Source organism: Aeromonas sp. S16(2024) (genome assembly GCF_041403065.1).
Taxonomy (GTDB): Bacteria; Pseudomonadota; Gammaproteobacteria; order Enterobacterales; family Aeromonadaceae; genus Aeromonas.
Window position 1 is genome coordinate 1 of the sequence record NZ_JBGLQX010000020.1, and the last position, 56973, is coordinate 56973.

Below are 56973 nucleotides of genomic sequence, written 5' to 3' on the forward strand. Positions count from 1 at the left end.
ATTGCTTGATTCAAATTGTTAAAGAGCGTCACGCTTATCGCGTTGAGGAGGCGCATCTTACGCTCCTCACTTCGAAAGTCAAGCGGTTGTTTTCGCTTTTCTTTCGGCGCCGGCTTCGCAAGGAAGCTGGCTCATCAGTCCGGCGTGTTCCGCCGTGCTGGTAGGGGCGCATTATAGGGAGCCGCGCCGGGATGACAAGGGCTTTTTCACCTTCACCGCTCGTTCGCTCAGTTCTGCAGCAAGACGTTCCTTTTTTGCCCACCAACCCACCCAAATCGGCATTCCCTGGATTTAAATTGAACATTTGAAAAGCCACTTTATAATTGGCTTTTCAAATGTTCAATTAAGGTCGCTGTCATGCACCAGATCCTCGATAGCCACAAGGAAGAGCAGATAATCCCTCTGTTCCGCTTGGGGTTTCGCCCCTTCTTTCTACTCGGATCCCTGTTTTCCTGCCTGGCCATGCTGGGTTGGCTGGGGCAACTTAATAACTGGTTCGCCCTGCCCGGTATTGGCAATCCCATCTGGTGGCACGCTCATGAGATGTTGTTCGGCTTTGGCGCCGCCATAGTTGCGGGGTTTCTGCTGACTGCCGTCCAGAACTGGACGGCTCATCCCGGCGTTCGCAGTTGGCCATTGGCGCTGATCGTGGGAATGTGGGTGCTGCCAAGATGCCTGCTCCCCTGGTTTGGAGAAGACAATCTCATTCTGATGGCACTGGATCTGGCCTGGTTACCCCTCTGTGCCTGGTTCCTCGCCAAGCCCGTCATCATGACGCGCCAATGGCGCAACCTCTTCTTTGTCCCCCTGCTCCTTATATTGACTCTGCTCAATGTCGCCAGCTGGTTATGGCGAGATGACTGGAGCACAGTGGAACATCTGCTCATCACGACGGTATTGCTGTTCACCACCCTGATCGCCGTGATGGGCGGACGCGTCATTCCCTTCTTTACCGCCAGAGGCACGGGTCAGGAGAAGGCGCCGCCCAGCCCTTGGCTGGAGCGCGGGGCCTTGGCCTCTCTCTGGTTGCTCCTGCTGCTCTGGCTGCTGCCTGGCTCATGGATCAACTCTCTATATATGGCGCCTCTATATATAGTGGCGGCCGGCTTGCACCTGGGCAGGCAACTGCGCTGGCGACCCGGCACCACCCTGGCACAGCCCCTGCTATGGTCGCTGCACCTGGCTTACCTGTTTATTCCCCTTGGCCTGCTCGCCCTTGCGGCTCAGGCTGCGGGACTGCCTCTCAGCTTGTCCCTCGCCAGTCACCTGCTCAGTGCGGGCTGCATGGGGACCATGATCCTCGGGATGATTGCCAGGGTGTCTCTCGGTCACAGCGGCAGGGCTCTGCACGTCGGGCGCAGGATCACCCTGGCATTCGCGCTGGTGATCTTCTCTGCCTTCGTGCGAGTCCTGCTTCCTCTGTATTGGCCTACCTTGACGCTGACGGGATGGAACCTGAGCGGCTGGAGCTGGATAGCGGCCTATGGCCTGTTTGTCTGGGTTTACACCCCCATCCTGGCCCGCCCCAGAGCGGACGGTCGTCCGGGTTAACTACCAGGGGCGAGTGGCGGGATAATGGATCAGATTGTGGAAAACGGCCGGGGCTATTCCCAGATTGCGGTAACCATGGGGACGATCGGCGGCGAAGCGAACGGCTTCCCCCTGATCCAGTGAACGCCACTGCCCATCGACCAGCACCTCCATCACACCACTGATGACGATGACATGTTCGGTCACCCCGGGCTCATGGGGTTCGGATTCCCGCTGATAGCCGGGTAGCAGGGTCAACTCGAACAGCTCGAAACCGAACCGGCCTTCATAGGGAAACAGGGGCGCCACCTGCATGCCTTCGCCCGCCGGTTGCTGGCGAATGTCATCGGCGATGCGATAGAGCGTCTCCCCCGTCACTGCCGGGGTCGGCTCGATAAAGCTGGAGAAGGAGACCCGAAATCCGGTGGCGATCTTCCACAGGGTCGCCACCGTCGGGCTGGATTCCCCCCTCTCTATCTGCCCCAGCATGGCCTTGCTCACCCCGGTCTCGCGAGCAGCCACATCCAGACTCCACCCCAGTTCGGCACGCAGCCCTTTCAATCGCTGAGCCAGGTGCCGATTCATCTCCTGCATACGCCCTCTCCCGAATACCGCATCTTCACCTTGTGCGCTATAGCGCACACCGCTATAGTCAAAACCACATTGTACGTAATAACGCACAAGCTATCAGCATACACAAGGATGTCGCTATGCCCTTTGCTCTCCCTCACCTGGTCGCAGGCCTTATCGCCGTCCTGGTTGGCTATACCAGTTCGGTCGTACTGATCATTCAGGCGGCTACCGCAGCCGGCGCCGATGCAGCCCAGGTATCTTCCTGGCTATGGACACTGGGTATCGGCATGGGCGTGAGCTGCATCGGCCTCTCCCTCTATTACCGCATCCCCGTGCTGACCGCCTGGTCAACGCCGGGGGCCGCCCTGCTCATCACCAGCCTGGGCAATTTCAGCCTGGCGGAGGCCATAGGCGCCTTCATCATCTCCTCCTTGCTGATCACCCTGTGCGGCATCAGCGGCTGGTTCGACAGGCTGATGCGCCACATTCCGGCTCCGCTGGCCGCCGCCATGCTGGCCGGGGTGTTGCTCAGATTCGGGCTGGACCTGTTCAAGGTGGCCCCCCAGGATCCCCTGCTGCTTGGCGCCTTGCTGCTGGCTTTCCTGCTCGGCCGCCACCTCTGGCCCCGCTATACCATGGTGCTGGTCCTGGCCACCGGCATGCTGCTCTGCGCCCTGAGGGGCGAGTTGCAGCTGACTGAAGTCCACTGGCAGCTCTCCAGCCCGGTGTGGATCTCGCCAACCTTTTCCATCAACGCCATGCTGGGGATAGCGCTGCCGCTGTTCCTCGTCACCATGACGTCGCAAAACATGCCGGGCATCGCGATCCTCCGTGCCCATGGTTATCAACCGGCCACCTCCTCCCTGATCGGCTGGACCGGCCTGACCGGTCTGCTGCTGGCCCCGTTCGGTGGTTACGCCTTCAACCTGGCCGCCATCACGGCCGCCATCTGCATGGGCAAGGAGGTGGATCCCGATGCCGCTCGCCGCTGGCCCGCCGCCCTGTGGGCGGGTTGCTTCTACCTGCTGACCGGTTGCTTCGGGGCGACTGTGGTCGCCTTGTTCAGCGCCTTCCCCACCGCCCTGGTGACCTGCGTGGCCGGGCTGGCACTGCTCGGCACCATAGGCAGCAGCCTGCACGGGGCGCTGCAGCAGGATGAAGAGCGGGAAGCCGCGCTGCTGACCTTCATCATCACGGCCTCGGGGATCAGCCTGCTCGGTGTCGGGTCCGCCTGCTGGGGATTGCTGGTCGGCGTGGCGCTGCATCAAGTCAACCGACTCCGCGCCTGACCTGACCATCTGGGGAGACCCCAGTGAGACACAGCACATAATTCGGCAAGGATGGTTCACAGGCGAACCCCATTCCCGTCTAGTGAGGAGGAGGCGCAGATTCTTCCCGATACGCGCCTCTGTCAGACTCAATACTGGAGAAGAAGAATGAGGAATCAGGCTGTCATTTTATTGCTGACCCTGCTGGGCACCACCAGTGCCCATGCCGCCGACACGGACAGGGAGCTGGCACGCCAGCTCGCACTGCAGCAGAAGAATCTGCTGCCCCTGCTCGCCAATCAGGAGTACCAGAGTCCGCTGCCCAACCTGCTGCAAAAGGCGAGCCCCAGGCTGAAGCGCCAAGCCACAGATGCCAACCAAGCCGCCATCGACCGACAAGGGCTGGAGGGGGAAGTCAAACAGCTGATGCAGTTGCGACTGGCCAACCCCGAGCAGGCCAGTGCGCTCAAGCAGGGAACGGAGCCGCTGATTGCCTACGTGCCGAGCGGCGATGAGAAGAGCTGGAGCGCCATCGAAGCGTTCGATGGCGCCGGCAATCCGGTCTACCTCGATGTGAACCAGCCACCGGCGCGACCCGTGCTGGTAGTGGAGGCAGACCCCATCAAGGCCAAGAATGCCGGTCTGAAGGTGATGCGCAATGCGCTGGCTGCCGCCGACATCCAGGTGGCACCCCGTGCCGCCAGCAACACAGCCCCCCTCAAGACCAGCATCCTCAAGAAGATCAGGCTCAGCGATGATCAGGAGCCCTGGCTGCTCGGCGCCGCCGAGGTCTACGCCGTCGTGGCCGGGGTCAATCCGAGCCGGGACGAACCCGTGGTGGACATAGTCGACATGCCCTACCTCGATTATGACAACACCGACTACACCCCGAACCAGATCCTGGTGTACTGGGATCGCTATCGCTGGGGCGCGGTAGACCTCGTCATGATGGAGCAGGATGACAACGTCAACTACAAGGAGCTGAGCGCCCTGCTGATCGAGGCGCTCAAGCTGGGCTTCACCGCTGGCGGCGTGCCGGAAGCCCTCCCCTTCCTCGATCTCGGCGGCCGCATCGTCAAGGCGCTGCCCGACTCCTGGATGACCAACAACGACGACTACCTGGACACCTTCTACACCCTGGAGCAGGACCAGAGCTACCACCAGTATCCCGGTGCCGCCGGCAATGCGGTCATCACGCTGGAGCCCAAGGAGATCCAGCCGACCAGACCCTGATCATCACCCACGGCAAAAAGCCAATGAGGCAACTCATTGGCTTTTCTCGTTTCTGGCGGATGGGGATCAGGCCTGGCCTTTCGGCCTGACTCCCAGGGTATGGCAGATGGCGTAGGTCAGCTCGGAGCGGTTCAGGGTGTAGAAGTGGAAATCCTTCACCCCTTCCTGGCTCAGCACCCGCACCTGGTCGATGGCAATGCTGGCCCCCACCATGTTGCGGGTCATCTGATCGTTATCCAGCCCTTCGAATCGCTGGTGCATCCAGCGCGGGATCTTCACGTTGGTAAAGCCGGCAAACTTGTTGAGGGTCTGGAAATTGGAGACCGGCAGTATCCCCGGCACTATCTCGGCATCGATGCCGATGGCGGCGCAGCGATCGCGGAAGCGCAGGTAGGTCTCCACGTCGAAGAAGAACTGGGTAATGGCGCGGTTGGCACCGGCATCTATCTTGCGCTTGAGGTTGAGCAGATCGGACTGCGCGCTCCTGGCTTCGGGGTGGCCTTCCGGATAGGCGGCGACCGAGATGTCGAAGTCGGCCTCGGACTTGAGCAGGGCGACCAGATCGGTGGCATACATGTCCGGCTTGTCGAGTCCGGGAGGCAGGTCACCGCGCAGTGCCACTATGTGGCGAATGCCGCTGTTCCAGTAGTCACGGGCAATGGTTCTCAGCTCGTCGCGGCTGGCATCGATACAGGTCAGGTGCGGTGCGGCGATAAGACCGGTGCGCTCCTTGATGTCCTTTATTACCTTGTGGGTGCGATCCCGGGTGCCCGAGTTGGCGCCATAGGTCACGGAGACAAACTTGGGTTCCAGCACCTGCAGTCGTTCGATGGATTGCCAGAGGGTGTTCTCCATCCCTTCGCTGTTGGGTGGAAAAAACTCGAAGCTGACCGAAATGTTGTTACCCAAGTCAGCCAGACTCTGGTTGAGTGCCTCGACCTGACGCGCGCTGTGAAATCCCATCTGCTCTCTCCCTGTCCTACAACCGATTCCTGTACGTCAAAACGGATGTTTGGACGTCTAAACGTCTTTCTATCTTTATGAGAAAACGGATCAAAGTCAACACCGATTTGCCCGCGAGGGCGGGATAAACGATTTTTTTTATTTTGCAATTCGACCCAAGTAACGACGGGCCCCATCCCAAAATGGCCTCAGGCACGCTATGATGCGGGCGGATCGTCCTGGACGTTCTGAATCTGCGTGTGATTGTTTGGCCGGGTTTCCCGGCCTTTTTTTAACTTCTCTTCCTCCCTGCCGATAATCAATTCAAGCATTTGCAGGAGCCTTGTCATGGAAGATCACCCCGGTTTTGCCACCGATTTGCTGTTCGATCGCTATCAGGGCGAGGTGACGGACCATGAGGGGTTCTGGGCCGTGCGCACTCCGACCGCCCCGGATTACTACTTCGGCAACTATCTGCTGCTCCCCACGCCCCCCAGCGACCGCGACAAGGGTTGGCTCGAAGCCAGTTTCGACAAGCTGATCGGCCAGGATCCCAAGATCCGCCATCGCACCTTCCAGTGGCCGCTGGCCGAGGGACAGAACAGCCGGGTCGCCGGCTTCGTGGCGGCGGGATACCAGTACATGGAGTGCGTGGTGCTGGCGCTGGAGGCGGCCGACTGCAAGGCCCCGAGCGACCAGGATCTCGCCCCTGCCCGCCCCTTCACCCCCGCCGACTGGGATGACTGGCTGACCCTGGAGCTCGATGACAGGGACTCGGGTCATGAGCAGGAGAGCTACCTCGCCTACCTTCAGTCACGGCGCGACCTCTATCAGGCCATGATCGCCGATGGCCTGGGACAGTGGTGGGGGATCTGGCATCAGGATCGCCTGGTCGCCAGTTGCGGCCTCTTCTTCACCGGCGCCATGGGGCGCTTTCAGCTGGTGCGCACCCATCAGGATTGGCGCAACCGGGGCCTCTGCCGTCAGTTGCTGAGCCAGGTCGCCCGCCAGGGGTTCGAGCGGGCCAGGCAGCTCATCATAGTGGCGGACGAGCACTACCACGCCCAGCGGGTCTACCGCGCCCTGGGCTTCGTCCCGGTGGCGCGCATCGGCAGCCTGTGCCGCTGGGCTCACCAGCCGTAGGTGTCTGACACAGTAGGCGTCTGGCGCAAATAAAAACGGGAGGCTGATGCCTCCCGTTTTTTCATGGTGCCACCCTTCAGGGCTGCGGCGCGTCCAGCTCGCTGGCCAGCGCCTGCTCGACGTCGGTCGCGGCCGCCGCCGAGGGGGCAACTGCCGCGGGCGCGGGGGACGGGTTCAGCTCGGTCGAGATGGCCGCGGATGGCGCAGCGACGGCAGCCTCAACCGTGGCGGGAGCGGCAGAGACAGCGGCGGGAGCCACGCATTGGCAGTCCGGGGTCTTGGTCTGCTGACCCTGATGAGGGGCATACCAGCCCTTCAATCCCTGCTCCAGCCGATCGGCGGCGGCTTGCGGCGCCATGGTGCCGAGCAACACCCCCTGGCTCACCTCGGCCAGCTCATCCCCCAGCTTGGGGGTACCGCGAGAGAGGATCTGGGTGGCGACCCGGATGGTGGAGTCACACTGGTCCCGCCACTCCATCATCTCTTTGGCCGCCGGGTTGGTGGCCTCGAAGAAGTGGTTGGAGAGGGAGAAGAACCCCGGCAGCGAGTTGGTATAGAGCTCGGCAAACTGGGAGGTGGTCAGCCACTGCAGGAAGGTCATGGCGGCCTCCTTGTTCTTGCTGGCCGGGTTCATCCCCATACCGATGTCGGTGTGATCGGTGAAAAAGCAACCGTCACCCTGTTTTGCTACGGGCGGGCGCATGACACCGAAGTCCACCTTGCCGGTGAAGGGGGCTATCTCCCAGGAGCCGGCCGCATAGAAGGCAGCCTTGCCGGAGGTGAACAGCTCGTTGGTAGTGGCGTAGTCACGACCCTCTCCCCCCTCGCCGAGATAGGCGCGCCAGCGGGCCAGCTCCTCGAACACCTTGGCGTACTGCGGATTGTCGAGCCGCTCCTGACCCGCGATCAGCGCCAGCCGGCCATCCTCCCCCTTCCAGTAGTTGGGGCCTATGTTCTGGAAGCCCAGCTCGGAGGCGACCCAGCTCTCGGAGCCGCTCATGGCCAGCGGCACATAGCGGCCATCCGCCTTCACCTTGTCGAGCACGGCGAAGAACTGGTCCCGGGTCTGCGGCACCGTCAGCCCCAGCTCGCTGAAGATCTGCTTGTTGTAGAAGAAGCCGTGAATGACGGAGGCCATGGGCACGCAGAAGGTCTGGGCGCCGCTATCGGTCTGCCAGGGGGACTGGGCGAAGCTCGGGAAGTTCTCCATCCCGGCCATCTCGCTCAGCTCCGCCAGATGGCCTGCCTTGAACAGGGCCAGGGAGTCGTCGAACGGACGGCAGGTGATGAGATCCCCGGCCTTGCCCGCTTTCAGGCTGGCCCAGAGGGTCGGCATGTATTCGACGTTCTGCACCCCGTTGAAGCTCACCTGGATGCCCGGGTGAGCGGCCTCGAAGGCGGGAATGATCTTCTCCTCCCACAAGGCCTTGTCATCTATCCGCCAGCTTTCGATCACCAGCTCGCTGGCCATCAGCTGGCCACACAACAGGAGACTCAGGGCCCCGATCCACTTGTTAGCCATAAGTCCTCCTACACCTTGAAATGAGCGATCAATTGCTGCTGCTTGGCGACCAGTTCCGCCAGCACTTCACTGCTGCCTGCCGATTCACGGGCCTCCCGTTCGGTCTCGTAGGCCACGTCCGCAATGCCGGCGATATGACGGGCCACCCCCTGACTGACCGAGATCTGCTCCTGGGCCGCATGGGCGACCTGATCCGCCATCGACTTGATGGCGCTCATCCGCTCGGCGATGGATTGCAGCGCCTCGTCCATGGCCCGGGTCTGCGACACGCACCCCTGGGTCTGCTCCTGGCTGCGTCCCATCACCTCCATCACCTGCTTGCTGGAGCTCTGCAGGTTCTCGATCATGGCCTGGATCTCCTCGGTCGAGGTCTGGGTCCGGTTCGCCAGTGCCCTCACCTCGTCCGCCACCACGGCAAAGCCGCGACCGGCATCACCGGCCCGTGCCGCCTCGATGGCCGCATTCAGTGCCAGCAGGTTGGTCTGCTCGGCAATGCTGCGGATCACATCCAGAATGCTGCCGATGTTATTGCTAAATTCACCCAGCTTGTGGGTGATGCCGACCGCCTCCTCCATGGCGCCTGCCAGCTGTTCGGTGATCTGGCGCGTGGTCGCCACCTGCTTGCGACCGGCGCGAGCCTCCTCGTCGGCCAGATCCACCTCGCGCTTGGTACCGTCGGTAGAGCGGGCCACCTCGGTGGCGCTCACTTCCAGCTCGGTGATGGCGGCGGCGACCTGGTCGGTCTGGCTCTTCTGATCCTGCACCCTGGACATGGCGCGCTCGCTGGTCTCGGCGGCGCGGCTCGCCTCCTCCACCAGATGGCGGGAACCGGCGTTGATCTGGGAGAGCAGCTCCCCCGTCTTGTCCGCCAGGGTGTTGATGGAGCGGGTCAGGCTGCCGAATTCACAACTGCTCTGGTAGTCGATGCGCCGGGTCATGTCCCCGGTGGCCATGCGATCCAGCGCCCGATCGATCAGCTGCAACGGGCGCTGTATGCTGCGCGCCGTGGTGTAACCGATGATGAGCGCGGCGGCGGCGGAGATGGCGGAGACGATCAGGATCCAGAGGCTGGCACTGCTGACGGCGTCATCGGCCCCGATCCGGCTCTGGCTGGCGATGCTGCCCGCCGACTTGCCCATCTCGTCCAGCAGCGCCAGGCTGTTGACCAGGCTGGTATCGAGCTGTTGATTCAAGGTTTGCAGCGAGGCAGCAAGCTGCTGGGCATTACGCATGGTGGCCAGCAGCCCCTGCGGGCCGAGCGCCAGCTCCTGCATCCTGTCCAGATTGACGACGAAGCGCTGCCTCACATCATCGGGCACCAGCACCCGCTCGAGCCGCTTGCGCGCCATCTCGATATCCTTGGCGAGCACCTTCTCCAGTTCGTTGAGATCTGTCTTGGCGTCGGCCCGACGGATGTTCTTCAGATCCCGGGCGATGCCGGAGGTGATGAGTTCGGCCTTGTTGCGCATGGAGCGCTTGCTGGCGGTCTGCTGCAACAGCAGATCGGCGGCCCACTGATAGGTGTCTTCCAGCCGGATAAAGGCCAGCTCCAGCTCATGACGCCGATCGAGGGCGGCTATCCACTGGCCATGCTGGCTCAGCACCTGATCCGCCAGAGCGTAGAACTCCCGGGTGGCCCCATCTACCTGACGAAAGCGCTCGCCCGCCTCGGCCACGTCGTTGAAGCGGGCCATCTCCTGACTCTGGGCCAGGAAGCGCGCCTGCTGCGCCTTGAACTGGCTGGCCAGCTGCGGCAACTGGGTCGCATCTTCACTGGTCCTGTAGGTCAACACCCAGCGGTTGCCGTCCTGCAAGGCGCCCTTGAGCCCGGCGACGGCGATCACCAAGGGAGTGGCACGATCCGATACCTGGGAGAGCCCCTCATTGATTCCCCGGATCTTCAGAATACTGATGAAGCCCAGCAGAACCAGCAGCAGCAACATCAGCACAAATCCGGCGATGATCCGCTGCACGATAGATAAACCCATGGAGACATCCTCACTCGTTGGGAAATAAAGGGGTGAACGCAGAGGCTATCGGCAAGTTGAGGCAATGGAAGAGCAATAAGTGATGCCATGGGGGGCCGGATCACAGTTATTGTCCCGAGCCGGACAGAAAAGGGCCCGAACAGAGCCGGGCCAAAGAGACATGCTTGGTTGTCATGGCCTTGTGGCGGCCAACCTTGTCATCAGAAGCGGTAGCCGACGCCGAACATGAAGGCAACCGGATCGATGGAGGTATTGATGGTGCCCACCGCGGTGTGCACGTCGGTGTCGATGTCGATGAGCCAGGCGGAGGCGTTGACGAACCAGCGGTCGTTGATCGCCATGTCCAGGCCCACCTGACCCGCCAGCCCCCAGGAGGAGTCAACGCTCACATCCGTGCCTGCCAGGGCACCACGGCCCTCTTCATCGAAGAAGGTGGTGTAGTTGATGCCAGCGCCGACATAGGGACGCACCTTGCTGTTGGCATCCCCGAAGTAGTACTGCGCCATCAGGGTCGGCGGCAGGTGCTTGACCTTTGCCACCTCTGCCCCACCCAGTTTAACGGAGTGAGAGAAAGGCGTTGCGGCCAGCAGCTCGACGCCCCAGTTGTCCGTCAGCATGTAGGAGAGGGTCAGCCCCAGCTGCATGTTGCTGTCTATATCCAGCACGTCGTCACTGCTGGTCTGGGGAGAGACGAAGGCCAGGCCGCCACGCACCAGGATGTCACCGGCCTGGTGGGCCATGGCGGCGGGGGAAGCAAAAGCGGCTGCGATCAGGAGAGGAAGCACTTTTTTCATCACATAATTCCTTTTTGTTTTCTTTCTATGTTGTAAGCCCGAAAACTATAAAAGGATGTGAATGGACGGTTATTGATTTAGCTCAATAGTTATCAAGAAATAGATGGATGTACACAGCAGCTTCAGACAGCCAAAAACCTGACAAATAACACCATAAAACCATTTAAATACAGTAAGTTGAAATATAAATATGCAATGACGCCCCATTTAAAATAGCAAATAAATACACCTTAAGGGTGCCCATATTCCCGTTTCACTGTTGTTTAATGATGCCGGCCAGCGTATTTTATTAAAGCAATGTAGCCATGCTGTAATTTAATCTTTATGAAACCACAAACACGCAAAGACAAAATCATCGGCATCCTGGCAGCCATCTGGGGCATAGGCTCCTTCCTGTTTATCCTGCTCGGTTTTCTGTTCGCCCTCGCCTTCCTGATGCTGGCCCACTGACCCCCGGCATCACGGCTCACACCCTGGGTGCGGGGTTACCCTGCCCGCTTCAATACCGCATTCAATCATGCTCCGGGCTCAGATCCTGCGCCCGCCGCCGAGGCGAAGCCCGGGATCTCTCCATCCCCCCGGCGATCGCCCACAAAAAAGGGGCCTTGGCCCCTTGTCTGTCTGATGTGCCCCTACTTGTTCAGCAAGGGGGCCAGGAAGCGCGCCGTGTGCGACTCCTTGCAACGGCTCATCTCTTCCGGCGTGCCGGTCACCAGGATACGGCCGCCACCGGCGCCCCCTTCCGGCCCCAGATCGACGATCCAGTCGGCGGTCTTGATGACGTCCAGGTTGTGCTCGATGATGACTATGGTGTTGCCTCTATCCCGCAGCTGGTGCAGCACCTTGAGCAGCTGCTGGATATCGTGGAAGTGCAACCCCGTGGTCGGCTCGTCCAGGATGTAGAGGGTCTGGCCGGTGTCCCGCTTGGAGAGCTCCCGCGCCAGCTTGACCCGCTGCGCCTCGCCCCCCGACAGGGTGGTGGCGGACTGACCGAGGCGGATGTAGGAGAGGCCCACGTCCATCAGGGTCTGCAGCTTGCGCGCCACCGCAGGGACGGGGTCGAAGAATTCGCGGGCATCTTCCACCGTCATCTCCAGGATCTCGTGGATGTTCTTGCCCTTGTACTTCACCTCCAGGGTCTCGCGGTTGTAGCGCTTGCCCTTGCAGACATCGCACGGCACGTAGACGTCCGGCAGGAAGTGCATCTCCACCTTGATGACCCCATCCCCCTGGCACGCCTCGCAGCGCCCCCCCTTGACGTTGAAGGAGAAGCGGCCCGGCTGGTAGCCACGGGAGCGCGCCTCCTGGGTGCCGGAAAGCAGCTCTCGGATCGGGGTGAACAGGCCGGTATAGGTGGCCGGGTTGGAGCGCGGGGTCCGGCCGATGGGGCTCTGGTCGATGTCCACCACCTTGTCCAGATGCTCCAGCCCTTCCACCTCGCGATAGGGGGCCGGGGTGGACTCGGTCGCCTTGTTCAGCTCCCGGTGGGCGATGCGGAACAGGGTGTCGTTGATCAGGGTCGACTTGCCTGAGCCGGAGACGCCGGTGACGCAGGTCATCACCCCGATGGGCAAATCCAGGTTGACGTTGCGCAGGTTGTTGCCGCTCGCCCCCTTGAGTTTCAACCACTTGCCGGTGAGCGGCGTGCGTTCATCAGGAATGGCGATCTGCTTGCGGCCGGAGAGGTAGTCACCGGTGAGCGATTCGGGATTGGCGATAATCTCTTCCGGTGTCCCTTGGGCGACTATGGCCCCGCCATGCACGCCGGCCCCCGGGCCTATGTCGAGCACATGGTCGGCGAGGCGGATGGCGTCCTCGTCGTGCTCCACCACGATCACCGTGTTGCCGAGATCGCGCAGATGGGTGAGGGTCTTGAGCAGCCGCTCGTTGTCCCGCTGGTGCAGGCCGATGGAGGGCTCATCCAGCACATACATGACCCCCACCAGACCGGCGCCAATCTGGCTCGCCAGCCGGATCCGCTGCGCCTCCCCGCCGGACAGCGTCTCGGCGCTGCGGGACAGGCTCAGATAGTTGAGGCCCACGTTCACCAGGAAGCCGAGCCGCTCGACTATCTCTTTGAGGATCTTCTCGGCGATCTGGGCGCGCTGGCCGGTGAGGTTCAGCCCCTCGAAGAAGGCCAGCGCATCACCGATGGATTGCTCGGCGATGGCAGGCAGGTTGCGGTTGTCGACGAAGACGTGGCGCGCCTCTTCCCGCAGCCGGCTGCCACCGCAGCTGGTGCAGGACTTGTTGGCGATGTACTTGGAGAGCTCTTCCCGCACCGAGTTGGACTCGGTTTCCCGGTAGCGCCGCTCCATGTTGTGCAGTATCCCCTCGAACGGGTGCTTGCGCACCACAACGTCGCCGCGATCATTCATGTAGCGGAACTCGATCTCGGTGCGACCGGAGCCGCGCAGTATCACCTCCTGGGTCTTGGCCGGCAGATCTTCCCAGGGCGCTTCCAGATCGAACTTGTAGTGCTCGGAGAGGGATTTGAGCATCTGGAAGTAATAGAAGCTGCGCTTGTCCCAACCCCGGATGGCGCCACCGGCCAGGCTCTGGCTCGGATCGTGGATCAGCTTGGCGGGATCGAAGTACTGCTGCACCCCCAGACCGTCGCAGGTGGGGCAGGCACCGGCCGGGTTGTTGAAGGAGAAGATACGCGGCTCCAGCTCCGACATTGAGTAGCCGCACTCCGGGCAGGCGAAGTTGGCGGAGAAGATCAGGGGAGCAACGCCCTCCTCCCCGTCCATGGGAGCCACCAGGACTATGCCGCCGGAGAGGGTCAGTGCCGTCTCGAAGGATTCGGCGAGGCGCAGTGCCAGGTCATCGCGCACCTTGAAGCGGTCCACCACCACTTCGATGGTGTGCTTCTTGTGCAGCTCCAGCGAGGGAGGATCGGAGAGATCGCACACCTCCCCATCGATGCGGGCGCGGATATAGCCCTGGGCCGCCAGGTTCTCCAGCAGCTTGCTGTGCTCCCCCTTGCGATTGCGCACCACGGGCGCCAACAGCATCAGCTTGGTGCCTTCGGGCTGGGCCAGCACCTGATCCACCATCTGGCTGATGGTCTGGGCGGCGAGCGGGATGGCGTGGGTCGGGCAGCGGGGTTCACCGACCCGGGCAAACAGCAGGCGCAGGTAGTCGTAAATTTCGGTGATGGTGCCGACGGTCGAGCGCGGGTTATGGGAGGTGGACTTCTGCTCGATGGAGATAGCAGGCGACAGCCCCTCGATATGGTCCACGTCCGGCTTCTCCATCAGGGAGAGGAACTGGCGGGCATAGGCGGAGAGAGACTCCACGTAACGGCGCTGGCCTTCGGCATAGAGGGTATCGAACGCCAGGGAGGATTTGCCGGAACCTGACAGGCCGGTGACCACGATCAGCTTGTCACGGGGCAGAGTCAGGTTGATGTTTTTGAGGTTGTGGGTGCGGGCACCCCGGATCACGATTTTTTCCATCTTGTTGCGCGCTCGATACGGGAACCAGAGCGGGCCAGTATGGCATAGAGACTACTGGATGAATAGACAGGCTTTTATCATCCCATCCCGGCTCTCAGAGATACTCCTTGGCCCAGCTCACCGCCTGCAGGCGGTTCTTGACATTCAACTTCTTGAACACGTTATAGAGGTGGGACTTGATGGTGTGTTCGCTCACGAACAGGCTGTCGGCGATCTCGGTATTGGAGGCCCCCGTCATCAGGTGGCGGACAATCTCATGTTCACGGGCCGTCAGCAACGTCTGGTTGCGCAGGGGCTGGCCGCTCCCCTTGCGGTAGTAATCCACCAGATCGCACAGCAGATGGCGCGGGATCCAGTACTCTCCCTGCAGCACCTTGCGGATGCCGATCACCAGCCTGTCCAGGTTGTCCTGGCGGAAGAAGAGCCCGCTGGTGTGGGGCCACATCAGCAGCAACTCTTTATCCGTGCTGGTCGGGGCGTTGAGCAGCACGGCACTGGCCTCGCCGAAGCGGCTGCAGATGGCCTTGCTCCAATCCGCCTGCTGAGCCGACTTCAGATAGTCCAGATCGATCAGCAGCAGCGTCTGGACAGAGGTCTCGGCGGGTTCGGGCAGGGCCTCTATCTCCCCCACCAGCAAGATGGACAAGCCAAGCTGTTCGCTGAGGTGACGCTGGAAACTGCTGGCTTGTGCATTATTTTCGGTGATCAGCACTAGGGGGTATTCGGGCGTCATCAAGAGAACTTCCTTGCACATTCGAGTCGGGGCTTTTCGGCAAGGAAGAGTACCAATCCCCCTCCTGGCTGCAGCATTAAAAAAGTATTAGACGCCGCTGTGATTCCTTTGAAGCTCAGCAATTTTTCAACCAATACAAATGACTAGCACACCCCCCCCATTTGGGGGGTTAAGTAGTGCCGACCAGCACCATAGCAGGCCTTGGCCGTCGATGCAGCACTCGGCTCCGTCGTCCCCTTGCTGGTGGGGCCATACCTCGAGTAAGTTACTCGGGAGCCAGCGGCGGGGTTTGGTGCTCGCCGGGACAGGAAGGTGTGCGCTCATCTCCGCCAACTGGTATTATTGCGGGCAAACGCTGCGGCGGATGGCCGATAAACGCGTCGGTTGAATCTGGCACAGCCGTGACATGCGTGAAGATGAGGTCCATCAGTGGCGCACATCTCATTGCAAACAAACGACATATTGAATGGGACCAGGCATTTGGCCTGGCCGGTATACATAAGGGTGGAAGAGAGATTATGGCCAGTCGAGGCATCAACAAAGTCATTCTGATCGGTAACCTGGGGCAAGACCCGGAAGTGCGCTACATGCCGAGCGGCGGTGCCGTGACTAACATCACCCTGGCCACCTCCGACACCTGGCGCGACAAGCAGACCGGTGAGCAGAAAGAACGTACCGAGTGGCACCGTGTGGTCTTCATGGGCAAGCTGGCCGAAGTGGCGGGCGAGTACCTGAAGAAGGGCTCCCAGGTCTATGTCGAAGGCAAGCTGCAGACCCGCAAGTGGCAGGATCAGAGTGGCCAGGAGCGTTACACCACAGAGGTGCTGGTCGACAGCTTCACCGGCGTGATGCAGATGCTGGGTGGCCGTCCGCAAGGCGGCGCCGGCCAGGGCATGGGCGGTCAACAGTCCCAGGGCAACTGGGGCCAGCCGCAACAGGCAGCGCCACAACAAGCGATGCAGCGCCCGGCCGCAGCCCCGCAGCAGAATATGCAGCCACAGGGTGGTTACGGTCGTCCTGCCCAGCAGCCACAGTCTGCACCGCCGGTCTACAACGAGCCGCCGATGGATTTCGACGACGATATCCCGTTCTGATCGACGCCCAGGCCCTGATGACTCAGGGCCTTTTTGTCTGTTTCTGACGCATTCATCCCCTCCCTCATCATGTTGTTGCGACGATCCGCACCTTACCCTCTCCCTGACTTGCGGCTATTCTCGGGACGAGTCACTTCCCCGAGAACCTGCATGAATCACCTTGGTCGCCTGCTGTGCCTCATCTTGCCGGTGTTTGCCGCCCCCCTGATCGCCGAGCCGCTGCGAGTGGGAGTGAGCTTCGCCATTCCTCCCTACGTGATCGCTCACGAGGATCGCGGCATCGAGCTCGATCTCATGCGCGAGGCGTTCGCCGGCAGCGGTCATGAGCCCGAGTTCATCTATCTGCCTTTGGAGCGGACCTTCCGCATGCTGGAGGAAGGCAAGCTGGATGCCATCATCAACATCAAACCCGGCATGTTGAGCCGCACCCACCTCTCCCAGGCGGTGATCACCTTTTACAACCGGGTCTTTACCCTCGACAAGACGGCGTTTAACACCGTGGGGGATCTGAAGACACTGCGAGTCAGCGCCTTCCAGCGGGCCAGGCAGATCCTGGGAAAGGAGTTCGCCGATTTGGTCGATCAGAACCCTGACTATGAGGAGGTGGCGAGGCAGGAGGGTCAGGTGCAGAAGTTGTTGCTGGGGCGCATGGATGCCGTGATCCTGGAGCAGAGGGTATTTTACTACTACATGACGCAACTGCTCGGGCAAGCAGAGGGCAGCGCGCGCTATCCCTACGAGCGGGTCAGACAGCATGATATCTTCCCCCCCACCCGGTACCACTTTGCCTTTCGCCAGGCGGCGCAGCAGCAGTGGTTCGATCGCCAGTTGAGCAAGATGAAGGAAGATGGTCGCTATGAGCGGATCTTTGTCGCCTATGGCACGACTTCATCCGACAGAAACATAAAAGCCAGCCCATGACGGACTGGCTTGATACTGGCTCCAGAGGAACAACAGTGTAGTGGAGCGTTACTTCATCGCGCCGCCATTTTTCAGATCAGCTTTCTGACGTTTGGCCTCGCGCTTCTCTTTCAGTGACATCTGCGGTTTTTTCTTGGCATCTTTGCCGTGATGCTGTTCTTTGTTGCTCATCATCAGACTCCAAAAATGTTACCAGGACAGTTGGAATCAAGATTCCAGCATGCCATCCGAATCATAGATCACAGTACGCTAACAGTGACGATCGTGGATCGCACTGGCACCAGCATACCCCCAGCCTCCACCGGGATCCAGCCTCGCCGGACAACGGCACCACACAGGGTACGGACCTCGTCATCCAAGTCCCGACAACCTGGGACAAACCGCCACAACCGGCTCGTATCTGGGCAAAAACCGGCAGGAAAACGCACTCAACTTGCCCTTTTGAGGCCAAGAGGACGATTACATAAGAGTCGGCCTCCGGAGTGTGTTAGGGTGAACCATCACCTGCCGCAGGAGTGCGCCATGAAAAAGCTGGAAATGAAAGATCTTACCGAGGCCGAAAAAGCCGAGATCACCCTGTTGTTGCAGAAGGCCCAGGCCCATGCCGATCACACCCTGACCAATGGGGAACGTAACAAGATCCGTGAAGAAGGGCGCCTGAAAATCGCCGAGGATCGCGCCCAGGCAGCCAAGGCGGCATCCGCGCTGGCACGGGAGAAGGCCAAGGAGCGGGCCAAGAATCAGGTGCTGCCCGAAACCTTCAACTGGGCAGACTCCGTCAGCAACAAGTACCGCAGCAAGCGATAATTTCCGTCTCTCATGTCCGGATACCTGTGCTGCCATCCGGACATGAGCCTGCATACTTCCCTTTTCCATACCGGAAATTGATAGATAACCTTCTGGTATAAAACGATTTTATCAAGATAAAACCCTAACACCTCCTCGTCGGGCCGGAATTAATACCAAGATAAAGATTGCCATGACGGAGTGAGCGTGTTCTAATCGATTTCGATGGTTCGGTAGTTCAGACCTGATTATGTTAGGCAGTCATTTTAAAGCAGTGATTTGTGCATAGAGTTGTCCCAGATGATTCTCGCCAAATAATTCTCCTTCTTTAGTGCTCCCCATACGTATTGCTGACGAAAAATCATGGATTGCTACACAAGTAGCGTTTCAACATCACTATTCAAGGAAATTATTATGTCTAACAAAATGACTGGTACCGTAAAATTCTTCAACGCTGAGAAAGGTTTTGGCTTCATCTCCCCGGCTGACGGTGGCAAAGACGTGTTCGTACACTTCTCCGCTATCCAGTCCACCAGCTTCAAAACCCTGGACGAAGGTCAGCGCGTTGAGTTCACCATCGAGCAAGGCCAGAAAGGCCCGGCTGCTGCCAACGTAGTTGGTCTGTAATTCAAGCCAGGAAGCCTTTTCGTCAATCGGAAAGTCCTTCTGCAAGAATTGAAAAAACCCGCCTAGGCGGGTTTTTTGTTATCTGGATTCCCGTCATTACCTCTCTCCCCCGCCAGAACTGCCCCTTCCCTCGAATAAAACACAAATGATAACCAATATCAATTGCATTTGATTCTTATTTGCCTAGAATGCCTGTCGACAAATGTCATCCATTTGAGGCTCAGCTCCGCCGTCCCAGTGCGACACCAAGATCCCGGGACTCAGTGGCGGGTTGAGAAACTTTCCTTCCCAGGAGTTCAGGTTTTCATGACTAGCATCCCCATTACCCCTCTCGCCACCCTGATCGTCGCCGCACTGGCCAGCCAGGCCCACGCCAGCCAGAACGAAGTCATGGTGATCACCGCCTCGGGTTTCCAGCAGAAGATCGAAGACTCTGCCGCCTCCATCTCGGTCGTGACCCGGGAACAGCTGGAGAAGCGCGCCTACCGTGACGTGACCGACGCCCTGAAAGACGTACCCGGGGTGGTGATCACCGGGGGCGGCAGCAGCAGCGACATCAGCATCCGCGGCATGGGAGCCAAGTACACGCTGATGCTGGTGGACGGCAAGCGGGTCGACAGCCGTGGCACCCGCCCCAACAGCGACGGCCCCGGCATAGAGCAGGGCTGGTTGCCGCCGCTGCAAGCCATAGAGCGGATCGAGGTGGTGCGTGGCCCCATGTCCTCCCGCTATGGCTCGGATGCCATGGGGGGCGTCATCAACGTCATCACCCGCAAGAGCACCAGCATGACGGCATGGCAGGGGTCGGTGCATGCCGACAGCACCTTCCAGGAGAACAAGGCCTCCGGTGATCTCTTCCAGACCGATGCCTACACCGCCGGCGCCCTGGTGGACGGGCTGCTTGGGATGCGCCTGAACGGCCAGCTCTCCTATCGCGGCGAGGATCAGTTCGAGAATGGCTTCGCCGAGCAGGAGATGCGCAGCGGCACCGCAGTGTTCAGCCTGACCCCGGACGAACACAACAGCTTCGACGTCGAAGTGAGCCGCGGCCTGCAAGACAGGGATCGCACGCCGGGTGAGTCCATTTCAGCCAAGGCCAAACCGAACCTGAGCACCTACGAGCGCACCAACTACGCCATCACCCATGACGGCCGCTACGACTTCGGCTCCTCCACCAGCTATCTGCAACGGGAAGAGAGCACCAATCCGGGTCGGCAGATGAAGATGATCAACACCATAGCCGACACCCATACCCAGATCATCCTGGGGGATCACTACCTCAGCGTCGGCGGCCAATACCGCTACGAGGATCTGCAGGATCAGGGCAACCAGCTGAATGTGGCCCATCGCACCGACCAGCTGACCCGCTGGAGCTGGGCCCTGTTCGTCGAGGACGAGTGGGCCCTGACCGACAGCTTCGCCCTCACAGGCGGCGTGCGCATGGACAGGGATCAGAACTACGGCAGCCACTGGAGTCCGCGTCTCTACGGGGTCTGGCACCCCGCCGAATTCTGGACCCTGAAGGGCGGCGTCTCCACCGGCTACCGCTCCCCCGATCTGCGCATGTCTGCGGCCAACTGGGGTCAGGCCACCGGCGGCGGCACCCAGGATGGCATGTTGGTCGGCAGTCCGGCCCTTCAGCCGGAGAAGAGCGTCAGCGAGGAAATAGCCCTGTTGTGGGATGGCCAACAGGGGCTCAACGCCGGGCTGACTCTGTTCAATACCGACTTCAAGGACAAGATTGCCGAGACCCGTCGCTGCACCAGCAAGCAGGATCCCGCCTGCACCCTGAACGGTCACACCTATGACTTCATCAGCGATCGCATCAACGTCGACGAGGCCAACATGCGCGGGGTGGAGGGCACGGCCAACTGGGCCATCAACCCCCAGTGGTCCCTGGCCTCCAGCTACACCTTCACCCAGTCCGAGCAGAAGAGCGGCCCCATGGCGGGCCTGGCACTGAACCAGATGCCGCGCCACATGTTCAACACCACGGTCGACTGGCAGACCAGCGAGGCGGTCGGCCTCTGGTCTCGGGTCAACTTCCGCAGCAAGACCTCGGACTACCTGAGCCGGGTCAAGATGGCCGAGGGCACCCCCTCCTACACCTTCTTCGACACCGGCCTGGTCTACAAGGCCAATCAGGCGCTGAGCGTCACCGCCGGCATCTACAACCTGCTGGACAAGAAGGTAGACTACGCCAGCTACGGCACCGTGCTGGATGGACGCCGCTACAACCTGGGGCTGACCTACCAGTTCTGATCCTCTCGGGTGCGAGAAACGCAAAAGGCCCGCCGAGTGCGGGCCTTTTCATGGGCGACGGGAGGGGAACTATCAGCGCGGCAGGCTGATCCTGGCCTCCAGGCCGCCCTCGGCACGGTTGTGCAGGGTCAGCTCGCCGCCGTGCTGATGCACCAGGGTGCGGGCGATGGCGAGCCCCAGCCCCACACTGCCCGACTCTGTGTTGCGGGCCTCGTCGAGGCGCACGAAGGGCTTGAACACCTCCTCCAGCTGGCCCGGGGCTATGCCGGGCCCCCGATCGCAGACCAGGATCAGCAGCTCGGATTCGGTTCGCTCCAGGGACACCTCGGCCCCGCCCGCGTACTTGATGGCGTTGCCGATGAGGTTTTGCAGCACCCGGCGCAGGGTATTGGCACGGCAGGCGTAGACCTGCTTGCCCTCGGCCAGGCAGATGACGGGCTGGCCGGTATCCGCATAGTCATCGCACAGGCTCTCCAGCAGGCTGACCAGATCCAGCTCCCGGGTCGCCTCCTGCTGCCCCTCTTCCCGGGCGAAGCTCAGGGTCGCCGCCAGCATCTGCTCCATCTGTTGCAGGGTCTGCTGGAATCGCTCCTTGTCCTCGCCGTCTGCCAGAAATTCGCTGCGCAGCCGCAGGCTGGTGATGGGGGTGCGCAGGTCATGGGAGATGGCGGCCAGCATCCGGGTCCTGTCCTGCACGAAGCGATCGAGCCGGGTGTGCATGCGGTTGAAGGCCTGGATGGACTCGCGGATCTCGGTGGGCCCCTCCTCGCGCAGGGGCTCTATGTCCTCCCCGCGCCCCAGCCTGTCGGCGTTGGCGGCCAGCTGCTTGAGGGGCAGGGTCGCCCGGCGGAACAACCAGATCATCAGGCCTATCACCAGGCTCGCCACCAGCAGCAGGTTGAGGGTGGTCTGCCAGGACCAGCTTACCGCCTCCTTGTCCACCAGGGAGCTGAACTGCAGCCAGCCCCCGTTGGGCAGCTGGATGGAGCCATAGAGCCGCATGTCCTGGGGTGGCGGCATGCCGTTGCGATCCTTCATCATGCGGTTGTGGTGCTGCCAGGCCCGGCTGCGCTGTATGTCCTGCTTCAGCTCGGCGCTGATCTCCACCGACAGGGACGACGGATACCCGAGCTTGGCCCGCACCAGCTTCTCGAAGCGGGGGCTGCGGTTGTCCGGTTGCAGCGGCTCGTCGGCGAGGCGCAGCAGCAGGGTCTCGCTGCGGCTCGCCTTGAGGATCTCGTGATAGAGGGAGGGGGGGGAGAGGGAGAGCAGCCGCACCACAGAGATGATCCGCTGCATGGCGTTGCGGCTGTTGACGTAGCCGAGCGCCTCCTCCCGATCCGAGCGGTAGATCTGAATGCTGAGCAGCTGGATCAGCACCAGTCCCGCCAGGGCCACCAGCACTATCTGGCCGGTCAGCCCCTTGGGCAGCAGCCTGGCGAAGAAGCCCTTGATCATGCCGGTCTCACTCCTGGGTCACGTCGGCGGCGAACAGATAACCGCCGCCCCAGATGGTCTTGATGAGCTCGGGATTCTTGGGATCCCGCTCCAGCTTGCGCCGCAGCCGGCTCACCAGGGTATCTATGGCGCGATCGAAGGCGACCGCCTCCCTGCCACGGGCCAGATCCAGCAGCTGATCCCGGCTCAGCACCCGCTGGGGCCGCTCCAGAAACACCTTGAGCAGATCGAATTCGGCGGTGGAGAGGCTCATCCCCACCCCCTCCTCGTCCACCAGCTCGCGGCGATTGATGTCGAGCAACCAGCGATCGAAGCGCAGATCCCGGGTCAGGGCCTCGGGGACGGGCTGGCTCTCCGCCTGGGTGCGGCGCATCACCGCCTTGATGCGGGCCAGCAGCTCCCGCGGGTTGAACGGCTTGGCGAGGTAGTCGTCCGCCCCCATCTCCAGGCCTATGATGCGGTCCGTCTCCTCCCCCATGGCGGTGAGCATGATGATGGGCAGGCGGGACTTCACCCTGAGCTCGCGACACAGAGTCAGGCCATCTTCCCCCGGCATCATCAGATCCAGCACCAGCAGATCGAACTCCCGCTCGTCCAGCAGCCGCTTCATCTCCTTGCCATCCCGGGCACAGCTGACACGCATGCCGTGTTGTTCCAGAAAGCGCTTGAGCAGATCGCGGATCTCGCTGTGATCGTCGACCACCAGAATATGAGGGCTGCCTTGGTTCATCATCATCTCTCCGTTATCGAGCTGGGGCGATTATACGAGAATCAATCGGGCGGGTTGTGTCAAAGTGTGCCAGAGCGCCAAGATGCCACACTCTGCTACAAAATAGGCTTCAACTGGCAAAATTCAGACACTTCCACGGTGTTTACTGGATACCAAGGCGAAACAGCCTCTACCCGTATTCATCCGACAGGAGTTACCCATGAAAAAGCTGACCAAGACCCTGCTGACCGCCACCCTGATCCTCGGCCTGCCGCTGGGCGCCTATGCCGCCAGCGAGGCCGTCTCCACCGCCCAGCCGACCCAGGCCACGGCGGCCGGTTGCCCCATGGACGGTTCCGGCATGATGGGCGGCAAGCACCACGGCGGTCGCCACGACAAGATGGCCCGCATGAAGAACATGACCCCGGAACAGATCCAGGCTCACCTGCAACAGCGCTACGACAAGATTGAAGATCCGGCCAAGAAGGCCGAGTTCGTTAAAAACCTCGGCCTGCGTGCCGATGGCATGATCAAGCACGCAGAGGTGATGAAGCAGTTCGCAGAAGCGAACCAGTAAGTCGAGGTCATGAAGCAGTTCGCAGAAGCGAACCAGTAAATCGAAGCAAACCAGCAAGCAAGAAAACGACAGGGTGGCCATGGCCACCCTGTTTTTTTCGTGTCCGCTCAACTGTCCTGTCCTGCGACTGACGCCGCCAGGGCGCCACTTTTCTGCCTCCCTGCACCGGGATATGTGAGCGATAACAAACGTTTCATGTTCGAAATAGCTAATAATGACGGCTCAAACAACAGGATCGGGCAAGGCCCCGGCCACAGTGGACAGGAGTCGTTATGGGGTGGAGTCTGGGCACAATCAAGGGACGATATACAGCGGTCTTCGTGGGATTCATGGCGCTGGTGTGCGCCCTGACGGTGATCGGCATCCAGATCTGGATCAAGCCGGCGCTGCAGAAGGCCGGTGAACAGAATGTGGCGCTGCGGGTCAGCGAGATAGCCACCGACATCCGCGACCAGCTCAACGGGGTGCAGAGCCAGTCCCGCAGCATCACCCAGCTAGTAGCCCAGCTGCCGAGCGAGCAGATAGACGCCTTGCTGCCCGCCCTCATCGATCAATATGGCAACGCCATGGTCTTCGGCGGCGGCATCTGGCCCCTGCCGGAGAAACGGGAGGCGGGCCGCGCCAAGTTCAGCACCTTCTATCACAGGGACGCGGCCAACGCCCTCATCCCCAACACCTACTGGAACTCGGCCGAGGCGCCGAACTACTTCGAGCAACCCTGGCACAAGGCGGGACAGCAGGCCCCTCGCGGCATGTGCGTCTGGGCGGCGGCCTACAAGGACGGTGCCAGCCAGCAGCCGAGAACCAACTGCGCCATGGGGATCTACAAGGACGGGGCCCTCTACGGGGTATCGACCATAGATGTGACCCTGGGTTTCTTCAACGATCTGGTGGCCAGGAAGGAGCAGGAGATCGGCGGCCAGGTGATGATCGTCGAGGCTGACGGCAAGATCCTGAGCAAGAACGCCCGCCTCGGCGGCGATGTGGTGCTCGGCAACCTCTCCGCCCACGCCGACTACCCCTTCGCCGGAGCCATCGCCGGCCTGCTCGGCCAAGACGCGAGCAAGGGCTTGCTGCGCGCCAGCTTCCAGGATCAGGGGGAGGAGCAGACCCTGCTGATGGAGGCCATCGACGGCACTCCCTGGCTGCTCGCCACCGCCCTGCCGACCCGCATCCTGACCCAGGACAGCCGGGACGTGCTCGCCACTTTGGCCAGCATACAGTTGCCCCTGGTGGGGCTGCTGTTCGTGCTCATGGTGCTGGCCATCAGCCAGCTCGGCAGCCGGCTGCAGACCCTCAAGCTCAACATCGACGCCCTCAGCGCTGGCGATGCGGATCTGACGGCCCGCATCCAGGTGAAGGGCCATGACGAGCTGGACAGCATAGCCCTGTCGGTGAACCGCTTCATCGCCTACCTGCAGCAGATGATGGTGCAGGTGACAGACGCCACCGACCTCATCACCCGGGAGCTGGCACAGCTCGATCAGCAGACCGGTCAGGCCCGACGGATCCTGGGGGAACACGCCAGCGAGACGGATCAGGTGGTCACCGCCCTCACCGAGCTCAGCTCCACCGCCGACAGCGTGGCCCAGCACGCCAGCGACTCGGCGAGCTTCACCGAGGCCGCCAATGGCCAGGCCGCCAACTCGCGCAAGGTGGTGGGATCGGCCTCCGCCAGCGTGGTGGCCCTGATCGACGAGGTGGATCTCGCCGCTGCCAAGGTGCTGGAGATGCAGGAGGATGCCAAGCAGATCGGCAGCGTGCTCGGGGTGATAGGCGGCATCGCCGCCCAGACCAACCTGCTGGCGCTCAACGCCGCCATCGAGGCGGCCCGGGCCGGGGAGCAGGGACGCGGCTTCGCCGTGGTGGCCGACGAGGTGCGCGCCCTGGCGGCCCGCACCCAGAACAGCACAGCCGAGGTGGGCAGCATGCTGTCGCGCCTCACCCAGGGGGTGGCCGAGGCCGTGGTCGCCATGGAGCAGACCAAGCGCAGCTGCCAGGCCGCAGCCGACACCACGGGTCAGGTCACCGGCGGGCTCGACAGCATGGCCGACTCCGTGGTGCAGATCCACGATCTCAGCAGCCAGATCGCCACCGCCGCCGAGGAGCAGAGCCGGGTGACCGAGGAGATCAACCGCAACATGGTGAGCATTCGCGACATGTTGAACCTGCTGGTGCAAAACGGCAGCCAGACCGAGCAGAGCGCAGCGTCACTGCTTGGATCCAATCGCCAGTTGCTGGCCCTGGTGCGCCGCTTCAAGGTGTGATGACGAACGCCAGCCAGCAAAAAGGGGCCGAGGGCCCCTTCTTTCATGCACGTCGTTCAGACTCAGGCCTTGGCTTTGTCGGCCAGGTTCAGGGTCTTGACGGTCTCGCCTTCGAACTTGATCACCACGTTCTTCTGGGCCACTTCGGAATCCTTCAGCAGGGACTTGGTGGTCTCGGCCAGCAGCGGAGAGGCCTTGTTCAGGGCGCTCAGATCATAGGTCCACACTTCCAGACCGGCATCGGTCTTGGTGCTGGCCGGGGCGCCCAGCTTGTCCTTGATGGCCTGCTTGTTGGAGCCGCCTTCCTTGATATCCAGGGCCTTCTTGATCGCTTCGTTGGAGGCGGTGTCCATGGCGGTACCGGCCATCTCTTTGGCGGTGCTGGTGACGCTGCTGGTCACGGAATCGGTCAGGGAGTCCATCAGGCCGGCGTGGGCAACCAGAGGCAGGGCGGTCAGGGCAATCAGGAGGCACTTTTTCATTAAGATAGATCTCACAGGAATGAAAGAGCGCGCATCAAACCAGTGAGCTCGATTGGAGTCAAGATGATCCCAAGGTCAAGCCGCATTCGGGGGGGACGCAGGACGATACCCTGGACAGGGCGACCGGGGACGGATAGCGGCTCCCCCTAGCCAGAGAGCTGATCCTTGCCCGCCAGCTTGGCCCGATAGAGCGCCCTGTCCACCCTCGCCATCAAGTGGTTCAGCGGCTCATCCGGCATGGACTCCACCAGACCGAAACTCAGGGTGATGGGCTCCACCCCCTTGACCCTGGCATGGCCCAGTCGCTGTCGCAGCTTTTCGGCGACCACCTGGGCCTCCGCCAGACGGGTGTTGGGCAGCACCAGCATGAACTCGTCGCCCCCCCAGCGGGCCAGCAGATCGATCTCGCGGATGGCGTCGCGCGTCAGGCGCACTATGTCGATCAGAGTCTGATCCCCCACCCCGTGGCCGTGGCGATCGTTGATCTGCTTGAAGTCGTCCACATCCATGGCGATCACGGCGAAGGGCTCCTTGAAGCGCCGGGCGCGCTCATACTCCAGCCTGACGGCCTGCTCCAGCCGATAGCGGCTGGCGGCCCCGGTCAGGGAGTCCGTCTCCGCCAGGCGGCGGTTCTCCTCCACCTGATGTTGCAGCGCCAGGTTGAGCCGCTCCAGCTCGGCGGTGCGCTCCGCCACCTGCTGCTCCAGGGAGCGATTTTGCAGCTCCAGCCGGGCGTAGAGCTCCCGCTGGGCATGAATGTTACGGTGCGCCCCTATCATCCTGGCCACGGACCCGTCGGGGTTGCGCGCTATGATGCGGCCACAATCCTCTATCCAGATGAAGTCGCCGTTGCGGCAGCGACAGCGGTACTCGGCCCTGTAGTCTGGAGCCTGCCCGCTCAGATAGGCATCGAAGCGGGACATCACCCGCGGCAGATCGTCCGGGTGGATGATGTTCTCCCAGGTGAACACTGTGTTGTCGAGGGTGTGCGGCTGATAGCCCAGCATCTGGTACCAACCCGGATTGCGATAGACGAAGCCGGTGTTGGCATTCCAGTCCCAGATCCCGTCGCTGATGACCTCCAGAATGCCGTGTACGGCCGCTTCATTGAGATCCGAGATCCTGATAGTGTCATTGTCCTGCAGCATGGAAACCATCCTTGTTCTGCGACCCCGCGCCACTGCGGGTGACTCGAGTCCGACTGTTGAACATCATTGAAAAATGCGGCCGCCTGCCGGGCCACCCGACGACGACTGCCTGCCTGCAACCCCTGTCATGACAAGGTTATCGGCCGCCTCAGGCTCTCCTGAATAACAGTAGCAGCAGAGCCTCCCGCCAGTTTTGAGCGCCGTCACGCCATTCCCACTTTGTTGGTTCGCCAGATTGCACCAGCGCGGTGCACACCTTTGGCGCAGCCCTGCCCAAATTGGGCGCCTCTCGTCCACCCATCGGGAGGTGATGAAATAAATCATTGAATAAATAGGGAAAAATTGTTGGCGCAATATTTGCCTTTGTCTTGGTGAACCACCAAGGATTGGGGACATTGCATGAAATTAATCACTGCCATCATCAAGCCATTCAAGCTCGATGACGTTCGCGAAGCCATGGCCACCCTCGGCGTCGAGGGGCTGACCGTCTCTGAGGTCAAGGGGTTTGGTCGCCAGAAGGGGCACACCGAGCTCTATCGGGGCGCCGAATACCAGGTGGATTTCCTGCCCAAGGTGAAGCTGGAGATCGCCACCCTGGCCGACAACGTCGAGCAGATCATCGATGCCATCAGCAAGGCCGCCCACACCGGCAAGATAGGTGACGGCAAGATCTTCGTCTACGACCTGCAGGCAGCCGTGCGGATCCGCACCGGCGAGACCGACGCAGACGCCCTTTGATACAACTGGAACCGAGGAATACGACATGGAAGAGTTGATCACATCCGTTAGCGAGCTGCGCTATGCACTCGACACCTTCTACCTGCTGATCTCCGGCGTGCTGGTCATGTGGATGGCCGCCGGGTTCGCCATGCTGGAGGCGGGCCTGGTCCGCGCCAAGAACACCACAGAGATCCTGACCAAGAACATCCTGCTCTATGCCATCGCCTGCGTCATGTACCTGCTGGTTGGCTACAACATCATGTACGTGGACAACGGTGCCGGCGGCTGGCTGCCGAGCTTTGGCAGCCTGATGGGCAGCCAGGCCGAGGATGCGGGCCACTCCCTGCACGCCGACTTCTTCTTCCAGGTGGTGTTCGTGGCGACTGCCACCTCCATCATCTCGGGCGCAGTGGCCGAGCGGATGAAGCTCTGGTCCTTCCTGCTGTTCTGCGTGGTGATGACCGGCTTCATCTACCCCGTTGAAGGCTACTGGAGCTGGGGCGGCGGCTTCCTCAAAGAGGCGGGCTTCTCCGACTTCGCAGGCTCAGGCATAGTCCACATGGCGGGCGCCGCCGCGGCCCTGGCTGCCGTGCTGCTGCTCGGCCCCCGTCGCGGCAAATATGGCAAGCAAGGGGAGATCTACCCCATCCCCGGCTCCAACCTGCCGCTCGCGACCCTGGGCACCCTGATCCTCTGGATGGGCTGGTTCGGCTTCAACGGCGGCTCCCAGCTGGCGCTCTCCAGCGCCGCTGACGCCACCGCCATCGGCACCGTCTTCGTCAACACCAACGCCGCCGCGGCCGCCGGTGTGGTCGGCGCCCTGCTGGTCAGCAAGCTCACCTGGGGCAAGGCGGATCTCACCATGATCCTCAACGGCGCCCTCGGCGGCCTGGTGGCCATCACCGCCGACCCGGCCTCCCCCAGCCCGCTGTTCGCCAGCCTGATCGGCGTCCTGGCCGGTGCCCTGGTGGTCTACGCCATCGTCGCCTTCGATCGCCTGAAGATCGACGATCCGGTCGGCGCCATCTCGGTACACGGGGTGTGCGGCCTGTTCGGCCTGATGGTGGTGCCCTTCTCCAACGCGAGCGCCACCTTCGGTGCCCAGTTGCTGGGTGCCGCCACCATCTTCGGCTGGGTCTTTGCCGTCTCTCTGGTCGTCTGGAGCCTGCTCAAGGCCACCATGGGTCTGCGGGTCAGCGAAGAGGAAGAGATGATGGGCGTGGATGTGCACGAGTGCGGCATCGATGCCTACCCCGAGTTTGTCAGCGTCAAATCCAGCATCTAAGAGCGCCATCTGCTTGTGGGGCCCGGGGGACACCTCGGGCCCCGTTCTTTTTTGGGGCGCCCTCAACGCCCCTTGAAGGCGGGGTGATGCAGCTGGCGATAATGGCTCGGGGCCAGCCCGTGCTGGCGCTTGAAGGCGGTGGAAAAGTGGTATTCGTTCTTGAAACCGCACTGGGCGGCCAGCAGCTTCACCGGATCGGCCCGGCTCGCCAGCAGGAGTGCCGCCCGCTGCAAGCGCAGCCGTTGCAGCAGCGCCATGGGGGCCAGCGCAAAGTGCTGCTGACAGAGACGATAGAGCTGGCGCTCGGAGAGGTGCAGCGCCCCGGCCATTCGTCCTATGTCCCAGCACTCGGCCAGGGATTCTTTCAGCATCAGCTCGAGGCGCAGGGCCTGCCGCTCGCCACGACTCTGCCCCTCCCCCTTTTGCAGCAGGCGGCGCAGGTAGAAGCCGAGCTGCTCCACCAGGAGCGCGCTGAGCAACGGGTCCTGATGGCGCTCCTGCTCCGCATAGAGGTTCTCTATGGTGCGAAGCAGGGTCCCCTGCTGGGAGGTGCAGCCCAGACGAGGGCGGCTCGCGAAGGCATCCCAGGGGGAGTCCTTGTGCAGCAGCAGCCACACCAGATCCCAATCACCCCTAGCCGCCGGTTGTGGCTGCTCTGGCGCTGGCGGCTCTGGCAACTGCCTCTCCGGTAATAGCGCCTCTGGCAATCGGTAGCAGAGCGGTTCCCCCGCCGGGATCAGGGCCCACTCCCCGACTTGCAGCCGCTCAAGACGATCGCCAATCAACACCTCCCCCTCGCCCCCCAGGGTCAGCAGAAAACAGTGCACATCGGCAAAGCGGCGGGAAATGCGATAACGGGTCTTGAGACGGGAATAGCCCGCCAGCCAGACCCGCTCCTGGCCGAGGGCGGGCAACAGGCTGTCGCAGCAGATCTGCTCGCGGCAGTCGGGGGAGACGTCAATGACCTCAAGATTGGCAGTTTCAGACATCATCAGGACGGGCTCAGCCATGTCGAAGGATTAGGCCAGAGCATAACATCAAGGATATCAACTCACAGGAGACAGGCCATGCATATCCATCACGTCGCCATCTGGGCGCAGGATCTGGAGGCGCTCAAGGCATTCTACTGCACCCTGTTTGGCGGGCAGGCCAATGAGCGCTACCACAACCCGACCAAACAGTTTTCGTCCTACTTCGTGCGCTTCGAGGAGGGCGCCAGCCTGGAGCTGATGCATACCCCCACTCTGCTCCCAGCGGATCTCGACCTGCCGCACCCGTTGCAGGGGCTGGCCCATATTGCCTTTTCCCTCGGCAGTGTGGAGGCGGTAGATCAGATGACGGCACGCCTCAAGCTGCTGAAAAGCGCCGAGGTGAAACACCTGGACGGCCCCCGCTGGACCGGCGACGGCTATTACGAGAGCACCTTTCTGGATCCCGAAGGCAACCGGCTGGAGCTGACCATCTAATGGCTGAATGATCCCCTCACCCTGCCCTCTCCCAAAGGGAGAGGGGATAAAGCTGCATCCAGAATATGATCACCAGCCATGTCGATTCGGTTGACGGAAAAAATAGTCAGCCAAGTAGGTTCGATTAGCGAAGCGTAATCGGACAGCGGTAACGGTATTGCTCCCTTCTCCCGTTTATTAAAAAAGGAGGAGAAGGGCTGGGGATGAGGGGAGGGAGGAAGGAAGGAAAAAAGAGATTACGTGGTAAACGTTTGGGCTGAGTGTAGCGAAGCCCAACATCCGAGATAACTGTATAGACAAGCATTAACATGACTTGATATTATTGAAAGTATAAATCACATCTTTATCTGTATTTAAAATTACAACACCATATGCTTTCTACCAACCTAAATAAAGAGGAGTTTATGATTCTATATAGAGGGGTAAAAGATCCCATCGAGGATGGACTATATGACAACCCATATATAAAAAACCCAAGAAAACCTAGAAACACAAATGAATTAACTCACTCTATCACAGATGAATGGTTTGAGATTGAATTTGGTATAAAAGCAAGAAGTAGAACTATTTTCTGCTCAACGGATAAGGAACAGGCTGTTATTCATGGACATCCATATGTAATTTCCTTCCCAGAAGGAGGAGAATTTATTTTCAGTGAACAAATATATGATTTCACTGAAATAGAAGGTGAGCTAGGAAAAAAATCCCAAGAGAATAAAGATGAAGTAGAAAAGTGGCTAGCTAGTAAAAATTACCAAAAGGTGGGAACAGTAAATGAAATACCTGTTGATTTTTGTGGAGAAATTATGGCCTGCTGTGAAAAATATGTTGTGCAAAAAATCAAATAACTCTAGCGCATATGTTTTTCTTAAAAAATTAGAATTACTACAAATAAATGGATTTAAATTTGAAAAAGAACTAGGTGGTGAGAGTGCACTAAGCAGTTTATATGCTAGTGAAGATAAGAAAGTTGTTTTCAAATTTCTTATCTCACCAAGGAATGATATTGAATTAGAAAAATTCAAGCTAGAATATTCCGTCTTAAAAGAAAATAGAGCCAATTCAATAAGGGGTGATATATCTCTTTTTTATGGCCCCCCTACTAGCTACCCACTGCCTACGATTAAATATCCATTCACTCAAAAACTCTCTGGTCTAGTAAGTTTTTTTGGTTATGAATATGAAGAAGGGACCCTGTTGTCAGATTTGGATACAGCTAAATATTCACTAGAAGATAAAATAAAGCTTTTACATCGTCTTGCATCGGGATTGAACTACTTCAATCAAACGGGATACTCTCATCGAGACCTGCATCCAGAAAACATTCTACTCCTTGACGGATATACAATGAATCATTTTGATAATGAGATTGAAAATAATGATCCGAGGATTAAATTTCTTGATATGGGGAGTTGCCAGAGCAATCATGGCACGGAAAACACATTTCCATATATAAAACGAGATGCTGATGAATTACTCGTATATACAGAGAGTAATAAACGTCTATATTCATCATTTACTTCTATGCCACCCGACTTTCTAGAGAAAGGTACAAATACACTTAACTATGATACGTGGTCTTTTGGTGTGTATGCATATCATTTAATTTTTGGAACACTTCCTTTTACAATTAACGGAATAGAGGATGTGACAAATTTAAGACATATTAAAGAAAAAGATCAAGATTACTTAAAAAACATGGCTTCATTGCATGTTGGTCTACGTCTAATATTAAATCACTTATTGTCAGCAGACGGTAATGAAAGACCATCAATAGATTCAATAGTAAGATTATTCTCTTGGTTAGTATATAGAAAAGAGGATTTTCAGGAAGTTGAATTTGTTCAATCTGTTATACATAATAATGGGTTTGATCCATATCATGACCCTCTAGATGACATTTATTAAATGTAATAATAAGCATATTTCGTAAACTCCAGATTGATACTACCTCAATTTATTAAGATATAAAGTCAAGCGGCAGTATATATATTTACCGCCGCCATCAATCACTCCCCCAACCTCTCCGCCAATCCGGAATAACGCTCGGTCTTTTTCCGTACCGCCTGTGCCAGCAGGGCGCGATCGCCGTAGAGATCGAGGCGCGCCTTGGCGCGGGTGATGCCGGTATAGACCAGCTCGCGGGTCAGCAGCGGGCTGGGGCTGTCGGGCAGCACCAGCACCGTATGGGCAAACTCCGACCCCTGGGATTTGTGGATTGTCATGGCGTAGACCGTCTCGTGGGGGGGCAGGCGGCTGGGCAACAGGGCCCGCAGAGTGCCGTCCGGCTGCTCGAACCATACCTTGAGCCGCCCGCTTTCGTCCGGCAGGCAGAGCCCCATGTCGCCGTTATAGAGGCCGATGCCGTGATCGTTGCGCACCACCATCACGGGGCGACCCGCATACCAGTCGCCATCGCGGGCAATCAGGCCAGCCCGTGACAGGGCCAGTTCGAGCCGCTCGTTGAGCCCCAGCACCCCGAAGGGGCCGTCCCGCAGGGCGCAGAGGATCTGAAAGCCGTTGAACGCCTTGAACACGGCCGCCGGATCTTCCCCGGCCCGGGCCGCCTTCAGATAGCTGCCGTAACCGGCGACCCCCTCTGCAATCAGCTCGTCATAGGCTTCCCCCGCCCAGGGGTGCAGGCTGATGTCGGCAAATCCTGCACTCCAGACCGCTTCCACCGCGGCGGCATCACCGCCGTTGCAGGCCCGCGCCAGCTGGCCTATGCCCGAATGCTGATCGAAGCGCCAGCTCTTGGAGAGCAGACAGAGGCTGTCGCGCACCGGGGCGCCTGCGGGCGAGCCCTGCAGGCGGTAGCCGGTCTGGCGGGAGAGCCACTCTGCCTGCGCCGGGCTGATGCCCTGCGAGGTAAAGCTGCAGATATCGCCGAGTACGGCCCCCGCCTCCACCGAGGCGAGCTGATCCTTGTCGCCGAGCAGGATGAGACGAGCGTGGCCGGGCAGGGCGTCCAGCAGGCGCGCCATCATGGGCAGGTCGACCATGGAGGCCTCGTCCACCACCAGCAGGTCCAGATGCAGCGGGTTGCCTGCGTGGTGGCGGAACTGGCTGCGCCCGGGGATCACCCCGAGCAGCCGGTGCAAGGTGCCCGCCTCGGTGGGGATGGCCTCCACGACCTCGGGGGGCAGATCCAGGGCCTGCAGGGCAGAGCCGATACTCTCGGTCAGGCGCGCCGCCGCCTTGCCGGTGGGGGCCACCAGCCGGATCGCCGGGGCCTTGCCCCCTTGCAGGCCGGTTTCCACCAGAATGGCGAGCAGCTTGGCCACCGTGGTGGTCTTGCCGGTGCCGGGGCCGCCTGAGATCACCGCGAAGGGGCGCGCCGCCGCCGTGGCCGCCGCCAGCTTCTGGCCGTTGCAGCAGAGCGCCTCGGGCACCAGGGTATCGAGCGCACTCAAGTCGCTGGCCGCCTGGGCGCTCCCCAGCAGCGCCTCTATGGCGGGCCAATCCACTTCATTGAGGAACACCAGATCCAGATACTTCTCGACGAAGTGGCGGGCCGAGAAATCGGGGGCGAGGCGGGCCTTGAGCAGCGCTCCGAATACCAACCCATGGTCGCGGGCAAAGAGCCGCGACAGGGCCGGGGCTATCTCGGGCCATTCGGCGCGTTCACTTAACGCGCGCAGATGGCGGGCCACCCCCAGCTCGAAATCGTGATAACGGGTGAGGTAGAGGCGCCCGTGCCAGAGCCGCAGCGGCCAGCGGGGGGTGAGCCCGTCATCCTGCTCGGTGCCAACCAAGGGGCAGGCCGCAAACAGGGCGGGCCAGCTCGCTGGATCCGCCAGATCCCCCAGCAGATCCCGGCTCTGATCCGGATCCAGCCCGAAGGGACGCAGGGATCCGGCAGCGAGCATTTCAAGCGGCAGGCAGACATGGCCGCGCCCCAGCTCGAAGCAGGCGAGCGCGGCCCCCAGCACCAGCTCGGGGCCGCCGCCCAGATCGGCCACCAGCTTGGCAAATTGCAGATCCAGCTGGCGGATACGCCCCGCCAGCGCCAGGGCTTTCAGCCGTTCGATCATACCGTCGCTCTTCATCTCGCCCCTCATGCCTCTGCCTTGTTTGGTTTTTCTAAACGATGATCGTCAGGCATCACACCTTTACTAAACAACTTGTCGAGCCCCAGCACCAGTTCACGGCTCGGACGGGTATGGAATACTCCCCCTTGCGGCATGCCGCGCAGGAACAGATAGAAGACCCCGCCAAAGTGCTGGTCGAAGTCGTAGCCCGGCAGCCGCAGGCTGAGCAGCCGGTGCAGCGCCAGGGAATAGAGCTGGTATTGCAGGTCGTAGCGATGCTCAGCCATGGCCCGCTCCAGCGCCGGACGGCTGTAGTCGGCCGGGCTCATGCCGAGATGGTTGGATTTGTAGTCGAGCAGATACCAGCGCCCCTGCCACTCGAACACCAGATCGATAAAGCCCTTGAGCATCCCCTGCACAGTAGCGAAGCCGAGCGGCTTGTTGCCCCGCGACAGGGGGTCGTGCTGCTGGCAGAGGGCGGTGAGCGCCGGTGCCGTCACCCGTCCCATGGGCAGGAAGAACTCCAGCTCCACCTGCTTGCGCTCGGGGGCCAGCTCCCGCAGCCGCACCGGCTCCCCAAAGCCGGTATCCAGCGGGGTATCCAGCACCGCCTCCACCTGCTGTTGCAGCACCGGGGCCCAGCTCTCGTCGAAGCCATCTTGCGCCAGCAGGCCAGCGATATGCTGCGCCAGCGGCTCGCCCGCCGCGCTCTCGAAGTCTATGGTCTCGAACAGGCTGTGCAGCAGGGTGCCGGGGCGCGCCCCTTTCGGGAAGGTGAAGATGGAGGGCTGGGGCGCCTCCTCTTCCTGCACTGCGGCAGCCGCCTCGGTCACCACCTCGTCATCGAAGCCGGGGTTCGCCAAGACCCCCTTGCCGTGGCCGTTCCCCTGGGCCGCCAGCCCGGAGTAGGAGCTGATCCACCAGTCCCGCTCAAGGGAACCGGTAAAGTGGCGCACCTGGGGCTCGCCCAGTTGCTCCTCCTCTAGCGGCAGCGGGGCCGGACGGGTGAGCGAGGGCTCACAGACCACCACACCGGGCAGCGCCTGTGCCAACTCGGTCAGGGCGGTCGCCAGGGTTTCGGCGTCCCCCTCTTCCCCCTTTTGCAGCAGATAGCCGATGGCGGTGTGGTGCAGCTCTGTCTTCTCCGACTTGCCGTTGCCCGAGCGCACCGGCGCCAGCCCCAGCCAGGTGGCGTAGACGCCCCGGGTCAGCGCCACATAGAGCAGCCGCAAATCTTCGGCGAGGCGCTCCCTGTCCGCTTCGGCCAAGGAACCCTCGGCGCCGGTCAGATCGAGAATGGTGCGATTGCCCCCCTCGTCCGCCTCGTGATAGAGCGGGGTCTCGGCGGTTCTGTGGCTGCAGATGAAGGGCAGGAACACCAGCGGATACTCCAGCCCCTTGGATTTGTGGATGGTGACTATCTGCACCAATTTCCGCTCGGATTCGAGGCGCAGTACCTGCTCGGCATCCTGGCCGCTCGGGCGACTCACCGCCTCCCCCAGCCAGCGCAGCAGGGCATATTCCCCATCCAGCTCGCTGCTCGCCTGTTGCAGCAGCTCGCCGAGATGGAGGAAGTTGGTCAGCCGCCGCTCGCCATAGGGGCTCGCCAGCAGGGAGGAGGCAAGGTTGCGTCGATGCAGCAGGGCCCGCAACATGGCCAGCACGCCGCGGCGATGCCAGATCTGGCGGTACTCCATAAACTCCTGCACCGCACTCTCCCAGGCCCGCTCGTCGCTGGCCAGCCCATCGAGCGCTTTGGCATCCAGATCGAACAGCCCGGTGGCGAGCGCCGCCCGCAGGCTCCGCTCTTCACTCGGGTTCTGGCAGGCGTGCAAAATCAGCAGTATCTCCCGTGCCTCCACCTGCTCCAGCACGCTCTCGCGGTTCGACAGGTAGACGGAGGCGATGGCGAGCCGCGCCAGCTCCTGCTGCACCAGCTTGCCCTCGGCGCCGGTGCGCACCAGCACGGCGATATCCCCGGCCTTCACCGCCTTGTCACCGATCAATGCCTTGCCCTCGCGGGCCAGGGTCAGCAGGCGGTGGATCTCGGCGGCGGTGGCGCGGGCCATCTTGCTCTGGTAATCCCCCCGGTTGAAGGTGGGCTGGCCGCTCAGCTGCCAGCAGTGGAGCACAGGGGCGGTAACGCCATCCAGCAGCAGCGCCTTGCTCTTGCCCTGCGCCTCCACCGGCAGGAAGGGGATATCCGCCTCGTAGATAAAGGGATCCTTGGCCCGCTCAAACAGGCCGTTGACCGCCCCCACCAGCGCACCGCTGGAACGCCAGTTGCGCCCGAGGGTGTAGTGGGCGCTCACATTTCGCCGCGCCTGAATGTAGGTAAAGATGTCGGCGCCGCGAAAGCCGTAGATGGCCTGCTTGGGGTCACCGATCATCAAGAGCGCCGTGTCTGTGTGGCCACCGTAAAGACGGTGGAAGATACGGTACTGCTGGGGGTCGGTATCCTGGAATTCATCGATCATCGCCACTCTATAGGTGGCGCGAATGCGATCGCAGAGCCGCTCGCCAAGACTGGAACCGAGCGCCCCGTCGAGGTCTTTGAGCAGGTCATCGAACGAGAGCTGATGAGCCTGGCGCTTGCTCGCCTGCATCCGGCTGCGCACTACTTTGGCGGCCCGTTGCAGGATGAGATCCCGAATGCCGGGGCGGCTCGCCAGCAGCTCGTCGATCTCGCTGAACAGCGGCAGGGTCGGTAATGCCTTCCCCTTGCTCAGCTTGGCCTCCAGGGTTTCCTGGCCGAAGCGTTCGAGATCCTTGGGCAGGGTATAACCGCTGGTCGGATCCTGTGCCCAGTCGCCTATCTTGGCGAGCCAGCCCTCGTAGTTCTTGCCGGTATAGAGCTTGATTTGCCCCTCTGTCTGGCGGCGGATCTCGTCCGTCTGCGCCAGCCAGGCATCTTTCACCGCCCCGATGCGACTCATGGCGGCCTGATGGCGGGCGGCGAGAGTCTCATCCCCCAGCGCGGGGTGGATCTCCAGCTCGCTGTTGTCGAGCCAGCCGTTCATCTCCCGCAGCAGGGCGGCGGGACTCGGCCAGAGCGCGCGCACCGAGCTCGCCAGGGTCTTGTCCACCGGATAGAACTCGGCGCGCCAGTAGTCGCTCACCGCCTGCAGCCTGAGCTGGCTGTCGTCGGTCAAAAATTCGGTCTCAAACAGGGCGCCCGACTCGAAGGCGTTTTGTTTCAGCATCCGCTGGCAGAAGCCGTGGATGGTGAAGACAGCCGCCTCGTCCATCTGCCGCTCGGCAGCCAGCAGACGGCGGGCCGCCAGCTCGTGATCCTCCACCTCTTCCAGCAGCTGGGCCAGCAGGGTGTCACTGCTATGGCCGCGCATAAAGGCGAGGCGAGCCTCGTGGATGCGGCCGCGGATCCGCCCCCGCAGCTCGGCGGTGGCCGCTTCGGTAAAGGTCACCACCAGGATCTCGGTCACCGAGAGGGGACGCTCGTGGGCGCTGGGCTGACCGGCGTCTTCCCCCTCCTCTATCAGCGGGCCGTGGCCCAGCAGCAGGCGCAGGTAGAGACCGGCTATGGTGTAGGTCTTGCCGGTACCGGCGGAGGCTTCGATCAGTCGTTCACCATGGAGGGGAAAACGCAATGTATTGAGCGGGTTAGCCATTATTTCAGCTCCTCCAGGGTCTTGAGCAGCGGGGTCAGGTGTTCGCGGGCCAGGGCCTGCAACTGGTCCAGCACGGCGTCATCCAGCTCGGGGAAGCAGCGGGCGACATAAGGGTCTTGCCCCTCCCCCGTCACCATGTAGCCACCGTTGAAACGGGTGAGGGCCGCCTTGTCGGCCGCCTCCGGCTTGTCCGGATCCTTCTCGATCGCCCTGAGCCACTCCCAGGCGGTGCTCGGGAAGAATGGCAGCGGCCGCTTCATCCCCTGGGCCCAGAGTGCCACCAGGGCCGCCAGCCTGGGGCGCGCCTCGTCGGCAGGCAGCGCAGGCAGGCGTAGACTCTGCTTGGCATCGAACAGCAGGGTATCGCCGGGGGCGTCGCTCAATGAGAGGCAGAGGTGCTGAGCCCAGCCCAGCAGCAGATCCTTGCCGTTGAAGCTGCCGGGTTTGACCACCAGCAAGCGTCCCTTCTGGGTGTCGATCCACCCTTGCAGCTGGCCCTGGGTCAGGGAGATATCGATCTCCACCGCCTGTTTTTCAGCCTCATCAGCCGCAACCCAGGGGCGCAACCGATCCGCAAGCTTGCCCATCTCGGCATCCAGATCGTCCAGCAACAGGCTGCCGAACCACCCTTGGGGCAGCAGGCCGGTGAGCTGCAACCGCTCGCGGCGTATTGCACTGTCACCTTCCGCCAGATGAGCATCGAGCAGCAGGGCCTTGAGCTGGTAGTGCTGCAAGCCGTCCAGCTCGAATGGCTCGCTGTCCTCGATGTTGGCTTCGTTCAGCTCGAACCACACCTTGAGGCGGCGGTTGAGGAAATACTTGGTGGGCTGGCGATAGAAGCGCAGCAGCTCCGCCAGCTCCAGCCCCTGCTCCTTGCCCCATTCGGGCGGCAGCGGCAGCTCACCGCTCTGGAAATTGGCGGCGCCGCGCACCGGATTGAGGGCGGGCAGCCAGTCGGCGGCATAGGTAAAGAGCCGCGAACCCGCCTGCGGGTAGAAGTAGTTGCGGCTGTAGGGGGTGAGCGGGTGCGCCACCATCAGGTGCTGAAGCAGCCGCCGGCCTGAGGTCTCGTCATCGAGGCTCTCATCCCCCGCCAGCACGAAGCCCTGCCGCACATAGTCGATCAGCTCCGCCAGCAGCACCGAGGGCACCTTGTCGCTGTTGTCCTGGGCGCTGAAGCCCTGATAGCTGATATAGAGTCCCTGCTGGGCACTGAGCAGCGCCTCGAGGAAGAGGTAGCGGTCATCGTCCCGGCGGGAGCGATCCCCGCGCCGCGACGCCACCGCCATCAAGTCAAACCCCATGGGGGCCAATGTGCGCGGGTAGACGCCGTCGTTCATGCCGAGCAGGCAGACCTGTTTGAAGGGGATGGAGCGCATCGGCATCAGGGTGCAGAAGTTGACCTGACCGGCGAGGAAGCGCTGGCTGGAGCGGGACTCCCCCAGCACGCTGCCGAGGTAATCCTGCAACAAGTTGGCGGTGATGGGTTGCTCGAAACGGGCCTCGCCGAGCTGGGTCTGCCAGTCGGCCAGCTGGCTGCGAATAAGCTGCAGCTGACGCTCTTCCTCCTCGTCGGCCAGGTAGAAGCGCTCCAGCAGCGCCAGCAAACAGGCGTGCCACCCGGCCAGCGGCTGCGCCTGTTGCAGCCGGGGCAGGAATTCGGCCAGCGAATCGACAAACCAGGCGAGCTTGCCGAGCGCCAACCCCTGTTGGCCTTCGATATCGGCGTAAGGCAGGATGCCCGCCACCGGCTCCCCATCCCCCATGGCAAAGCCGAGCAGCATGCGGCGCAGGCCGAACAGCCAGCTGTTGCCGGACATGGGCGGCAGATCGAAGCGGACGGGATAGCCGTCATCCAGCCCCCAGCGGATGCCGGTCTCCTGCACCCAGACCCGCAGCTGGTTGAACTCGTCGTCATCCAGCTCGAAGCGGCGCAGCACGGCGGGCACCTCGAGAATGGCCAGCAGCTCGCCGGCACCGAGGCGGGCGTTGGGCAGGTGCAGCAGGGCGAGGAAGCTTTGCAACAGCGGGCTCTCCTGGCTCGCGGCTCTGTCCGATACAGCGAAGGGGATCTGGCCACGGGCGCCAAACACCGCCTGAATATAAGGGCCGTAGCTGTTCACGTCCGGCATCATCACCACCACATCTTTCGGAGTGAGAGAGGGGTCCTGTTCGAACAACGCCAGCAGCCGGTCGTGCAGCACCTCGAGCTCGCGCATAGGGCCGTGGCAGGCGTGGATCTGCAGGGATCCATCCGACGGGCTGATGGGGCTCTTGTGGTGGCTGGCGTCGAGACTGAACTGACCGGCGCCTCGTTCTGCCAGCTCCAGCACATCTTTCTGGATGGCGCGCAGCAGGCTGACGTTGCCCTGCTCATCCACCTCGTCGATATCGACGAAGGCTTCGATTTGCGGCACCTCCAGCTCCATCAGCTGATGCAGGTAGTCGCGCCCCAGCTTGCCCATGGAGGCGAGCAGCGGGTTGGCGGGCCCTTGCAGGGTCTCTATGTCGGTACCGGGTTTGAGCCTGGTTTCGAGCCGCGCCAGGGTTTTTCTGTCCAGCAGATCCCCCCAGTAGTAGCGGCAGGGATTGGTGACGAACAGGTGCACCTCCACCTCGGGTCGGCTGCCGAGGGCCAGCAGGGCCTCCACATAGCGGGGTGGCAGCGCCGAGATGCCGAACACGAAGACCCGTTGCGGCAGCTTGCCCGGCAGATCCCGGGTGCGCGCCAGCTCGTGGATAAACTCCTCGTAGAGGTTGGCTCTGTGGTAACCGCTCGGGGAGAGCGCCAGGGTGCGGGCCACCAGCTCGCGCCACAGCTCAGGCTGCCAATCCTGACCGCTCACCCCGGCCAGTTCCAACCCCAATCCCTCCCCCTCTTCCCAGCGGGCTATCCAGTCCGGCCGATACACCAGATATTGGTCGAACAGATCCGCCACCTTCTGGCAGAGCTGCCACAGCCTTACTTGCTCGGGATCCTGGGCAGGATCTTGCTCATCCCCCCCCAGATAGGCGGCCAGCGGGGCGAAGGCGGGCCTGTCCAGCAGGGCGGGCAGAATGGTCATCAGCTGCCAGCTCATGGATCCCTTGTTGTAGGGGCTCTGGCGGGGCACGTCTGCCAGCACCTGGGTGAACATCTCCCAGATGAAGCTGGCTGGCAGCGGGAAGTCGATATTGGCGGCGATGCCGAAGGCCTTGGCCAGCTCCAGCTTGAGCCACTGGGCCATGCCGGGACTCTGCACCAGGATCTGTTCGTGCTCGAAGGGGTGAGAGAGGGGCGCCTGCCGGATGCGGCTCACCAGCAGCTCCTTGAGCAGATCCAGCTGATTGGAGTGGTAGAGGGTAAACATGGACGACTCCCGCCAATTTCATGAAGAGGGGTGCGCGCCGGAAAAGGCGAGCCATTTCCGTCACTTCACACGAAATGGGATTGTCGGGGATCGGGGGGTAAGATGCAAAAGGCGCTTGCCACCGCCAGGCGGGCCTCGTCACAGTACCGGCATTCGCCACTTGGCGGGCATAAAAAAGCCGGTGCAACTGCACCGGCCGAAAGGCGTTGGAAAACTTGAACTATCAGGGTATTACCAGCACTTGCCGAGGCGGGCATCCAGGCTGAAGGCACCAGGACCGGCTGCCGCCAGGGCCAGGAAACCACCGGCCACCGAGAGGTTCTTCATGAACATCAGCATCTGCATCTGTTCGGCAGGCTGATAGTGGAAGATGAAGGCGGCCATCAGGGTGAAACCGGCCAGCAGCACCGAGAGGCTGCGGGTAAAGAGACCCAGCATGATGGCGAGGCCACCACCCAGCTCCAGCAGTATCACCAGCGGCAGCATGAACCCGGGCACGCCCATGGCTTCCATGTAACCCTGGGTACCGGCGTAGCCGCCGATCTTGCTCCAGCCTGCCATCACGAACATCAGCGCCAGCAAAATACGACCCGCCAGCAGTGCCACATCTTTCATCTTGTCCATTGTCAGATTCCTTTGATTACCCATCTTGGTAATAAACAGTGTAAGAGCTAATTGTTAACTCATTCATTTCGCCGTGATTTATCTATCAGGGCAGATCAAACAGCAGGGCTTCACTCCCCTCGGAGGCGGTGAGCGCCCAGGACGCCTCATCGCGACTGAGCAGGCCGTCGCCGGGTCGGGCAGCCAGACCGTTGCCAGTCAGCTCCCCTGAAATCATATGCAGGTAACCATGACGCCCTTGCAATGCCCACTCGAGGGTTTCCCCTTCGGCAAGTTGCAGTCGCCAGATGCGGGCCTGCTGGCGGATCCTGAAGGATCCTGCCTCCCCATCCGGTGACGCGACCAGCGTCAGCCCGGGCTGAGAGGCTATCTTCTTCTGCTGATAACCCGGGGTAGTGCCGACTTCGTTCGGCTCTATCCAGATCTGCAACAGGGAGAGGGGCTCGGTCTGCGAGGGGTTGTACTCGCTGTGCCGGATGCCGGACCCTGCACTCATCAGCTGGAAATCCCCCGCCGGGATCTGCTCGGCATGGCCGAGGCTGTCCCTGTGCTCTATGGTGCCGCTCAGCACGCAGGTGAGGATCTCCATGTTGGCATGAGGGTGGGTAGCGAAGCCGCCACCCGGCGACACCAGATCCTGGTTGATAACCCGCAAGACGGAGTGCCCCATCCAGTCCGGGTCATAGTAGTGACCGAACGAGAAGCTGTGGCGTGCATCCAGCCAGCCGAAGTTGGCATGGCCCCGTTCTGCTGCGGCTCTCAATTTCATCATGGTGTGCTCCTCCAATACCTTTAAACGGTTGATTAGCGCTGGCGACCGTCACCCAGACCGAACGGGATGCGGTAGCTGCTGCTCTCGTTGCCCAGGCTGACCGTCAGGTTGCCCTGGGTGCGGCTCGGGATCTGTACCTGCTGGGTGCCCATCAGGCTGGCGTGAACCGATGCCAGCAGATCGCCAGACTCATCGCGCACCTCCAGCATGGGGTTGGCCTTGCCAGCCATGGCGGCGGTGGCGTTCCAGTTCACGAACAGCACGCCCGGGGCGGCATTGATGTCGGCCGGTACGGCAGCCTGGGCGAAACCTGCGGTCATCAGGCCTGCAACGGCCAGCATCTTGATTACGTTTTTCATGTTCATTCACTCTCTTGGTTTTTATGTCATTGCCAAGGCCGGTCTGGCCCGAATCAATGCATCCATGCAAGAGGTTATTCAAATAGTGTGTTGTTCTTTCACCTACAGCAGACACCGTTCTGTGTGATGTCTCAGCCTGGAACTACCTTTTATTTGGCCGCTTGGCCTTCCTGCCTAAGCGTTGATTGAATATTAAAGTCACTTGCCCTAACTTGTTAGCGAGATAATCTGGCAAACATGTTCAAAAAAATTGAAGGTTAGATATGGCCAAGGAATCGAACAAGGAACGGGCGCTGACCCTGGAGGCGATCCGGGTGCTGGACGCCATCGACCGCCGTGGCAGCTTCGCGGCGGCCGCCGACGAGCTGGGCAAGGTGCCCTCGGCACTGAGTTACACGGTGCAGAAGCTGGAAGACGAGCTGGACGCCATGCTGTTTGATCGCAGCGGCCACAGAACCAAGTTCACCCCGGCCGGGCGCATGTTGCTGGAGCAGGGCCGTCTGCTGCTGGAGGCGGCCGAGCATCTGGTGGGCGAAACTCGTGCCCTGGCCCGGGGATGGGAGACCGACATCACCATAGCCGTCGATGCCCTGGTGCCGCTGCAGGCGCTTTACCCTCTGGTGGAGCGGCTGGCCGAGCTGACGGATACCCGGCTGCGGCTGCGGGCCGAGGTGCTGGCGGGTAGTTGGGAGTGTCTGGAAGATGGCCGGGCGGATCTGCTCATCTCCTCCCTCAACCCCGACATCATGATGACGGGCATCAAGCACCAGCCCTTGCAGGAGGAGGTGATGCTCTATGTCGCTCACCCGGATCACCCCCTGCACCTGGAGCCCGAGCCCCTGGCGGACGAGACCCTGCGCCGCTACCGCGCCATCGCCATCGCCGACACGGCGCGGCGCAAGCCTGCCCTCACCTATCGCCTGCTGGACAAGCAGCCGCGCCTGACCGTCAGCACCATGGGGGAGAAGCGCGATGCCCTGCTGGCGGGCATTGGTGTCGGCACCATGCCCCTGAGCTGGATAGAAGAGGACATCAAGGCGGGCCGCCTCAAGGTGATCGGCCCCGAATATCGCCATCAGGTGCAGGTCGTGCTGGCGTGGCGGCGCGATACCATGGGCAAGGCCAAGAGCTGGCTGGTGCGGGAGATCCCCAAGCTGTTCCCCTGCAAGGGGGAATAACCCCTCGGGAGGGCGGCGCAGGAAGTGCCAAAAAATGCGCCCCTTCCTTGACGGCGGGCTCAAATTCGGAGAAAAGAAAAAAAGCGGACCTCTTGCGAGTTCCGCTCAATGCCAGGAAAGAATAAAACCTTGCGGTTAAAAAAACCCTTAAATTGGAAGCAAACAATCGTTTTCTCAACCAGGAAGGTATTGAATCCGATTCGTGTTGGATTATGTGCGATGTAATATGCATCACCAGCAAAATGTTGAAAGGTTGAAGGATATGCACCACCGAGTGTCATTATCTGCCACCTTGCACCACAACTGGTCAGGCCATTTCAGCCGTTATCACCGGACGTATCTCCTCTGGTTTTTCTGGGTGTCAAAAATTGAGCCCGATACAGACAAATCACTCACTTTCTGGCACGACTAAAAATGCAGATAAAGGAATAGTTGCATGACCTACAGCCAGACCCTGGCCAACCACATTCTCGACACCCTGAAGAAGACCCTGACCGACAAGGGGATCCGCTATCAGACCCTGGCGGAAGCCATGGGGGTCTCCATCGCCACCGTGAAGCGGATGATGAACAAGCCCTCCCTGCCGTTCGACACCCTGCTGGAGATCTGCCATCTGGTGGGACTCTCGTTCGAGGAGCTGCTGGATCGCACCCAGGACGCCCAGAGCCGCCGCGCCGTCTTCACCCAGGAGCAGGACGAGGCGTTTCACAAGGAGCCGGGGCTCTACGCCTTCCTCGCCAACATCTTCTGGCGCGACAAGACGCTGATCGATCTCAAGCGGGAATACGGCCTGACCGACGCCTCCTGCTACCTCTATCTGCGCAAGCTGGAGAAGCTCGGCATCTTGCAGCTCGGCATCGACAACAGCTACCACTTCCTCATCAGCGAGCGGATCAGCTTCGAGCAGCACAGCCGCTTCGCCCGCCAGCAGGCGCGCCAGGCCATGTCGGTGCTGGGGGACTATCTGGTGGAGAACATGCACAAGTCGAACAACTACATGGCGCTGTGCCAGCTCCACCTGGACGAGAGCGAGGCCATGGCCCTGATCGATCGCATGAAGGAGTACTGGCATCAGGAGCTCAAGCTCAACCGCCCCGCCATAGGCCAGCGGGAGGGCAGCAAGACCTACACCATGTCGCTGCAACTGGCCGACTGCGGCTACCAGAGCTTCGACGACCTGATCCCCAATATCGACAACTGATCCCGGCGGATCCTGCGGGATCCGCGTCTGCGCGAGGCGGCTACTCAGCCAGTTTTACGGGTAGTGCTCTGGCCGTGACCGGTTGCAATGCCCGGGTATCCAGACAGATGCGAATCGCATCCGGCCGCCAGTGCTCGATATCGCAATCCACCAGCGCCCCCCGCTCGTCGTAGTTGACCCGCACCAGTCTGAGCACGGCGCTCCCCTCTGCCAGATTGAGGGCGCGGGCTATCTCTCCCCGAGCCGCAGAGGGGGTGATCTCGAGGCTGGCCCCGCCCTGGCCTATGCCATAGCGCTGTTGATAGAGCTCGGTGAGGGAGCTGGCCAGTGGCGCACTGGCGATATCGGGAAAGCGGCTCGCCAGCAGGTGATGGCTGACGTGGAGCACAGGGCGGCCATCGATCAGCCGCTGGCGGCGGATCTCATAGAGCGGGGTGAAGGGTTCCAGCCCCATCCGGCTGCACAGTTCGCTGCTGGCCAGCTCGCTGCCGTGGGCCAGCACCCGGGTTTCGGCCACGCGCTGCTGCTCGCCAATCCACTGGTGAAAGTGGGTATGGATGGCGGGGTCGTAGGTGAGGCGGGGCGGCGCCACGAACCAGCCGCGCCGCTCGGCCCGGTAGATAAGGCCATCCGCTTCGAGGCTGGAGAGCGCCTCCTTGATGGTGATGCGGGTGGTGGCGAAGCGCTCGCTCAGGGCCCGTTCGGCGGGCAGTTGCTGCCCGGCCCCCAGCTGGCCGCTGCCGATATAGCGGCGCAGGGTCCGGCAAATCTGTTCGCACTTGGAGGGGCTGCGGCCATCGGTCAGCCCCTGTTCCCACAATCGCTCTGTCACTGTCACGTTCCTGTCGGTCATTCCGGTGTGCGCCCCCTGGAGTAGACCAGCGGCTATCGGTCCCGAGTTGTAACCGCTGCTGATGACAGCGCCATGACAGGGTGAATGTCACGAAAACGCCATCAAAGCGCCCCGCCACCGTCATATTTCCCCTCTAGCATCCCTCTCGAACCTTAACTGACCTAGTCCAGAGGGATGGGATGATGAAAAGCGTGATCGCAAGTGCACTGGCCCTGGTGGCCATCAGTCAACCACTGTTTGCCGCCGAGAACATCGCGGATCTCGAAAAAGCCGCTCGCGGTGAAGGCCAGCTCCACAGCATCGGCATGCCCGACAGCTGGGCCAACTGGAAGGATACCTGGCAGCAGCTCGGCAGCATCTATGGCATCAAGCATCAGGATACCGACATGAGCTCGGCCCAGGAGATCGCCAAGTTCGCCGCCGAGAAGGCCAATGCCACCGCCGACATCGGCGACGTGGGCGGCGCCTTCGGTCCGGTTGCGGTCAAGCAGGGGGTCACCCAGCCCTACAAACCCTCCACCTGGGCCGACATTCCCAACTGGGCCAAGGATGCAGACGGTCACTGGATGCTGGCCTATACCGGCACCATCGCCTTCCTGATCAACAAGGATCTGGTCAAGACCGCCCCGACCAGCTGGCAATCCCTGCTGGGTGGCGACTACAAGGTGACTCTGGGTGACGTGGGCGTCGCGTCTCAGGCCAACAACGGCGTGCTGGCGGCAGCCTATGCCACCGGCGGCAGCGAGAAGAACCTCAAGCCCGCCTTGGAATTGTTCGGCCAGCTGGCCAAGCAGGGTCGTCTGTCACTGAACGACCCGACCATCGCCAATATCGAGAAGGGCGAAGTGGAAGTGGGGGTGCTGTGGGACTTCAACGCCCTCAACTACCGCGACCAGATCGACCCCAAGAAGTTTGATGTGGTGATCCCGAGCGACGGCTCCGTTATCGCCGGCTACACCACCATCATCAACAAATGGGCCAAGAACCCCAACGCCGCCAAGCTGGCGCGGGAATACATCCTCTCCGATGCCGGTCAGATCAACCTGGCCCGTGGCTACGCCCGCCCCATCCGCAGCAACGTGACCCTGCCGGATGACGTCAAGGCCAAGCTGTTGCCGGCCGAGCAGTATGCCAATGCCAAGCCGGTGCAGGATCACGCCGCCTGGGAGCAGAGCTCCAAGGCCCTGCCGCGCCAGTGGCAGGAAACCGTCATGATCAATATGCAGTAAGGACATCCAGTGCAACACAAGGTGATAGTGGTACTTGTGGATGGTCTGGCAGCCGAGGTAGCCCATTGCATGGGCTACCTTTTCGGCATGGTGGAGGCGGGGCGGGGCCTGCATACGACCCTGAATGCTGCCCTGCCGTCTCTCTCCCGACCCCTCTACGAGTGCATCCTGACCGGCGTGCCGCCGGTGGCGAGCGGTATCACCCACAACGGGGTGACGCGCCTGAGCCAACACGAATCCATCTTCCATCTGGCCCGCGCCGCGGGTAAACGCACAGCAGCGGCCGCCTATTACTGGGTCAGCGAGCTTTACAACAAGAGCCCCTGGCTGGCAGCGCGGGATCGCTATACCCATGACGAGCAGCTGCCCATCCAGCACGGCTGCTTCTACTGGGATGACAACTACCCCGACAGCCATCTGCTGATGGATGGGGAATGGCTCAGAACCCAATACGACCCCGATTTTCTGCTGATCCACCCGATGGGGGTGGATGACGCTGGCCACAAGTTTGGCCTCGATTCACGCCAGTACCGCAATCAGGCGCGCCGGATGGACAGCCTGCTGGCCGACCGGCTGCCCCAGTGGCTGGCACAGGGGTATCAGGTGGTAGTCACCTCGGATCACGGCATGAACAACGACCTGAGCCACGGCGGCACCCTGCCTGAAGAGCGCACCGTGCCGCTCTGGCTGTTTGGCGATGCTTTCGTCGAGCGCTGGCCGGATGGGGTGGCGATTGCCCAGACCCAGCTCTGCGCCCTGATGGCCGACCTGCTGGGTATCCCCCACGACAAGCCGGTGGCTCCCCCGCTGCTCAAGGCGACCTTTATGCGCGAGGTGCACTGATGATGCCTGCAACCACCGAGATCCTCGCGGATCAACCCGTGGCCACCCAGCGCAAGGCACGCCGTCACTGGCTGCCCGCGCTGGTGCTGCTGCCGTTTATCCTGCTGATGATACTGTTCCAGCTCGCCCCCATGGTGTGGGTGCTGGTGGGCAGTTTCCAGACCCCTGATGGCTGGGGCCTCGACCATTACCGGGAGATCCTGAGCTCCCCCTTCTACCTGCAATCCTTCGGCAACTCCCTGCGTATCGCCGGTATCGCCAGTCTGGCGGGGCTTGCCATCGGCACGATCGGGGCGGCGGCGTTGCGCCACAGTGGTGAGCGGGTCAAGCGAGCCCTGCTGGCCTTCGTCACCATGACTGGCAACTTCAGCGGTGTGCCGCTGGCATTCGCCTTTATCATCATTCTCGGCATCAACGGCGCCGTCACCCTGCTGCTGAAATCCTGGGGCTGGATCGACGGCTTCAACCTCTACTCGGGCAGCGGCCTTATCCTCATCTACACCTACTTCCAGATCCCCCTCGCCCTGCTGCTGCTCTACCCGGCGTTCGACGCGCTGCAGGATGAGTGGCCGCAAGCCGCCGCCCTGCTTGGCGCGAGCAGGGGGCAGTATGTGTGGCACGTGGCGCTGCCGGTGCTGACTCCCGCCCTGCTCGGCACCCTGATCATCCTGTTTGCCAACGCAGTGGGGGCCTATGCCTCTGCCTACGCCCTCACCACAGGCAACTTCAATCTGGTGACCATACGGGTGGCCAGCCTGGTCTCCGGCGACATCTTCCTCGAGCCCAACATGGCGGCGGCGCTGGCGGTGATCCTGATGGTGCTGCTGGGGGTAGTGACTGCCGCCAACCAGTGGCTGCTGAAAAAGAGCTATGTGAACAGGGGGCAATCCCATGCATGATTTGACGCCGCGCTGGCCCAAGTGGGTGCTGAGTGGGCTGGTTGCCACCCTGCTGTTGCCGCTGCTGGCTACCTTTCTCTATTCCATCTCCACCCGCTGGGGGGCGACCCTGCTGCCGGATGGCTTCACCCTCGACTGGTATCTCAAGCTGTGGGGCGACCCGCGCTTTCTCGCGGCCTTTGGCCGCAGTCTGCTGGTCTGCTTCGCGACCCTGCTGCTGGGCACGCTAGTGCTGGTGCCCACCGTGCTGGTGGTGACCTACTACTTCCCCAGGCTGGATCCCTGGATGAACCTCTTGATCCTGCTCCCCTTCGCGGTGCCGCCGGTGGTCTCGTCGGTGGGGCTGCTGCAGATCTACGCCGACGGCCCGTTGCCCATTATCGGCACGCCGTGGATCCTGAGCGGCACCTGGTTCACCGTGGTGTTGCCCTTCATGTACCGGGCGCTGGCCAACAGCCTGCAAGGGGTGCCGCTGAAAGATTTGATGGATGCCGCCCACCTGCTGGGGGCCAGCAGTCGCCGCGCCTTCCTGCTGGTGGTGATCCCCTGCCTGCGCAAGGGGCTGCTGGCGGCGCTGTTTCTGTCGCTCTCCTTCCTGCTCGGCGAGTTCGTGTTCGCCAACATGCTGGTGGGCACCCGTTACGAGACCCTGCAGGTCTACCTCTACAACATGCGCGCCACCTCGGGCCACTTCACCAGTGCGCTGGTGATGAGCTATTTCCTGCTGACCCTGCTGCTCACCTGGGCGGCCAACAGATTTCATCGGTGATCCAAGATGTTTCATTTAGAAGTCAATCAGTTGCACAAATCCTACGGCGAGACCCCGGTGTTCGAGGGGATCGAGTTCGGCATCCGCAAGGGGGAGCTGGTGACCCTGCTCGGCCCCTCTGGCTGCGGCAAGTCCACCCTGCTGCGGGCACTGGCCGGGCTCACTCCGGTGGATGGCGGTCAGGTGCGGGTGGCCGGTGAAGACATCACCTGGCAGGCGCCCCAGAAGCGGGGCATCGGCATGGTGTTCCAGAGCTATGCGCTCTTCCCCAACATGACGGTGTGGGACAACGTCGCCTTCGGCCTCAAGATGAAGCCCCAGCCGGGGCGCGAGCTCTCGGCCAGCGTGCAGGAGGCGCTGGAGTTGGTGGAGCTGACCGGCTTCGAGCGCCGCTATCCGGCCGAGCTCTCCGGTGGCCAGCGCCAGCGGGTGGCGCTGGCCCGGGCTCTGGTGGTGCAGCCGCGGATCCTGCTGCTGGACGAGCCGCTCTCGGCGCTGGATGCCCGCATCCGCCGCAGCCTGCGCCAGCAGATCCGCGAGATCCAGCAACGGCTCGAACTCACAACCATCTTCGTGACCCACGATCAGGAGGAGGCGCTCACTATGTCGGATCGCGTCTTCCTGATGAACAAGGGATCCATAGTCCAGAGCGGCACGCCGGAGCAGATCTACACCAGACCCGCCAGCGAGTTTGTGGCGGGCTTTATCGGCAACTACAACCTGCTCGGCGCAGAGCAGGGCAAGTCGCTGTTCGGCCCCCGTTTTCAGGGCAAGCTGGCGCTGCGGCCAGAGTCCATCACCCTGCTGCCCGCCGGGGCGATCAGCAGCGACCCCAGCCTGCCCGGCATCATTCGCCAGCAACAGCTGCTCGGCAACGTGATCCGCTATCAGGTAGAGTGCGAGGCGGGGCTCTTGACGGTGGATTGCCTCAACCGTTCGGCTGGCGATCTGCTGGCCACCGGCAGCGCCGTGACCCTGGCGGTGGCCCGGGATCAGCTCTGTGAGGTAGCATGACGCCGCATTTCATTTCCATTTTCACTGCGAGGAGCGCCCATGGCACTGGCACTGTTTGATCTGGACGAGACCCTGATTGCCGGGGATTCCGCCAGCCTCTGGCTGGAGTACATGGTGGCCGAGGAGCTGGCCCCGGCGGGCATGGTGGCCGAGGAGCAGGGGATGATGTCCCTCTACCATCAGGGCAAGATGGACATGCACCAGTACATGGCTTTTACCCTGCAGCCGCTGGCGGGCAAGTCGCGCCAGTGGCTGGAGCAGCAGTGCCACCACTTTGCCGAGCAGGTGCTGCGCGAGCGCCTCTACCCCGAGGGGCTGGCCCGCATCGAGTGGCACCGCCAGCGTGGCGACGAGCTGGTGCTGATCTCCGCCTCCGGCGAGCACCTGGTGGCCCCCATGGCAAAGATGCTGGGAATGGATCACTGCGTCGCCATCCTGCTCGACGAGGAGGAGGGAAGGCTGACCGGCCAGACCCGCGGCACCCTGAGTTTTCGCGAGGGCAAGGTGGCCCGCATCAACCAGCTCTTTGCCGGACGGGACAACCTCTGGCAGGGGAGCTTTGGTTACAGCGACTCCCACAACGATCTGCCCATGCTGCGGGCGGTGAGCCATCCCCATGCGGTCAATCCGGCCCCCACACTGCGCCAGTGCGCCTCGGAGCTGGGCTGGCCCCTGTGGGAGTGGCAGTTGCTCCCTTGAGCCGCTGAATGAAGAAGAGGCCCTCAGGCCTCTTCCTTGCTCAGCACCCCATCGTCAGCCGGCGGCACCTCGTGCTGCGCCAAGGGGGCGAGCCCTCCCAGATAGATGCGGTTCTTGCCATCGTGCTTGGCGCGATACACCTCGGCATCGACGATATCGAGCAGTCCCTTGGCATCCAGATCGGGGGCGCTCGCCACCAGGCCGCCGCTGAAGGTGATCCCGAGGCCATGTTCACGCCAGTCCAGGGACGCGACCCCAATCCTGTACTGCTCCAGCAGCATCTGGCAGAAGTGGATGTCAGGGTTGGCAAACAGCACCACCAGCTCTTCCCCACCGTAGCGGCAGACCCAGCCGTGATCCTCCAGCAGCTGGTTGCCCAGCTTGGCCACCCGTTTGAGCACCATGTCCCCGGTCTGGTGACCATAGGTATCATTGACCCGCTTGAAGCCATCCAGATCGATCATGGCCAGACAGAAGGCGTGCTGCTCCAGCAGCAGCCGGTTCAGGCGCTCGTCGAAGAAGCGGCGATTGTAGAGGCCGGTCAACTTGTCCAGATTCGCCTGCTGACGGGCCTCGTGGTAATCCTTGCTCACCTCCGCCAGCTCGGCATAGACGTGCTTGAGCTCGCGCATGCCCCCCTGGGGTGCCCCATCGGGCTGCATCCTGCTGGCGCGGATCATGGTGGAGATCTCGTCCAGCATCCGCCTGAAGTAACGGGACCAGACCAGGGCCAGCAGCACATAGAGCACGCTGGCCAGCACCACAACCCCGAGCACGTTGAAGGAGGCCCGCGCCACCACGGCCTGGATGCTCGACGCTGGCAGCACGCTGATCAGCACCCAGTTGCGCTCGGGCAGGCGGCTGTAGGCCACAAACTGCCGGGAATCCGGATCCAGGAAGATGCCATCCTCCTGGCTGAAGCGGGAGAGCCAGTCCGGGTGGGCCATGGGCTTGAGCAGTTGGGACGGGTCAGGGTGGGCCAGCACCTTGCCGGACTGATTGACGATCATCTGGTAACCGTCGCCCAGGTGCCGGTTCAGCTGGGCGGAGAAGGGGGCCAGCACGGCATCCACCGCGAACACCCCGCGCACCTTGCCCTCCTTGTCGATGATGGCCCGCGCGAGCGCGATGACCAGGTTGCCGTTGGTGTAGTCGTAATAGGGCTCGGTCCAGACCATCTTGCCCAGATGCTGGCTGGCCAGCTGATACCAGGGGCGCGTCCTGGGATCGAAGCCCGCATCCGCCTGCCACTCGGGGTAGATCAGCATCTGGCGCTCGGCAGTGCCGACATAGATGTAGATGAGGTCTGCCATGACCCCCTTGTAGAGGCGCCACTCCTTGAGGTAGGACTCCGCATTGTTCAGTCGGGGGCCGCTGATGTCGTCCACCTTCACCTGGTCGTAGATAAGAGTGAACTGGCGTTCCATCTCGTGCAGATAGGGTTCGATGAAGACGTGACGCAACTGGTGGTTGGTGGCGAGCAGGCGCTGTTGCAACTCTTGTTGCAGGCTGCGCTCCATGTGCAGGTAGTAGATGCCACCCAGCATCAGCACCGGGATGAACAACAGCAACAGGCCCAGACGCATCCGGGCTACCAGGGACCAGGTCTTTTTGGAGACTGCTCGCTTATCCAACCCTGACTCCTGCTATCCCCCGACGTCGTGTAGTGTCAGAATATCAGCCCCGCTCTATGGCGTCCAAAGGGAAGCTTGCCATGTGGCCAACGAGAAGGAACTGGCTCGGATGTTGAACCCGGAACTGCTGACAGCGCTCCATTATTGCGCCGTGATCACCCTGACCGGCGCCATCACCTCGGAGTACTTTCTGTTCAGGCGCGGCATGTCCATCGAACAGGTGCGCAAGCTGCTGCTGGCGGACAGCCTGGCGGCGCTGGCGCTGCTGCTCATCTTCATCACAGGCGTGCTCATGGTGCTCGCCCACCCGCTGCAACCGGCGGCCCTGCTGGCCAATCCCGGCTATCGCACCAAGCTGCTGCTGTTCTTCGCCATGGCCCTCAGCTTCGGCTACCCCAGCCGGCTGTTCCATCACTGGCGCCGCTCCCTGCGTCAGGGACGCGCCCCCATAGTCTCCATCCAGCAGCAGTTCTGGGTGATCTGGATCCTCAGGGGCAACCTGCTGATGCTCGCCCTGCTGCCCCTGCTCGCCAGGCTGGCAAGCGGCTGGTAACGTCCCCGGGCTGGCCCCCATCTGATTGCAAATCACCGGCGACAACCCCCCCCGCAGACGGGTATCGTACTGACAGGGGCCCGAGTGCCCCTGTCACTGCTCTCTCAGGGATGAATCCGTATGCGTTCAAACATGATGTTATTGATGGCCGCCGCCATCTGGGGGTTGGGCTTCGTCGCCCAGCGCCTGGGGATGGATCACATGGGGCCCTTCACCTTCAACGGCCTGCGCTTCCTGCTCGGTGCCGCCTCCCTGCTGCCGCTGCTGTGGTGGCTCAAGTCGCGCCAGCCCAGGCCGCAAGCCGGATCACCCGCTGGCGATCGCCGCCTGCTGCTGGTCGGGGGCCTGATCGCCGGGGGCGTGCTGTTCAGCGCCGCCTCCCTGCAACAGGTGGGGCTGCTCTACACCACGGCCGCCAAGGCGGGCTTCATCACGGGTCTCTACATCATACTGGTGCCCGTCATCGGCCTGGCCCTGCGCCACAAGACAGGGGCCAACACCTGGATTGGTGCCCTCATCGCCATGGCCGGGCTCTACTACCTCAGCGTGACCGAGGAGTTCACCATAGGCTACGGCGATCTGCTGCAGGTGATCGGTGCCCTGTTCTGGGCCATTCACCTGCTGGTGCTGGATCACTACTCGAACCGGGTCGCCCCCATACGGCTGGCGGGGGTGCAGTTCGTGGTGTGCGGCCTGCTCAGTCTTGGCACTGCCTTTGTCATCGAAACCCCGACCCTCGGCGGCGCCGTGGCGGGCTGGCAGGCCCTGCTCTACGCGGGGCTGGTCTCGGTCGGCATCGGCTACACCCTGCAGGTGGTCGGCCAGCGGGGTGCCCACCCGGCCCACGCCGCCATCATCTTGAGCCTGGAGACGGTGTTCGCCGCCATCGGCGGTGTGCTGCTGCTGGGGGAGCATCTGGACGAGCGGGCCATAGTGGGCTGCGCCCTGATGCTGGCTGGCATGCTGATCTCTCAGATCCGCTTGCGCTGGTGGTGGAAGTCACGCCGGAACAAGGTGCCCAGCCAACCCTGAACGAGCGAACCTTGGTGGGCTGCGCCCTGATGCTGGCAGGCATGCTCATCTCCCAGATCCGCCTGAGATGGTGGTGGAAGTCACGCCGGAACAAGGTGCCCAGCCAGTCCTGATGTAGGCATGGCGGCATCACCCACCCCCAATAAAACGAGGCGCCTCTGGGCGCCTCGTTTTATTGCCGCACCTTTATCGCACGCTGGAGCAGAAGCTGACATCGTCCTGCAGGGGATCGTTGCTCACGCTGTGATAGAGCTCGAAACAGGGGCCGCTGCCAAACTCCAGCCCGGCGGACACTATGTCGCCTATGTGCTCCTGCCAGCGCGGCCCGTACTGATTGCGATCCGTGATGAGGTAGCGGGACTGGGCGTAGCGCCCGGCAGGGATAAGCTGGGTTTCCACCTCCCCCGCCCCCTGGGTCCCCACCGGCACCGTGACACCTATGTCGGTGCGACACTGGGCCGGCGGCGTCACTTGCGGGTTGTCATGGTAGATGAAGATCCACTCTCCCCCTTCCAGAGCGCGGGGCGCGGCCCACTGGTGCAGGCGGTTGCAGACGGCGTCATAGCCTTCGCCATAGGGGCCTGTGACCCGGATATAGGCCAGGGTGCGGGCATCCATCTCGACGGTTTTCATGGTGTTGCTCCTTGCTGATGAGTGGCCTTCAGCATAAGGGAGGGGGGCATCCCATGCGTGTCCATCCTTGCGCTCATGGTGTCCGTTCTTGCCCTTGTCACGGCGAAACTCCCCCGGGGTGCAGCCATAGTGACGACGAAACGCCTTGGCAAAGGCCTGGGAGCTGCCGAGCCCCGCCCCCAGGGCGATGGTGGTGACGCTGGCATCCGTGTAGCAGAGCTGCCAGGCCGCCCGCTGCATCCGAAGCCGCCGGCACATCTCCCCCGGCGCCTCCCCCACCACTGCGGTGAACACCCGGTGGAAGTGGTAGAGGGAGAGGCAGGCGCGGCTCGCCAGCTCCTCGATGGAGAGGTCCGGCTCCTGCTCCAGCGCTCGCAGCACGGGGGTCAGTCGCTCGCGATAGTCGATCATGACAGACGGACCCGCCCCATATGCAGGGCATCGACGAAGCGCCCTTCACGAAACGCATAGGCGGGTGAGCAACCTTCCTGCTCGAAGCCGAACTTGCGGTAGAGCGCGATAGCGGCCGCGTTGTCGCTGTAGACCGTCAGCTCGAGCCGCTGCAGGTTGAGCCAGTTGTCCGCCAGATCCACCGCCGCCCCCAGCAGGGCCGAGCCCACCCCGCGGCCGGCCCAGTCATCCCGGACCCCCATGCCGATGCCAGCCACATGGCGACGACGTG

The 56973-nt window shown here is 61.8% G+C and carries 50 protein-coding genes (1 of these 50 only partly in view); 27 read left to right on the forward strand and 23 right to left on the reverse strand.

What is annotated here, in order from left to right:
• Window positions 1-357: 357 nt before the first annotated feature.
• Window positions 358-1551 (forward strand): NnrS family protein, encoded by a 1194-nt coding sequence (locus tag ACB030_RS15060; protein WP_371160863.1) that lies wholly within the window; start codon window positions 358-360, stop codon window positions 1549-1551.
• Here ACB030_RS15060 and ACB030_RS15065 read toward each other — a convergent pair whose 3' ends face one another.
• Window positions 1552-2124 carry a helix-turn-helix domain-containing protein gene (locus ACB030_RS15065; RefSeq protein ID WP_371160865.1) on the reverse strand — a complete coding sequence of 191 codons (573 nt, stop codon included), beginning with the start codon at window positions 2122-2124 and terminating at the stop codon, window positions 1552-1554.
• A 116-nt stretch (window positions 2125-2240) separates the two neighbouring features.
• On the opposite strand from ACB030_RS15065, the gene ACB030_RS15070 reads away from it, so the two are divergent.
• Together ACB030_RS15070 and ACB030_RS15075 are read left to right on the forward strand one after the other, a co-directional pair.
• Complete coding sequence (locus ACB030_RS15070; protein ID WP_371160867.1) at window positions 2241-3392, forward strand: benzoate/H(+) symporter BenE family transporter; 1152 nt, start codon at window positions 2241-2243, stop codon at window positions 3390-3392.
• Between the two features lie 147 nt (window positions 3393-3539).
• Window positions 3540-4604 (forward strand): DUF3103 family protein, encoded by a 1065-nt coding sequence (locus ACB030_RS15075; RefSeq protein WP_371160869.1) that lies wholly within the window; start codon window positions 3540-3542, stop codon window positions 4602-4604.
• Between the two features lie 66 nt (window positions 4605-4670).
• On the opposite strand, the gene metF is transcribed toward ACB030_RS15075, so the two are convergent.
• Window positions 4671-5567, reverse strand: a complete 897-nt coding sequence (metF, locus tag ACB030_RS15080) for a methylenetetrahydrofolate reductase (protein WP_025328549.1) — start codon at window positions 5565-5567, stop codon at window positions 4671-4673.
• Window positions 5568-5894: 327 nt separating this feature from the next.
• On the opposite strand from metF, the gene ACB030_RS15085 reads away from it, so the two are divergent.
• Window positions 5895-6689 (forward strand): GNAT family N-acetyltransferase, encoded by a 795-nt coding sequence (locus ACB030_RS15085; RefSeq protein WP_371160871.1) that lies wholly within the window; start codon window positions 5895-5897, stop codon window positions 6687-6689.
• Window positions 6690-6765: 76 nt separating this feature from the next.
• On the opposite strand, the gene ACB030_RS15090 is transcribed toward ACB030_RS15085, so the two are convergent.
• The 3 genes from ACB030_RS15090 to ACB030_RS15100 form a co-directional block, all read right to left on the reverse strand.
• Window positions 6766-8211, reverse strand: a complete 1446-nt coding sequence (locus ACB030_RS15090) for an ABC transporter substrate-binding protein (RefSeq protein ID WP_371160873.1) — start codon at window positions 8209-8211, stop codon at window positions 6766-6768.
• Window positions 8212-8219: 8 nt separating this feature from the next.
• Window positions 8220-10199, reverse strand: coding sequence for a methyl-accepting chemotaxis protein (locus ACB030_RS15095; protein ID WP_371160875.1), 1980 nt, complete (start codon window positions 10197-10199; stop codon window positions 8220-8222).
• A 200-nt stretch (window positions 10200-10399) separates the two neighbouring features.
• The gene (locus ACB030_RS15100; protein ID WP_371160877.1) at window positions 10400-10993 is read right to left on the reverse strand and encodes an OmpW family outer membrane protein; all 594 of its coding nucleotides are present in this window, start codon (window positions 10991-10993) and stop codon (window positions 10400-10402) included.
• Between the two features lie 324 nt (window positions 10994-11317).
• Between ACB030_RS15100 and ACB030_RS15105 the strand changes: the two genes are divergently transcribed.
• The gene (locus ACB030_RS15105) at window positions 11318-11443 is read left to right on the forward strand and encodes a hypothetical protein (RefSeq protein ID WP_005328766.1); all 126 of its coding nucleotides are present in this window, start codon (window positions 11318-11320) and stop codon (window positions 11441-11443) included.
• Window positions 11444-11625: 182 nt separating this feature from the next.
• Here ACB030_RS15105 and uvrA read toward each other — a convergent pair whose 3' ends face one another.
• Window positions 11626-14454: an excinuclease ABC subunit UvrA gene (gene uvrA / locus ACB030_RS15110; RefSeq protein ID WP_371160879.1), complete on the reverse strand. Its 2829-nt coding sequence runs from the start codon at window positions 14452-14454 to the stop codon at window positions 11626-11628.
• A gap of 94 nt (window positions 14455-14548) precedes the next feature.
• Entirely contained in the window at window positions 14549-15187 is a 639-nt protein-coding gene (locus tag ACB030_RS15115; protein ID WP_371160881.1) for a LuxR C-terminal-related transcriptional regulator, read from the reverse strand.
• 518 nt (window positions 15188-15705) lie between these two features.
• Here ACB030_RS15115 and ACB030_RS15120 point away from each other — a divergent pair.
• Window positions 15706-16281 (forward strand): single-stranded DNA-binding protein, encoded by a 576-nt coding sequence (locus tag ACB030_RS15120; protein ID WP_005328769.1) that lies wholly within the window; start codon window positions 15706-15708, stop codon window positions 16279-16281.
• Between the two features lie 150 nt (window positions 16282-16431).
• Entirely contained in the window at window positions 16432-17202 is a 771-nt protein-coding gene (locus ACB030_RS15125; RefSeq protein ID WP_371160884.1) for a substrate-binding periplasmic protein, read from the forward strand.
• A 48-nt stretch (window positions 17203-17250) separates the two neighbouring features.
• Here the strand turns inward: ACB030_RS15125 and ACB030_RS15130 are convergent, their stop codons facing one another.
• Window positions 17251-17373: a hypothetical protein gene (locus tag ACB030_RS15130; RefSeq protein ID WP_080675244.1), complete on the reverse strand. Its 123-nt coding sequence runs from the start codon at window positions 17371-17373 to the stop codon at window positions 17251-17253.
• A gap of 351 nt (window positions 17374-17724) precedes the next feature.
• Between ACB030_RS15130 and yjbD the strand changes: the two genes are divergently transcribed.
• The 3 genes from yjbD to ACB030_RS15145 all read left to right on the forward strand — a co-directional run bounded on the left by yjbD (window position 17725) and on the right by ACB030_RS15145 (window position 20877).
• Window positions 17725-18009 (forward strand): DUF3811 domain-containing protein, encoded by a 285-nt coding sequence (yjbD, locus tag ACB030_RS15135; RefSeq protein ID WP_371160886.1) that lies wholly within the window; start codon window positions 17725-17727, stop codon window positions 18007-18009.
• Window positions 18010-18402: 393 nt separating this feature from the next.
• The gene (gene cspA, locus ACB030_RS15140; protein ID WP_025328559.1) at window positions 18403-18615 is read left to right on the forward strand and encodes an RNA chaperone/antiterminator CspA; all 213 of its coding nucleotides are present in this window, start codon (window positions 18403-18405) and stop codon (window positions 18613-18615) included.
• Window positions 18616-18921: 306 nt separating this feature from the next.
• Entirely contained in the window at window positions 18922-20877 is a 1956-nt protein-coding gene (locus tag ACB030_RS15145) for a ligand-gated channel protein (RefSeq protein ID WP_371160888.1), read from the forward strand.
• Between the two features lie 72 nt (window positions 20878-20949).
• Here ACB030_RS15145 and ACB030_RS15150 read toward each other — a convergent pair whose 3' ends face one another.
• Together ACB030_RS15150 and ACB030_RS15155 are read right to left on the reverse strand one after the other, a co-directional pair.
• On the reverse strand, window positions 20950-22335 hold the full coding sequence (locus tag ACB030_RS15150; RefSeq protein ID WP_371160890.1) for an ATP-binding protein: 1386 nt from the start codon (window positions 22333-22335) through the stop codon (window positions 20950-20952).
• A gap of 7 nt (window positions 22336-22342) precedes the next feature.
• On the reverse strand, window positions 22343-23065 hold the full coding sequence (locus tag ACB030_RS15155; protein WP_139744822.1) for a response regulator: 723 nt from the start codon (window positions 23063-23065) through the stop codon (window positions 22343-22345).
• A gap of 199 nt (window positions 23066-23264) precedes the next feature.
• On the opposite strand from ACB030_RS15155, the gene ACB030_RS15160 reads away from it, so the two are divergent.
• Complete coding sequence (locus ACB030_RS15160) at window positions 23265-23621, forward strand: hypothetical protein (protein WP_106885609.1); 357 nt, start codon at window positions 23265-23267, stop codon at window positions 23619-23621.
• A 272-nt stretch (window positions 23622-23893) separates the two neighbouring features.
• A complete protein-coding gene (locus ACB030_RS15165) occupies window positions 23894-25888 on the forward strand; it encodes a methyl-accepting chemotaxis protein (protein WP_371160893.1) in 1995 nt (664 codons plus the stop codon).
• Window positions 25889-25950: 62 nt separating this feature from the next.
• Here the strand turns inward: ACB030_RS15165 and ACB030_RS15170 are convergent, their stop codons facing one another.
• Window positions 25951-26370: a hypothetical protein gene (locus ACB030_RS15170; RefSeq protein ID WP_371160894.1), complete on the reverse strand. Its 420-nt coding sequence runs from the start codon at window positions 26368-26370 to the stop codon at window positions 25951-25953.
• Between the two features lie 146 nt (window positions 26371-26516).
• Window positions 26517-27518 (reverse strand): diguanylate cyclase domain-containing protein, encoded by a 1002-nt coding sequence (locus ACB030_RS15175; RefSeq protein WP_371160896.1) that lies wholly within the window; start codon window positions 27516-27518, stop codon window positions 26517-26519.
• A gap of 399 nt (window positions 27519-27917) precedes the next feature.
• Between ACB030_RS15175 and glnK the strand changes: the two genes are divergently transcribed.
• Together glnK and ACB030_RS15185 are read left to right on the forward strand one after the other, a co-directional pair.
• On the forward strand, window positions 27918-28256 hold the full coding sequence (glnK, locus tag ACB030_RS15180) for a P-II family nitrogen regulator (protein WP_205643006.1): 339 nt from the start codon (window positions 27918-27920) through the stop codon (window positions 28254-28256).
• A 25-nt stretch (window positions 28257-28281) separates the two neighbouring features.
• Window positions 28282-29523 (forward strand): ammonium transporter, encoded by a 1242-nt coding sequence (locus tag ACB030_RS15185; RefSeq protein ID WP_371160899.1) that lies wholly within the window; start codon window positions 28282-28284, stop codon window positions 29521-29523.
• A gap of 62 nt (window positions 29524-29585) precedes the next feature.
• On the opposite strand, the gene ACB030_RS15190 is transcribed toward ACB030_RS15185, so the two are convergent.
• The gene (locus ACB030_RS15190) at window positions 29586-30515 is read right to left on the reverse strand and encodes a helix-turn-helix domain-containing protein (protein ID WP_371160901.1); all 930 of its coding nucleotides are present in this window, start codon (window positions 30513-30515) and stop codon (window positions 29586-29588) included.
• Window positions 30516-30590: 75 nt separating this feature from the next.
• Between ACB030_RS15190 and ACB030_RS15195 the strand changes: the two genes are divergently transcribed.
• The 3 genes from ACB030_RS15195 (at window position 30591) to ACB030_RS15205 (ending at window position 32897) form a co-directional block, all read left to right on the forward strand.
• Complete coding sequence (locus ACB030_RS15195; RefSeq protein ID WP_371160903.1) at window positions 30591-30989, forward strand: VOC family protein; 399 nt, start codon at window positions 30591-30593, stop codon at window positions 30987-30989.
• A 404-nt stretch (window positions 30990-31393) separates the two neighbouring features.
• On the forward strand, window positions 31394-31837 hold the full coding sequence (locus tag ACB030_RS15200) for a hypothetical protein (RefSeq protein ID WP_371160905.1): 444 nt from the start codon (window positions 31394-31396) through the stop codon (window positions 31835-31837).
• Window positions 31764-32897: a protein kinase gene (locus tag ACB030_RS15205; protein ID WP_371160907.1), complete on the forward strand. Its 1134-nt coding sequence runs from the start codon at window positions 31764-31766 to the stop codon at window positions 32895-32897. Before ACB030_RS15200 ends, ACB030_RS15205 begins: the two co-directional genes overlap by 74 nt.
• Window positions 32898-32998: 101 nt before the next feature.
• Here the strand turns inward: ACB030_RS15205 and recD are convergent, their stop codons facing one another.
• The 6 genes from recD to ACB030_RS15235 form a co-directional block, all read right to left on the reverse strand.
• Complete coding sequence (recD, locus tag ACB030_RS15210) at window positions 32999-35038, reverse strand: exodeoxyribonuclease V subunit alpha (RefSeq protein WP_371160908.1); 2040 nt, start codon at window positions 35036-35038, stop codon at window positions 32999-33001.
• 8 nt (window positions 35039-35046) lie between these two features.
• Window positions 35047-38649 (reverse strand): exodeoxyribonuclease V subunit beta, encoded by a 3603-nt coding sequence (gene recB / locus ACB030_RS15215; protein WP_371160910.1) that lies wholly within the window; start codon window positions 38647-38649, stop codon window positions 35047-35049.
• Entirely contained in the window at window positions 38649-41999 is a 3351-nt protein-coding gene (recC, locus tag ACB030_RS15220; RefSeq protein ID WP_371160912.1) for an exodeoxyribonuclease V subunit gamma, read from the reverse strand. The genes recB and recC overlap by 1 nt, the downstream gene beginning before the upstream one ends.
• Window positions 42000-42230: 231 nt before the next feature.
• Complete coding sequence (locus tag ACB030_RS15225) at window positions 42231-42623, reverse strand: DoxX family protein (protein WP_371160914.1); 393 nt, start codon at window positions 42621-42623, stop codon at window positions 42231-42233.
• 85 nt (window positions 42624-42708) lie between these two features.
• Complete coding sequence (locus ACB030_RS15230) at window positions 42709-43395, reverse strand: pirin family protein (RefSeq protein WP_371160916.1); 687 nt, start codon at window positions 43393-43395, stop codon at window positions 42709-42711.
• A gap of 32 nt (window positions 43396-43427) precedes the next feature.
• On the reverse strand, window positions 43428-43760 hold the full coding sequence (locus tag ACB030_RS15235) for a hypothetical protein (protein ID WP_371160918.1): 333 nt from the start codon (window positions 43758-43760) through the stop codon (window positions 43428-43430).
• Window positions 43761-44017: 257 nt separating this feature from the next.
• On the opposite strand from ACB030_RS15235, the gene ACB030_RS15240 reads away from it, so the two are divergent.
• Both ACB030_RS15240 and ACB030_RS15245 read left to right on the forward strand, forming a co-directional pair.
• A complete protein-coding gene (locus ACB030_RS15240; RefSeq protein WP_205642998.1) occupies window positions 44018-44932 on the forward strand; it encodes a LysR family transcriptional regulator in 915 nt (304 codons plus the stop codon).
• Window positions 44933-45368: 436 nt separating this feature from the next.
• Window positions 45369-46133, forward strand: coding sequence for a helix-turn-helix transcriptional regulator (locus tag ACB030_RS15245; RefSeq protein WP_005330085.1), 765 nt, complete (start codon window positions 45369-45371; stop codon window positions 46131-46133).
• 40 nt (window positions 46134-46173) lie between these two features.
• Here ACB030_RS15245 and ACB030_RS15250 read toward each other — a convergent pair whose 3' ends face one another.
• Complete coding sequence (locus ACB030_RS15250) at window positions 46174-46986, reverse strand: UTRA domain-containing protein (protein ID WP_371160921.1); 813 nt, start codon at window positions 46984-46986, stop codon at window positions 46174-46176.
• 182 nt (window positions 46987-47168) lie between these two features.
• Between ACB030_RS15250 and ACB030_RS15255 the strand changes: the two genes are divergently transcribed.
• The 6 genes from ACB030_RS15255 to ACB030_RS15280 are packed head-to-tail and all read left to right on the forward strand — an operon-like array spanning window position 47169 to window position 52439.
• Entirely contained in the window at window positions 47169-48215 is a 1047-nt protein-coding gene (locus ACB030_RS15255; protein WP_371160923.1) for an ABC transporter substrate-binding protein, read from the forward strand.
• A gap of 9 nt (window positions 48216-48224) precedes the next feature.
• Entirely contained in the window at window positions 48225-49058 is an 834-nt protein-coding gene (locus ACB030_RS15260; RefSeq protein WP_371160925.1) for an alkaline phosphatase family protein, read from the forward strand.
• On the forward strand, window positions 49058-49957 hold the full coding sequence (locus tag ACB030_RS15265) for an ABC transporter permease (RefSeq protein WP_371160927.1): 900 nt from the start codon (window positions 49058-49060) through the stop codon (window positions 49955-49957). Before ACB030_RS15260 ends, ACB030_RS15265 begins: the two co-directional genes overlap by 1 nt.
• Entirely contained in the window at window positions 49950-50726 is a 777-nt protein-coding gene (locus ACB030_RS15270) for an ABC transporter permease (RefSeq protein WP_371160929.1), read from the forward strand. The genes ACB030_RS15265 and ACB030_RS15270 overlap by 8 nt, the downstream gene beginning before the upstream one ends.
• Before the next feature lie 6 nt (window positions 50727-50732).
• On the forward strand, window positions 50733-51740 hold the full coding sequence (locus tag ACB030_RS15275; RefSeq protein ID WP_371160931.1) for an ABC transporter ATP-binding protein: 1008 nt from the start codon (window positions 50733-50735) through the stop codon (window positions 51738-51740).
• Window positions 51741-51779: 39 nt separating this feature from the next.
• The gene (locus ACB030_RS15280) at window positions 51780-52439 is read left to right on the forward strand and encodes an HAD family hydrolase (RefSeq protein WP_371160933.1); all 660 of its coding nucleotides are present in this window, start codon (window positions 51780-51782) and stop codon (window positions 52437-52439) included.
• Between the two features lie 23 nt (window positions 52440-52462).
• On the opposite strand, the gene ACB030_RS15285 is transcribed toward ACB030_RS15280, so the two are convergent.
• Window positions 52463-54073, reverse strand: coding sequence for a diguanylate cyclase (locus tag ACB030_RS15285; RefSeq protein ID WP_371160935.1), 1611 nt, complete (start codon window positions 54071-54073; stop codon window positions 52463-52465).
• 109 nt (window positions 54074-54182) lie between these two features.
• Between ACB030_RS15285 and ACB030_RS15290 the strand changes: the two genes are divergently transcribed.
• Window positions 54183-54626, forward strand: a complete 444-nt coding sequence (locus ACB030_RS15290) for a DUF2214 family protein (protein ID WP_163149405.1) — start codon at window positions 54183-54185, stop codon at window positions 54624-54626.
• Window positions 54627-54746: 120 nt separating this feature from the next.
• The gene (locus ACB030_RS15295; RefSeq protein ID WP_205642990.1) at window positions 54747-55658 is read left to right on the forward strand and encodes a DMT family transporter; all 912 of its coding nucleotides are present in this window, start codon (window positions 54747-54749) and stop codon (window positions 55656-55658) included.
• Between the two features lie 186 nt (window positions 55659-55844).
• On the opposite strand, the gene ACB030_RS15300 is transcribed toward ACB030_RS15295, so the two are convergent.
• Window positions 55845-56702 carry a GyrI-like domain-containing protein gene (locus tag ACB030_RS15300; protein ID WP_371160937.1) on the reverse strand — a complete coding sequence of 286 codons (858 nt, stop codon included), beginning with the start codon at window positions 56700-56702 and terminating at the stop codon, window positions 55845-55847.
• A protein-coding gene (locus ACB030_RS15305; protein ID WP_106885587.1) for a GNAT family N-acetyltransferase crosses the window boundary here: on the reverse strand, window positions 56699-56973 show its 3' portion. Its footprint extends 217 nt past the window's final position; 275 of the gene's 492 nt are visible here — the last part of the coding sequence; its start codon lies beyond the right edge, outside the window; the stop codon is at window positions 56699-56701. The genes ACB030_RS15300 and ACB030_RS15305 overlap by 4 nt, the downstream gene beginning before the upstream one ends.

Coding starts and splice junctions, on each gene's coding strand:
- ACB030_RS15125 (WP_371160884.1), top strand. CDS start 16,432: ATGAATCACCTTGGTCGCCTGCTGTGCCTCATCTTGCCGGTGTTTGCC.
- ACB030_RS15060 (WP_371160863.1), top strand. CDS start 358: ATGCACCAGATCCTCGATAGCCACAAGGAAGAGCAGATAATCCCTCTG.
- ACB030_RS15090 (WP_371160873.1), bottom strand. CDS start 8,211: ATGGCTAACAAGTGGATCGGGGCCCTGAGTCTCCTGTTGTGTGGCCAG.
- uvrA (WP_371160879.1), bottom strand. CDS start 14,454: ATGGAAAAAATCGTGATCCGGGGTGCCCGCACCCACAACCTCAAAAAC.
- ACB030_RS15275 (WP_371160931.1), top strand. CDS start 50,733: ATGTTTCATTTAGAAGTCAATCAGTTGCACAAATCCTACGGCGAGACC.
- ACB030_RS15240 (WP_205642998.1), top strand. CDS start 44,018: ATGGCCAAGGAATCGAACAAGGAACGGGCGCTGACCCTGGAGGCGATC.
- ACB030_RS15085 (WP_371160871.1), top strand. CDS start 5,895: ATGGAAGATCACCCCGGTTTTGCCACCGATTTGCTGTTCGATCGCTAT.
- ACB030_RS15185 (WP_371160899.1), top strand. CDS start 28,282: ATGGAAGAGTTGATCACATCCGTTAGCGAGCTGCGCTATGCACTCGAC.
- ACB030_RS15300 (WP_371160937.1), bottom strand. CDS start 56,702: ATGATCGACTATCGCGAGCGACTGACCCCCGTGCTGCGAGCGCTGGAG.
- ACB030_RS15190 (WP_371160901.1), bottom strand. CDS start 30,515: ATGATGTCTGAAACTGCCAATCTTGAGGTCATTGACGTCTCCCCCGAC.
- ACB030_RS15105 (WP_005328766.1), top strand. CDS start 11,318: ATGAAACCACAAACACGCAAAGACAAAATCATCGGCATCCTGGCAGCC.
- ACB030_RS15070 (WP_371160867.1), top strand. CDS start 2,241: ATGCCCTTTGCTCTCCCTCACCTGGTCGCAGGCCTTATCGCCGTCCTG.
- ACB030_RS15155 (WP_139744822.1), bottom strand. CDS start 23,065: ATGAACCAAGGCAGCCCTCATATTCTGGTGGTCGACGATCACAGCGAG.
- ACB030_RS15195 (WP_371160903.1), top strand. CDS start 30,591: ATGCATATCCATCACGTCGCCATCTGGGCGCAGGATCTGGAGGCGCTC.
- ACB030_RS15295 (WP_205642990.1), top strand. CDS start 54,747: ATGCGTTCAAACATGATGTTATTGATGGCCGCCGCCATCTGGGGGTTG.
- recB (WP_371160910.1), bottom strand. CDS start 38,649: ATGGCTAACCCGCTCAATACATTGCGTTTTCCCCTCCATGGTGAACGA.
- ACB030_RS15100 (WP_371160877.1), bottom strand. CDS start 10,993: ATGAAAAAAGTGCTTCCTCTCCTGATCGCAGCCGCTTTTGCTTCCCCC.
- ACB030_RS15225 (WP_371160914.1), bottom strand. CDS start 42,623: ATGGACAAGATGAAAGATGTGGCACTGCTGGCGGGTCGTATTTTGCTG.
- ACB030_RS15245 (WP_005330085.1), top strand. CDS start 45,369: ATGACCTACAGCCAGACCCTGGCCAACCACATTCTCGACACCCTGAAG.
- recC (WP_371160912.1), bottom strand. CDS start 41,999: ATGTTTACCCTCTACCACTCCAATCAGCTGGATCTGCTCAAGGAGCTG.
- ACB030_RS15200 (WP_371160905.1), top strand. CDS start 31,394: ATGATTCTATATAGAGGGGTAAAAGATCCCATCGAGGATGGACTATAT.
- ACB030_RS15280 (WP_371160933.1), top strand. CDS start 51,780: ATGGCACTGGCACTGTTTGATCTGGACGAGACCCTGATTGCCGGGGAT.
- ACB030_RS15075 (WP_371160869.1), top strand. CDS start 3,540: ATGAGGAATCAGGCTGTCATTTTATTGCTGACCCTGCTGGGCACCACC.
- yjbD (WP_371160886.1), top strand. CDS start 17,725: ATGAAAAAGCTGGAAATGAAAGATCTTACCGAGGCCGAAAAAGCCGAG.
- ACB030_RS15235 (WP_371160918.1), bottom strand. CDS start 43,760: ATGAACATGAAAAACGTAATCAAGATGCTGGCCGTTGCAGGCCTGATG.
- ACB030_RS15175 (WP_371160896.1), bottom strand. CDS start 27,518: ATGCTGCAGGACAATGACACTATCAGGATCTCGGATCTCAATGAAGCG.
- ACB030_RS15205 (WP_371160907.1), top strand. CDS start 31,764: ATGAAATACCTGTTGATTTTTGTGGAGAAATTATGGCCTGCTGTGAAA.
- ACB030_RS15270 (WP_371160929.1), top strand. CDS start 49,950: ATGCATGATTTGACGCCGCGCTGGCCCAAGTGGGTGCTGAGTGGGCTG.
- ACB030_RS15130 (WP_080675244.1), bottom strand. CDS start 17,373: ATGAGCAACAAAGAACAGCATCACGGCAAAGATGCCAAGAAAAAACCG.
- cspA (WP_025328559.1), top strand. CDS start 18,403: ATGTCTAACAAAATGACTGGTACCGTAAAATTCTTCAACGCTGAGAAA.
- ACB030_RS15265 (WP_371160927.1), top strand. CDS start 49,058: ATGATGCCTGCAACCACCGAGATCCTCGCGGATCAACCCGTGGCCACC.
- ACB030_RS15120 (WP_005328769.1), top strand. CDS start 15,706: ATGGCCAGTCGAGGCATCAACAAAGTCATTCTGATCGGTAACCTGGGG.
- ACB030_RS15165 (WP_371160893.1), top strand. CDS start 23,894: ATGGGGTGGAGTCTGGGCACAATCAAGGGACGATATACAGCGGTCTTC.
- ACB030_RS15255 (WP_371160923.1), top strand. CDS start 47,169: ATGAAAAGCGTGATCGCAAGTGCACTGGCCCTGGTGGCCATCAGTCAA.
- ACB030_RS15170 (WP_371160894.1), bottom strand. CDS start 26,370: ATGAAAAAGTGCCTCCTGATTGCCCTGACCGCCCTGCCTCTGGTTGCC.
- ACB030_RS15230 (WP_371160916.1), bottom strand. CDS start 43,395: ATGATGAAATTGAGAGCCGCAGCAGAACGGGGCCATGCCAACTTCGGC.
- ACB030_RS15160 (WP_106885609.1), top strand. CDS start 23,265: ATGAAAAAGCTGACCAAGACCCTGCTGACCGCCACCCTGATCCTCGGC.
- ACB030_RS15095 (WP_371160875.1), bottom strand. CDS start 10,199: ATGGGTTTATCTATCGTGCAGCGGATCATCGCCGGATTTGTGCTGATG.
- recD (WP_371160908.1), bottom strand. CDS start 35,038: ATGAAGAGCGACGGTATGATCGAACGGCTGAAAGCCCTGGCGCTGGCG.
- ACB030_RS15115 (WP_371160881.1), bottom strand. CDS start 15,187: ATGACGCCCGAATACCCCCTAGTGCTGATCACCGAAAATAATGCACAA.
- ACB030_RS15290 (WP_163149405.1), top strand. CDS start 54,183: ATGTTGAACCCGGAACTGCTGACAGCGCTCCATTATTGCGCCGTGATC.
- ACB030_RS15145 (WP_371160888.1), top strand. CDS start 18,922: ATGACTAGCATCCCCATTACCCCTCTCGCCACCCTGATCGTCGCCGCA.
- ACB030_RS15150 (WP_371160890.1), bottom strand. CDS start 22,335: ATGATCAAGGGCTTCTTCGCCAGGCTGCTGCCCAAGGGGCTGACCGGC.
- metF (WP_025328549.1), bottom strand. CDS start 5,567: ATGGGATTTCACAGCGCGCGTCAGGTCGAGGCACTCAACCAGAGTCTG.
- glnK (WP_205643006.1), top strand. CDS start 27,918: ATGAAATTAATCACTGCCATCATCAAGCCATTCAAGCTCGATGACGTT.
- ACB030_RS15065 (WP_371160865.1), bottom strand. CDS start 2,124: ATGCAGGAGATGAATCGGCACCTGGCTCAGCGATTGAAAGGGCTGCGT.
- ACB030_RS15250 (WP_371160921.1), bottom strand. CDS start 46,986: ATGACCGACAGGAACGTGACAGTGACAGAGCGATTGTGGGAACAGGGG.